Source organism: Ruegeria sp. O6 (assembly GCF_056535045.1).
Map to the genome: position 1 here is coordinate 57,389 of NZ_JBQERM010000003.1, position 55,927 is coordinate 113,315.

The 55,927-nt window shown below is 58.8% G+C and carries 57 protein-coding genes (1 of these 57 only partly in view); 33 read left to right on the forward strand and 24 right to left on the reverse strand.

Features of this window, described 5'->3' with window-relative positions:
• Window positions 1–31 precede the first annotated feature (31 nt).
• Together ACR0DY_RS05560 and ACR0DY_RS05565 are read left to right on the forward strand one after the other, a co-directional pair.
• Window positions 32–517: a hypothetical protein gene (locus ACR0DY_RS05560; RefSeq protein WP_480483275.1), complete on the forward strand. Its 486-nt coding sequence runs from the start codon at window positions 32–34 to the stop codon at window positions 515–517.
• 118 nt (window positions 518–635) lie between these two features.
• A complete protein-coding gene (locus ACR0DY_RS05565; protein ID WP_209598583.1) occupies window positions 636–1,058 on the forward strand; it encodes a tellurite resistance TerB family protein in 423 nt (140 codons plus the stop codon).
• A 26-nt stretch (window positions 1,059–1,084) separates the two neighbouring features.
• Here ACR0DY_RS05565 and dacB read toward each other — a convergent pair whose 3' ends face one another.
• The 3 genes from dacB to ACR0DY_RS05580 all read right to left on the reverse strand — a co-directional run bounded on the left by dacB (window position 1,085) and on the right by ACR0DY_RS05580 (window position 3,750).
• Window positions 1,085–2,563 (reverse strand): D-alanyl-D-alanine carboxypeptidase/D-alanyl-D-alanine endopeptidase, encoded by a 1,479-nt coding sequence (gene dacB, locus ACR0DY_RS05570; RefSeq protein ID WP_480483273.1) that lies wholly within the window; start codon window positions 2,561–2,563, stop codon window positions 1,085–1,087.
• 66 nt (window positions 2,564–2,629) lie between these two features.
• Window positions 2,630–3,250: a nicotinate-nucleotide adenylyltransferase gene (locus tag ACR0DY_RS05575; RefSeq protein WP_480483271.1), complete on the reverse strand. Its 621-nt coding sequence runs from the start codon at window positions 3,248–3,250 to the stop codon at window positions 2,630–2,632.
• A 32-nt stretch (window positions 3,251–3,282) separates the two neighbouring features.
• Window positions 3,283–3,750, reverse strand: coding sequence for an MOSC domain-containing protein (locus tag ACR0DY_RS05580; protein WP_480483269.1), 468 nt, complete (start codon window positions 3,748–3,750; stop codon window positions 3,283–3,285).
• Window positions 3,751–3,890: 140 nt separating this feature from the next.
• Here ACR0DY_RS05580 and ettA point away from each other — a divergent pair, with 140 nt between their 5' ends.
• The 3 genes from ettA (at window position 3,891) to ACR0DY_RS05595 (ending at window position 6,703) form a co-directional block, all read left to right on the forward strand.
• Window positions 3,891–5,558 (forward strand): energy-dependent translational throttle protein EttA, encoded by a 1,668-nt coding sequence (ettA, locus tag ACR0DY_RS05585; RefSeq protein ID WP_010442471.1) that lies wholly within the window; start codon window positions 3,891–3,893, stop codon window positions 5,556–5,558.
• 52 nt (window positions 5,559–5,610) lie between these two features.
• Window positions 5,611–6,150, forward strand: coding sequence for a hypothetical protein (locus tag ACR0DY_RS05590; RefSeq protein ID WP_480545936.1), 540 nt, complete (start codon window positions 5,611–5,613; stop codon window positions 6,148–6,150).
• 109 nt (window positions 6,151–6,259) lie between these two features.
• Window positions 6,260–6,703 (forward strand): hypothetical protein, encoded by a 444-nt coding sequence (locus ACR0DY_RS05595; RefSeq protein ID WP_480554173.1) that lies wholly within the window; start codon window positions 6,260–6,262, stop codon window positions 6,701–6,703.
• Window positions 6,704–6,791: 88 nt separating this feature from the next.
• Here the strand turns inward: ACR0DY_RS05595 and ACR0DY_RS05600 are convergent, their stop codons facing one another.
• Together ACR0DY_RS05600 and ACR0DY_RS05605 are read right to left on the reverse strand one after the other, a co-directional pair.
• Window positions 6,792–7,196: an REP-associated tyrosine transposase gene (locus ACR0DY_RS05600; protein WP_480897927.1), complete on the reverse strand. Its 405-nt coding sequence runs from the start codon at window positions 7,194–7,196 to the stop codon at window positions 6,792–6,794.
• A 136-nt stretch (window positions 7,197–7,332) separates the two neighbouring features.
• Window positions 7,333–7,770 carry a hypothetical protein gene (locus tag ACR0DY_RS05605; protein WP_480545930.1) on the reverse strand — a complete coding sequence of 146 codons (438 nt, stop codon included), beginning with the start codon at window positions 7,768–7,770 and terminating at the stop codon, window positions 7,333–7,335.
• 532 nt (window positions 7,771–8,302) lie between these two features.
• Here ACR0DY_RS05605 and ACR0DY_RS05610 point away from each other — a divergent pair.
• Window positions 8,303–8,509, forward strand: a complete 207-nt coding sequence (locus ACR0DY_RS05610; protein WP_209506380.1) for a cold-shock protein — start codon at window positions 8,303–8,305, stop codon at window positions 8,507–8,509.
• A 168-nt stretch (window positions 8,510–8,677) separates the two neighbouring features.
• The gene (locus ACR0DY_RS05615) at window positions 8,678–9,232 is read left to right on the forward strand and encodes a L,D-transpeptidase (protein WP_209506382.1); all 555 of its coding nucleotides are present in this window, start codon (window positions 8,678–8,680) and stop codon (window positions 9,230–9,232) included.
• 18 nt (window positions 9,233–9,250) lie between these two features.
• Here the strand turns inward: ACR0DY_RS05615 and ACR0DY_RS05620 are convergent, their stop codons facing one another.
• Window positions 9,251–9,877 (reverse strand): arylesterase, encoded by a 627-nt coding sequence (locus ACR0DY_RS05620; protein WP_480483262.1) that lies wholly within the window; start codon window positions 9,875–9,877, stop codon window positions 9,251–9,253.
• A gap of 65 nt (window positions 9,878–9,942) precedes the next feature.
• On the opposite strand from ACR0DY_RS05620, the gene ACR0DY_RS05625 reads away from it, so the two are divergent.
• Together ACR0DY_RS05625 and ACR0DY_RS05630 are read left to right on the forward strand one after the other, a co-directional pair.
• Complete coding sequence (locus tag ACR0DY_RS05625; protein ID WP_480483261.1) at window positions 9,943–10,638, forward strand: ABC transporter ATP-binding protein; 696 nt, start codon at window positions 9,943–9,945, stop codon at window positions 10,636–10,638.
• Window positions 10,635–13,163, forward strand: coding sequence for an ABC transporter permease (locus ACR0DY_RS05630; RefSeq protein WP_480897929.1), 2,529 nt, complete (start codon window positions 10,635–10,637; stop codon window positions 13,161–13,163). The genes ACR0DY_RS05625 and ACR0DY_RS05630 overlap by 4 nt, the downstream gene beginning before the upstream one ends.
• A gap of 2 nt (window positions 13,164–13,165) precedes the next feature.
• On the opposite strand, the gene ACR0DY_RS05635 is transcribed toward ACR0DY_RS05630, so the two are convergent.
• On the reverse strand, window positions 13,166–13,612 hold the full coding sequence (locus ACR0DY_RS05635; RefSeq protein WP_209598591.1) for an RrF2 family transcriptional regulator: 447 nt from the start codon (window positions 13,610–13,612) through the stop codon (window positions 13,166–13,168).
• A gap of 93 nt (window positions 13,613–13,705) precedes the next feature.
• Here ACR0DY_RS05635 and ACR0DY_RS05640 point away from each other — a divergent pair, with 93 nt between their 5' ends.
• Complete coding sequence (locus tag ACR0DY_RS05640) at window positions 13,706–14,275, forward strand: gamma-glutamylcyclotransferase family protein (RefSeq protein ID WP_480897931.1); 570 nt, start codon at window positions 13,706–13,708, stop codon at window positions 14,273–14,275.
• Window positions 14,276–14,322: 47 nt separating this feature from the next.
• On the opposite strand, the gene gltX is transcribed toward ACR0DY_RS05640, so the two are convergent.
• The gene (gene gltX, locus ACR0DY_RS05645) at window positions 14,323–15,648 is read right to left on the reverse strand and encodes a glutamate--tRNA ligase (RefSeq protein ID WP_480558878.1); all 1,326 of its coding nucleotides are present in this window, start codon (window positions 15,646–15,648) and stop codon (window positions 14,323–14,325) included.
• Window positions 15,649–15,723: 75 nt separating this feature from the next.
• Window positions 15,724–16,158 carry a DUF1801 domain-containing protein gene (locus tag ACR0DY_RS05650; RefSeq protein ID WP_480483253.1) on the reverse strand — a complete coding sequence of 145 codons (435 nt, stop codon included), beginning with the start codon at window positions 16,156–16,158 and terminating at the stop codon, window positions 15,724–15,726.
• 116 nt (window positions 16,159–16,274) lie between these two features.
• On the opposite strand from ACR0DY_RS05650, the gene ACR0DY_RS05655 reads away from it, so the two are divergent.
• Window positions 16,275–17,207: an MBL fold metallo-hydrolase gene (locus ACR0DY_RS05655; protein ID WP_480483251.1), complete on the forward strand. Its 933-nt coding sequence runs from the start codon at window positions 16,275–16,277 to the stop codon at window positions 17,205–17,207.
• 4 nt (window positions 17,208–17,211) lie between these two features.
• Here ACR0DY_RS05655 and ACR0DY_RS05660 read toward each other — a convergent pair whose 3' ends face one another.
• The 3 genes from ACR0DY_RS05660 to ACR0DY_RS05670 form a co-directional block, all read right to left on the reverse strand.
• Entirely contained in the window at window positions 17,212–18,543 is a 1,332-nt protein-coding gene (locus tag ACR0DY_RS05660) for an NAD(P)/FAD-dependent oxidoreductase (protein WP_480483250.1), read from the reverse strand.
• A 136-nt stretch (window positions 18,544–18,679) separates the two neighbouring features.
• Window positions 18,680–18,904: a hypothetical protein gene (locus tag ACR0DY_RS05665; RefSeq protein ID WP_245220582.1), complete on the reverse strand. Its 225-nt coding sequence runs from the start codon at window positions 18,902–18,904 to the stop codon at window positions 18,680–18,682.
• Window positions 18,905–19,212: 308 nt separating this feature from the next.
• Entirely contained in the window at window positions 19,213–20,871 is a 1,659-nt protein-coding gene (locus ACR0DY_RS05670) for an NAD+ synthase (protein ID WP_480483248.1), read from the reverse strand.
• 153 nt (window positions 20,872–21,024) lie between these two features.
• Here ACR0DY_RS05670 and ACR0DY_RS05675 point away from each other — a divergent pair, with 153 nt between their 5' ends.
• Window positions 21,025–22,506: an MORN repeat-containing protein gene (locus tag ACR0DY_RS05675; RefSeq protein WP_480545929.1), complete on the forward strand. Its 1,482-nt coding sequence runs from the start codon at window positions 21,025–21,027 to the stop codon at window positions 22,504–22,506.
• A gap of 4 nt (window positions 22,507–22,510) precedes the next feature.
• Here ACR0DY_RS05675 and ACR0DY_RS05680 read toward each other — a convergent pair whose 3' ends face one another.
• Window positions 22,511–23,176: an SDR family NAD(P)-dependent oxidoreductase gene (locus ACR0DY_RS05680; RefSeq protein WP_480545928.1), complete on the reverse strand. Its 666-nt coding sequence runs from the start codon at window positions 23,174–23,176 to the stop codon at window positions 22,511–22,513.
• Window positions 23,177–23,466: 290 nt separating this feature from the next.
• Here ACR0DY_RS05680 and ACR0DY_RS05685 point away from each other — a divergent pair, with 290 nt between their 5' ends.
• Window positions 23,467–25,035, forward strand: coding sequence for a 2-isopropylmalate synthase (locus tag ACR0DY_RS05685; RefSeq protein ID WP_480897933.1), 1,569 nt, complete (start codon window positions 23,467–23,469; stop codon window positions 25,033–25,035).
• Between the two features lie 105 nt (window positions 25,036–25,140).
• Here ACR0DY_RS05685 and ACR0DY_RS05690 read toward each other — a convergent pair whose 3' ends face one another.
• Entirely contained in the window at window positions 25,141–25,926 is a 786-nt protein-coding gene (locus ACR0DY_RS05690) for a 23S rRNA (adenine(2030)-N(6))-methyltransferase RlmJ (RefSeq protein WP_480486707.1), read from the reverse strand.
• 155 nt (window positions 25,927–26,081) lie between these two features.
• Between ACR0DY_RS05690 and ACR0DY_RS05695 the strand changes: the two genes are divergently transcribed.
• From ACR0DY_RS05695 to ACR0DY_RS05720, 6 genes are read left to right on the forward strand one after another with little or no spacing between them, the layout of a single operon-like run.
• Window positions 26,082–27,128: a rod shape-determining protein gene (locus ACR0DY_RS05695; RefSeq protein ID WP_039523195.1), complete on the forward strand. Its 1,047-nt coding sequence runs from the start codon at window positions 26,082–26,084 to the stop codon at window positions 27,126–27,128.
• A gap of 58 nt (window positions 27,129–27,186) precedes the next feature.
• Window positions 27,187–28,089, forward strand: coding sequence for a rod shape-determining protein MreC (gene mreC / locus ACR0DY_RS05700; RefSeq protein WP_209506411.1), 903 nt, complete (start codon window positions 27,187–27,189; stop codon window positions 28,087–28,089).
• Entirely contained in the window at window positions 28,082–28,618 is a 537-nt protein-coding gene (locus ACR0DY_RS05705) for a rod shape-determining protein MreD (RefSeq protein ID WP_480483238.1), read from the forward strand. Before mreC ends, ACR0DY_RS05705 begins: the two co-directional genes overlap by 8 nt.
• Window positions 28,615–30,564: a penicillin-binding protein 2 gene (gene mrdA / locus ACR0DY_RS05710; protein ID WP_480483236.1), complete on the forward strand. Its 1,950-nt coding sequence runs from the start codon at window positions 28,615–28,617 to the stop codon at window positions 30,562–30,564. The genes ACR0DY_RS05705 and mrdA overlap by 4 nt, the downstream gene beginning before the upstream one ends.
• Window positions 30,561–31,700 carry a rod shape-determining protein RodA gene (gene rodA, locus ACR0DY_RS05715; RefSeq protein WP_209506418.1) on the forward strand — a complete coding sequence of 380 codons (1,140 nt, stop codon included), beginning with the start codon at window positions 30,561–30,563 and terminating at the stop codon, window positions 31,698–31,700. Before mrdA ends, rodA begins: the two co-directional genes overlap by 4 nt.
• Before the next feature lie 15 nt (window positions 31,701–31,715).
• Window positions 31,716–32,648, forward strand: a complete 933-nt coding sequence (locus ACR0DY_RS05720) for a 2-hydroxyacid dehydrogenase (RefSeq protein ID WP_480483233.1) — start codon at window positions 31,716–31,718, stop codon at window positions 32,646–32,648.
• Between the two features lie 2 nt (window positions 32,649–32,650).
• On the opposite strand, the gene ACR0DY_RS05725 is transcribed toward ACR0DY_RS05720, so the two are convergent.
• The 6 genes from ACR0DY_RS05725 to ACR0DY_RS05750 form a co-directional block, all read right to left on the reverse strand.
• Window positions 32,651–34,666, reverse strand: a complete 2,016-nt coding sequence (locus ACR0DY_RS05725) for a M3 family metallopeptidase (protein ID WP_480897935.1) — start codon at window positions 34,664–34,666, stop codon at window positions 32,651–32,653.
• 75 nt (window positions 34,667–34,741) lie between these two features.
• Complete coding sequence (locus ACR0DY_RS05730; RefSeq protein ID WP_480545926.1) at window positions 34,742–35,791, reverse strand: HesA/MoeB/ThiF family protein; 1,050 nt, start codon at window positions 35,789–35,791, stop codon at window positions 34,742–34,744.
• Complete coding sequence (gene dut, locus ACR0DY_RS05735) at window positions 35,791–36,246, reverse strand: dUTP diphosphatase (RefSeq protein ID WP_480545924.1); 456 nt, start codon at window positions 36,244–36,246, stop codon at window positions 35,791–35,793. Before dut ends, ACR0DY_RS05730 begins: the two co-directional genes overlap by 1 nt.
• A 15-nt stretch (window positions 36,247–36,261) precedes the next feature.
• Window positions 36,262–37,458 (reverse strand): bifunctional phosphopantothenoylcysteine decarboxylase/phosphopantothenate--cysteine ligase CoaBC, encoded by a 1,197-nt coding sequence (coaBC, locus tag ACR0DY_RS05740; RefSeq protein ID WP_480897937.1) that lies wholly within the window; start codon window positions 37,456–37,458, stop codon window positions 36,262–36,264.
• 63 nt (window positions 37,459–37,521) lie between these two features.
• Window positions 37,522–38,346, reverse strand: a complete 825-nt coding sequence (locus ACR0DY_RS05745) for a ChaN family lipoprotein (RefSeq protein WP_480545920.1) — start codon at window positions 38,344–38,346, stop codon at window positions 37,522–37,524.
• Window positions 38,343–39,221, reverse strand: coding sequence for an RNA polymerase factor sigma-32 (locus tag ACR0DY_RS05750; RefSeq protein WP_267365420.1), 879 nt, complete (start codon window positions 39,219–39,221; stop codon window positions 38,343–38,345). The genes ACR0DY_RS05745 and ACR0DY_RS05750 overlap by 4 nt, the downstream gene beginning before the upstream one ends.
• A 101-nt stretch (window positions 39,222–39,322) precedes the next feature.
• Between ACR0DY_RS05750 and cobU the strand changes: the two genes are divergently transcribed.
• Genes cobU through ACR0DY_RS05770 form a run of 4 tightly spaced genes read left to right on the forward strand, consistent with a single transcriptional unit; the run spans window position 39,323 to window position 42,923 of the window.
• On the forward strand, window positions 39,323–39,844 hold the full coding sequence (gene cobU, locus ACR0DY_RS05755) for a bifunctional adenosylcobinamide kinase/adenosylcobinamide-phosphate guanylyltransferase (protein ID WP_480545919.1): 522 nt from the start codon (window positions 39,323–39,325) through the stop codon (window positions 39,842–39,844).
• Window positions 39,841–40,419: a histidine phosphatase family protein gene (locus ACR0DY_RS05760; protein ID WP_480545917.1), complete on the forward strand. Its 579-nt coding sequence runs from the start codon at window positions 39,841–39,843 to the stop codon at window positions 40,417–40,419. The genes cobU and ACR0DY_RS05760 overlap by 4 nt, the downstream gene beginning before the upstream one ends.
• Window positions 40,420–40,477: 58 nt before the next feature.
• Window positions 40,478–41,362, forward strand: coding sequence for a glutathione S-transferase (locus tag ACR0DY_RS05765; protein WP_480545915.1), 885 nt, complete (start codon window positions 40,478–40,480; stop codon window positions 41,360–41,362).
• 46 nt (window positions 41,363–41,408) lie between these two features.
• Window positions 41,409–42,923, forward strand: a complete 1,515-nt coding sequence (locus tag ACR0DY_RS05770; protein WP_480545914.1) for a YifB family Mg chelatase-like AAA ATPase — start codon at window positions 41,409–41,411, stop codon at window positions 42,921–42,923.
• On the opposite strand, the gene gshB is transcribed toward ACR0DY_RS05770, so the two are convergent.
• The 3 genes from gshB to rsmI all read right to left on the reverse strand — a co-directional run bounded on the left by gshB (window position 42,920) and on the right by rsmI (window position 45,144).
• Window positions 42,920–43,852: a glutathione synthase gene (gene gshB / locus ACR0DY_RS05775; protein WP_480545912.1), complete on the reverse strand. Its 933-nt coding sequence runs from the start codon at window positions 43,850–43,852 to the stop codon at window positions 42,920–42,922. The genes ACR0DY_RS05770 and gshB overlap by 4 nt on opposite strands.
• Before the next feature lie 61 nt (window positions 43,853–43,913).
• Complete coding sequence (locus tag ACR0DY_RS05780; RefSeq protein WP_480538967.1) at window positions 43,914–44,285, reverse strand: YraN family protein; 372 nt, start codon at window positions 44,283–44,285, stop codon at window positions 43,914–43,916.
• Window position 44,286: 1 nt separating this feature from the next.
• A complete protein-coding gene (gene rsmI / locus ACR0DY_RS05785) occupies window positions 44,287–45,144 on the reverse strand; it encodes a 16S rRNA (cytidine(1402)-2'-O)-methyltransferase (RefSeq protein ID WP_480538969.1) in 858 nt (285 codons plus the stop codon).
• Window positions 45,145–45,232: 88 nt separating this feature from the next.
• On the opposite strand from rsmI, the gene ACR0DY_RS05790 reads away from it, so the two are divergent.
• The 3 genes from ACR0DY_RS05790 to murJ are packed head-to-tail and all read left to right on the forward strand — an operon-like array spanning window position 45,233 to window position 50,722.
• Window positions 45,233–46,405, forward strand: coding sequence for a penicillin-binding protein activator (locus ACR0DY_RS05790; protein ID WP_480483206.1), 1,173 nt, complete (start codon window positions 45,233–45,235; stop codon window positions 46,403–46,405).
• A complete protein-coding gene (locus ACR0DY_RS05795) occupies window positions 46,365–49,184 on the forward strand; it encodes a [protein-PII] uridylyltransferase (protein ID WP_267365490.1) in 2,820 nt (939 codons plus the stop codon). Before ACR0DY_RS05790 ends, ACR0DY_RS05795 begins: the two co-directional genes overlap by 41 nt.
• Window positions 49,181–50,722 (forward strand): murein biosynthesis integral membrane protein MurJ, encoded by a 1,542-nt coding sequence (gene murJ, locus ACR0DY_RS05800; protein WP_480897939.1) that lies wholly within the window; start codon window positions 49,181–49,183, stop codon window positions 50,720–50,722. Before ACR0DY_RS05795 ends, murJ begins: the two co-directional genes overlap by 4 nt.
• Here murJ and ACR0DY_RS05805 read toward each other — a convergent pair whose 3' ends face one another.
• Entirely contained in the window at window positions 50,723–51,409 is a 687-nt protein-coding gene (locus ACR0DY_RS05805; RefSeq protein WP_480483200.1) for a rhomboid family intramembrane serine protease, read from the reverse strand.
• 86 nt (window positions 51,410–51,495) lie between these two features.
• Here ACR0DY_RS05805 and trpS point away from each other — a divergent pair, with 86 nt between their 5' ends.
• The 7 genes from trpS to ACR0DY_RS05840 all read left to right on the forward strand — a co-directional run.
• Window positions 51,496–52,524: a tryptophan--tRNA ligase gene (trpS, locus tag ACR0DY_RS05810; RefSeq protein ID WP_480486677.1), complete on the forward strand. Its 1,029-nt coding sequence runs from the start codon at window positions 51,496–51,498 to the stop codon at window positions 52,522–52,524.
• 59 nt (window positions 52,525–52,583) lie between these two features.
• Window positions 52,584–53,447: a branched-chain amino acid aminotransferase gene (locus tag ACR0DY_RS05815; protein WP_480545908.1), complete on the forward strand. Its 864-nt coding sequence runs from the start codon at window positions 52,584–52,586 to the stop codon at window positions 53,445–53,447.
• A gap of 77 nt (window positions 53,448–53,524) precedes the next feature.
• Window positions 53,525–53,980, forward strand: coding sequence for a universal stress protein (locus ACR0DY_RS05820; protein ID WP_267366250.1), 456 nt, complete (start codon window positions 53,525–53,527; stop codon window positions 53,978–53,980).
• A 9-nt stretch (window positions 53,981–53,989) separates the two neighbouring features.
• Window positions 53,990–54,583: a DsbA family protein gene (locus ACR0DY_RS05825; protein WP_480545906.1), complete on the forward strand. Its 594-nt coding sequence runs from the start codon at window positions 53,990–53,992 to the stop codon at window positions 54,581–54,583.
• Window positions 54,584–54,652: 69 nt separating this feature from the next.
• Window positions 54,653–55,216: a NifU family protein gene (locus ACR0DY_RS05830; protein ID WP_267366253.1), complete on the forward strand. Its 564-nt coding sequence runs from the start codon at window positions 54,653–54,655 to the stop codon at window positions 55,214–55,216.
• Window positions 55,206–55,796: a tRNA (adenosine(37)-N6)-threonylcarbamoyltransferase complex dimerization subunit type 1 TsaB gene (gene tsaB, locus ACR0DY_RS05835; RefSeq protein ID WP_480545905.1), complete on the forward strand. Its 591-nt coding sequence runs from the start codon at window positions 55,206–55,208 to the stop codon at window positions 55,794–55,796. Before ACR0DY_RS05830 ends, tsaB begins: the two co-directional genes overlap by 11 nt.
• 11 nt (window positions 55,797–55,807) lie before the next feature.
• Window positions 55,808–55,927 carry the beginning of a GNAT family N-acetyltransferase gene (locus ACR0DY_RS05840; protein WP_480545903.1) on the forward strand. Its footprint extends 279 nt past the window's final position, so 120 of the gene's 399 nt are visible here — the first part of the coding sequence; its start codon is at window positions 55,808–55,810; its stop codon lies beyond the right edge, outside the window.

Here is a 55,927-nt window from a genome sequence, read left to right on the forward strand (position 1 = left end):
CTTCCTCCACGTCCAGGCGCGAAAGCAACTCATGTACAGAATGAAACCCGGTGTTAAGAAAGACCCCGAGCGCAGGTGGGCGCTTCCGGACCGTATATTCTTCGGCAATGGCGCCTGCCACATACTCGCTGGCGTCTATCTGAAGATGTCGCCCCTGCCCGGTTTTTATGCAGAAAGAATTGTCCCTGCCGAAGGGTTTGCCGGAAGCCACATCTACGTCACCAATGGCTTGCTCGCGTTCGATTGCCACGGGTATACGATCCGGAACCGGCTTGTCAGGTATTACACGAACAATTGGGCCGGCGAATATGATGAAGGGTGGAATTGCTGGCTGGAACTGGTGAATTTCGACCTTCTGAGTACCGCAGATCTGAATGCACGCAAGTTTCTTGGCCCCGACCAGTACAGATATGACCCGGTTGAGCGGGCACAGAACTATCTCGCACGGATTGACCACAAAAATGCTTCAGAGAAAACCATGCTCCGGCACCTCCGGGTTATGCCCGACCGGGGTTAAACAGAATTCCTAACCCCCAGAACCTGCTTTTCCGCCTCAAATCACGAGCTAGGTGTTGAACCTCACCGCCCCCCCTCATATCGTGCGCGATCAGAAACACCCAAGCAGGATGCCCCGAATGACCGAGCAAGTTCCCCACCCGATGTCCCCACAGGATTGCCTTGTGGCGATCATGGTTGCGATCTCGGCCTCCGACGAAACCATCCGAACCGCCGAGCTGGTCAAGATCGAGGTCGCCGTGAACATGTTGCCGGTTTTCGCCGGGTACGACATCGACCGGATGCGCCACGTGTCGCAGGTCGTGTTTGACCTGTTCGAACAGGAAGACGGGCTGGATGCGCTGTTCGGCCTGATCCGGGACAACCTGCCCGAACGCCTGAACGAAACCGCCTATGCCCTGGCCTGTGACGTCGCTGCCGCTGACGGAACGCTGGCCGAATCCGAACTGCGCCTGCTGGAAGAAATCCGGTACGAGCTGGACATCGACCGCCTGCACGCGGCCGCGATCGAGCGCGGGGCCCGGGCGCGCCATACTGTCTGACGCCTGCTTCAGGCCGGTTTCAGGTTTCAGCTTCCGTAAAGTGCCCCCCAGCGCTCCAGCAAGGCGCGCTGCAATTTCCGTGATCTGCTGTTCCAGCTGCGTGCACCATCCGGGCGTTCACGCTGCGCGCGTGGGATCGTGGCGCGATGATCCACGTCGGCGGTGAATATCGCGAATGCCAGATCGACCCCGTCCGCAGTTGTCAGGAAACCGCCCAACCCGGATACAAAGTTCAATGTTCCGGTCTTGGCATCAACCTTGATCGGGTGGTTCTTGACGGGCCGCCCGTTCCGGTCGGTCAGTGCAAAAGGTTTCATCAGGGGCCGCAACATCCCCGACTTCTGCGTTGCAACAAGGGCCGCAACCAAATCCGCCGGTACCATGCGAGAGGCATCGCTCAGGCCCGAATGATCGACCATGGCGATCCCGGTCACGCCGAAACGACTGGCGGCCCACCGGTTCATCTCGGCTGCCGATTCCGCCAGGGTGTGCGGGTCAACACCGCGCGCCCTGGTCGCGGCCAGCCCGACCATCTCGGCCGTCAGGTTGGTCGAGTATTTCAGCATCCCGCGCAGGACATGGTCCAAACTGTCGCTGCGATGCACCACAAGATCAACACCCCGCACGCTCTGGTGTGTCACCTGAACACGCTTCAAAACGATCCCGTTCGACCGCGCCAAGGTGCGAAACACATCACCCGCGTACAAAGCGGGCTTGCGCACCGGCAACCAGCGGGCCCCGCCATTGCCCAACGCGCCCTTGGCCACGGTCCAGCGATCCTGCCGCGCGCTTGCCTGATAGGTATAGATCGGCAGGCTGCGATCCTCGACCCGCATGGCCGAGACATCCACCGCAGGCACATAACGCGCGCTGCGGGCATCCATGGTTATGTCATAGCCATTGCCTGCGCGTTTCCATTCAAAATGGACACGATTGAAGTTCAGGGAAATGCCGCTGACAGCCGGGCTATAGCCCACATGATCCGGCTGTTCGGGATCGATGCTGAACACATAAGGCAACGCCCCGTCATAAACCTTGAACGCGCCGCGCACTTCGATAATCCCGGCCTCGCGCAAATTGGCCGCCATCGCGGCCAGCGCATCCGTATCCAGCAGCGGGTCGCCGCCCCCAACCAGAATCAAATCGCCGTGCAGAACGCCGTTCTCGATCCGGCCATCCGCCACCAGGCGGGTCTCGAACCGGTGTTCCGGCCCCAGAACATCCAGCGCATAAAGCGCGGTCATTGCCTTTCCAACGCTGGCCGGGGGCAGACTTGCGCCCTCGCCAAACACTTCCAGTTGCGCCCCGGTCGCCACATCCGCAACCGCAAACACAACTTCGCCTTTCAGGCCTGCTGCGGCCACCAATCGCTCGGCACCGCTTAATATGACCCCACGCGCCTGCGGCCTCAGCGATACAAGCGGTGCCTGCGCAAGGCCCGCTGCCGGGATCAGGGACGCCCCTAATCCCCCCAGAAACAATCGACGTGAAAAACGACCAGCCATAGCCGAATTAAAATCCCACAGATCAAAAGCACACAACCACTGTGTTAGATTATGCGCCCGTTGGGGCTATTCCGGCAACACTTCCGCGCCCCATTCCCCGCGCGTCCGAAGATCGGTCGAACTGACATCGATCATCGGCACGTTCACGAAACACCACGCCGGGGCCTGTGCCTGCCCCAGAAGATGCCGCGCCTGCCCGTCGATCCGGTACTTCGCATAAACCCGCGCCGCAGGCGACATCCGGGCCGAGATCCGCTCGCCCGGCCGCGCCACCACGCCCACCGGCACAGTGTCCATGATCAGCCGCCAGTCTTTCCAGCGATGAAACTGCGCCAGATTATCCGCGCCCATCAGCCAGACAAACCGCACCTGCGGGTAAAGCCGTCTGAGCGCTGTCAGAGTGTCCGCCGTCGCCCGCGTGCCGACCAGCGCCTCGATATCCGTCACATCCACCTTCGGATGCTGCATCACCTGACGCGCCGCCGCCATCCGCCGCGCAATCGGCGCAGGCCCCCGCTCTTTCAACGGATTGCCGGGTGACACCAGCCACCACACCCGATCCAGCCCAAAGGCCTTCATCGCCTCACGCGTTACATGCACATGGCCCCGATGCGGCGGATCGAATGACCCGCCGAACAGCCCAACGACCTGCCCGGGCCGCGCGTATGGGATGTCGTATCGCTCCATACCCTGCTGATGTTCAGAACCGGGCCGCGTTGTCAATCAATCGGTTGCACGGCGTCGCCCAGCGCAACCCGCCCCGGCCTGACAACTTCGGCGCACCATCCCCCATGCCCCCGCACGGCAGAATAGCCGCCCTTGCCCAGCGCCTCTTCCATCCGGCTGCACGGCGCACAGATCACGGTAAAGCGCAAAACGGCCTCACCCACCTGCACCTCGCGCCCCTTGAGCGCGGCAAGATTGATCCCCGAAACCACCAGATTGCGCCGCAGGGTTTCCGGGGCCACGGGTCCCTGCCCCAGATAAGACCCAATCGCCGCCAGATGCTCCTGCTGGATCAAAGAAACCGCCCGCTTGCCCGCACGGCCCCGGTCGCCTTCCAGCCCATCGGCCGAGACCACCGCCTCCCTCACCACCTCCACCCCAACCCGCCGCTCGGGCCGGACGCCTATCCATTCGACACGTCCTGGCTGCGCCCAGCCTGATATCAGTTCCGCCAGTTCCACTACTTCATGCCCCTCATACAGCCCGGCAAACCTAGCCCATGCAGATACGGGACGAAATTCACAAAACCACCAGCTTGCCCCGCCCGCCCCGCTCGGATATCCAGCGTTTCAACCCAATTTCCCGACCCAGAGGACGCGACATGGCCGCCTATCAATATGTCTACCACATGCAGGGTGTCTCCAAGACCTATCCCGGTGGCAAGAAGTGCTTTGAAAACATCCACCTCAGCTTTCTGCCCGGCGTGAAAATCGGTGTTGTCGGCGTCAACGGCGCCGGTAAATCGACGCTGATGAAGATCATGGCCGGCCTCGACACCGACTTCACTGGCGAGGCTTGGGCGGCCGAGGGTGCCAAGGTCGGTTACCTGCCGCAGGAACCGCAATTGGATGAATCGCTCACCGTCCGCGAAAACGTGATGCTGGGCGTCGCGGCGAAAAAGGCCAAAGTTGACCGCTTCAACGAGATCGCCATGGAGATCGCCGAGAATTACTCGGACGAGCTGATGGAGGAAATGACCACCCTGCAGGACGCGATCGACGCGGAAAACCTCTGGGACCTCGACAGCCAGATCGACGTCAGCATGGAGGCGCTGCGCTGCCCGCCGGACGATGCCAACATCGCCAACCTCTCGGGGGGTGAGAAACGCCGCGTGGCGCTCTGCAAGCTGCTGCTCGAAGCGCCCGACATGCTGCTTTTGGACGAACCGACCAACCACCTGGACGCCGAAACCATCGCATGGCTGCAACAGCACCTGATCGACTACAAGGGCACCATCCTGATCGTCACCCACGACCGTTATTTCCTCGATGACATCACCGGCTGGATCCTCGAACTCGACCGGGGTCGCGGCATTCCGTACGAGGGCAACTACTCCGCATGGCTGGAACAAAAGGCCAAACGGCTGGAGCAGGAAGCCCGCGAGGACAAGTCCAAGCAGAAGACCCTGCAACGCGAATTGGAATGGATGCGTCAGGGCCAGAAGGCCCGTCAGGCCAAATCCAAGGCCCGGATCAACGCCTATAACGAGCTGGCCGAACAGTCCGAGCGCGAAAAGCTGACCCGCGCGCAGATCGTCATCCCCAACGGCCAGCGCCTTGGCGGCAAGGTGATCGAGGTCGAGGGCCTGTCGAAACATATGGGCGACAAGCAACTGATCGAAGGGCTGGACTTCGCCCTGCCCCCCGGCGGCATCGTCGGCGTCATCGGCCCCAACGGTGCCGGTAAATCGACGCTCTTCAAGATGCTCACCGGTCAGGAACAGCCCGACAGCGGCACCATCACGCTGGGCGACACGGTCGAGCTGTCTTATGTCGACCAGTCCCGCGACGACCTGAAAGACAACGACACCGTGTGGGAGGCGATCACCGGCGGCGCCGAGATCATCCAGCTGGGCGACGCGCAGGTCAATTCCCGCGCCTATTGCTCGTCCTTCAACTTCAAGGGCGGCGACCAGCAGAAAAAGGTCTCGCTGCTGTCAGGCGGTGAGCGCAACCGCGTCCACATGGCCCGCCTGTTGAAAGAGGGCGGCAACGTCCTGCTGCTTGACGAACCCACAAACGACCTCGACGTCGAAACCCTGCGTGCGCTGGAGGACGCGCTGGTCGATTTCGCTGGCTGCGCCGTCGTCATCTCACACGACCGCTTCTTCCTCGACCGGATTTGCACGCATATTCTGGCGTTCGAGGGCGATGCCCATGTGGAATGGTTCGAGGGCAACTTCGAGGACTACGAAGAGGATAAGAAGCGGCGGTTGGGGCCGGACGCGCTGGAGCCAAAGCGGTTGAAGCATAAGAAGTTTGCGCGGTGAGACTGGATGGGGACCGTATGGCTGAAAAAGCAGAGATGGAGATGTCTTGTTAATGATTAGACTTGCGGCGCGTTGTGTCCAGATTTCTGCTTTCCTGGTTTGCGGTGCAGGTAATGCATTGGCTGAGACTCCAAAGAAGGTTACTACCTTTGCCGCGCCAGCGGATTTCATTCATTTCTTGCATAAGCACGATAGCGAGCAGGGAAAATTCGATTTCACAGACAAATGGGTGGATCCAGAAAAGTCTGATGTGATTGTCGTTTTCATAGAAAATCGAGAAGATATCGATTTTGTTCCGGCAAAACTCTACACTTCATTCCAAACTGTTTTGTCGATGTTTGATGCACATTTTTATGAAATACCAAGCCGTGTCTATGGCGATACGTTAAATTCTGACGTTTACATTGTGTCCGTTTCAAGATTGCAAAACAAGTTGGTAGAAGACGGGTTTTCGATAGAGCAGGCTCAAAAGGGTGCATTTATTTCGTGCTTTGCAGCGGGCTTGGTTGAGGATTTTTATCGCCAAGGAAATCTAAATGCGAACCATCGCAGAATTGGAGACACATGTGGGGAATACCTAGAAAACAAGTAAGCGTAGGTTGAGTGCTCGCTCCCTTCACGCCAACTGGTAGGCCGGGCTTCAGCCCGGCACCACTCGAAACACCCACAGGCGAAAGAAACGCAAAATCAGGAGTTTTTCTTTGTTCTCAAAGATAATTGCGACAGTGTTCATCTCAGCCATTCTTGGATCGTCGGGACAAGCCGAAACAATTCTCGTTCCAGCACTTCCCGACGGGCAAGTCGACGCGACTGCGGTGTTCGAATCCCTGACTATTAATAACAGCGAGCTCGACGGGGACGATCCGAATTTGTATTGGGGTGACGTACTCGGGAAGCGCTTTGGTGCAATCTTCGGCTCGCCTCCGTCTAAACAAATTTTCTCATTAACCATTGGGGTAGAAGAGCTTCCAGAGCCAGTGGTTCACTTGCTCGCGAATATACTAACAGCAAACCATTGCGCCAAAGCTGAGTTCGGTGGAATCAACATAGACTGGGCGGGTACCGCAATTCGTTTCGAAGGTGAACCATTCGACGGTGGGTGGTCAATGAAAACAGCGTGCCGAGACAAACTGGAACTAGATTGAGGAGTGTCAGAAAACGGAAGTTGGTCAGGCAACTGGAAGGCAAGCCTTTGGAAGGGTTTCTCAGAGTCAAACCAGAACGCACTTTGGATCAAGCGTAGGATGGGTGCTTGCACCCATCACCCCTTGCCCGCAGGCCGGGCTTCAGCCCGGCATATCTGCCAGAGGTCACAACAGGTAGATGCGCGAGCTCGGGTGCCGGGCTGAAGCCCGGCCTACGGTTTGTCTTGTTCACATCCATGGTGAACCGCGCCTTGATCGCACCCCACCGCGTGGAATAATCCGCATCCCCCGGCGGCAAGGTCCACACCGCGTGCAGATGATCGGGCAACACCACAAACGCATCACACCAAAACGGACGCTCCCGCTGCGCTTCGGCAAAAGCCGCGCGCAGATGCGTCACCTCGCGGGTCAACAGGTCCGATGACCGGTCGGCCAGCGACACCGTAAAGAAATATCTGACTCCGGGAATGCGGACGCGGCGATAATCACTCATGCGCGCAAGGTGGCGCAGGTATGACTACCAAGTGGTTAACACACACGCCTTTGCAGGCCACTGCCGCAGGTCGGGTGGTCCGCCAACCTTCGGTGTCCCATATCACAGCATTCAAGGATGATTGCAGGTGCAGCGCTTATCCGAACCGGTTGCCACGCAGCCGCCCGACGCCGAACAGCCCTGTCAGCGCCCCAAGCAGCAGCAGCCAACTGGCCGGAAGCGGCACGGCCGAGACGTTCACGTCCACCGGCGTTTCTTCGGACCCGGGCTCATTGCACCACAGCTCACAGAACTCGGGCCCGGATTCCTCCACGACCTCTGTCCGTTCAGTCAGTATCTCGGGCAAATGCTTGGGTCCACCAAGCTCGACAAGACGACGACGTCTTTCATTACGGCGCGGCTTCTCCTTCGCAAAGACAGGTGTCTTCAACTCGTGTTCAACTTCGAACATGTTGTCGAATTTGAACCCGCCTTCACGCGCGCCCGGCTTCGAACCCTCTGTCCCATATGGAACAGTCAGGGCCTGCGCGGCTCCGGCCCAGCACAACAAGGTTATCGTACAGACAACTTTCATATCCGCCCCCACGGCTGCCTGAAAGTATAGCACCGGATCGCAGATTTTCCAAACATAGTGATTAATGAATAATAACCGTCAGTTGTGAGAAGACCCCCCGCTCAATGGGTCAGAACAACACTGGTTCTGAACACGTGCCTACAACGAAAAAGTGTCACTCTCCCGCGCAGGCGTGGCCCGTGGTGACCGCTCCGCATGGCTGACCGGGAAAGTGTGGGTCCGGGTTTTTCACCGCCGTCGCGCGTATCAACAGACAGGGTGGTCAGAGCGCTCGGGACGCTGTCAAACACCGCCAAATCAGCCTGAAACCCATCAGCGGATTCTTGTACATATTGGGCTTTCTGCCCTCTGGCCCCTGTACAATCCGTACAAACCACTCTTGCCACAGGCTTACCTCAATGCCATATGCAAGGTGCTAACGTTTTTCTATTTCGACCTACTGTCTCCTTCTACGGCGCTCAGTCTATCGATCCAGACCTACGACGCCAGGCTGCCGCAACTCCGTGGGCAGCACCAAACAGGAGACACGGATATGCCAGCAGGCACCGTAAAATGGTTCAACACCACCAAAGGCTACGGCTTTATCGCGCCCGAAGATGGCGGCAAGGACATCTTCGTCCACATCTCGTCCGTCGAACGCTCGGGCCTGACCGGTCTGGCCGACAACCAGAAAGTCACGTACGAACTGCGTTCGGGTCGTGACGGCCGCGAAAGCGCCGACAACATCCAGCTTGCATAAGCTATTGAAAGGATGAGGGAAACCCCTCATCCTTTTGTTCAACCGCTGCCGTTTCGGTGGCTGTTTGATCACATCACGGATGCGTGATGCTTGCCCCAGAATTGACCAAATAACATATCATGATGAAACTGGCTCTTAGGTTTCATTGGTCAATTGATGAGGGTTTCGATGTTTACACGCCGAGTTTTTCTGGCCGGAACAGCGGCCACGCTGCTGCCAGGCATCGCCAGTGCAAAGAAAGCGGTCGAGTATGATCCGACACCGCAATTCGTGCGCATCAAAAAGCAGTTTCTGCCCGGGCAGCTGCTGGTCGCCCCCCGTTCATTCTATCTTTACTATGTCACCGAACCACGCAAAGCGATCCGCTATGGCTGCGGCGTCGGCAAGGCAGGTCTGGAATTCACCGGCACCGCTACCATCGATGTGAAGAAGGAATGGCCGACCTGGCGCCCGACCCAAGAGATGATCCAACGCGATCCGGTGGCCTACGCAAAATTCAAGGACAATGACTATGTCCAGCCGGGAGGTGGGGATAACCCTCTCGGCGCGCGCGCGATGTATTTGTTCCAGAACGGTGTCGATACCTATTTCCGAATCCACGGCACGACACAGCCACAAACCATAGGCAGGGCGGTGTCAAACGGGTGTATTCGGATGCTGAATGAACATGTCATCGATCTGTATAACCGGGTCCCCATCGGAACGGTTGTTACGGTCGTCTGATCGCTATCACGGGGATGGCTAACCTTCCCCGCCCGCCTGCGTCACGAGTTGCAGCACGGACGGACCCATTGCGTCGACGATCTTCGCCACCCCTGCCGCATTTGGATGAATGCCGTCCGATTGCATGAAGTGCGATACGGCCGCGGGGTCGCCCTCCGCTGCAAGCCCCTCGAAGAAACTGCTGAAAAACAGGACTTCAAACTCCTGCGCCAGCGCAGGGTACATGCCATCGAATGCCCGCTTGTATTCAGCACCGTAGTTGCCCGGCGCCTGCATTCCGATCAACAAGACAGGAACCTTCGCATCGCGTGCAACCTCAAGGATCTTGCGCAGATTGGCTTGCGAAACAGCAGGATCGATCCCGCGCAACACGTCATTCCCGCCTAAGGCAACGATCATTCCGTCCACATCCGGTGTCAGGGTCCATTGCACCCGTGCGGCACCACCCGCCGTTGTATCGCCCGAGACACCGGCGTTGATAACCCGGACATCTGCGCCCTGCGCCTGCAACCAACGGTCAAGCTGGGGAACAAACCCGTTCTCCTCCACCAGCCCGTAGCCTTGCGTCAGCGAATCCCCAAGGGCTGCAATCGCCACCTGTTCGGCTGTGGCCGCAAAACCGCAGAAAACAAATGGACTTGCCATCAAAACCTTGCGCAATACGGTGATCACTCCATATCCCAAAAACCGCTCCTTTATCGGGAAGACCCATGACGCCTGCTGTTCTCGCTCTTCAGAATGCCGCTTTATCGCTGGATGGCAATGCCGGGCGGGTCGTTATTTTGCATGACATTACGTTGACCGTGAACAGGGGGGAAACGCTGGGGCTGATCGGGCCATCGGGGTCGGGAAAATCGTCGCTGTTGATGCTGATGGGTGGGTTGGAACAGGCAACAAGCGGTCAAATCTTGGCCTTGGATCAGAATTTGACAAGCATGGACGAGGACGCCCTGGCGCGGTTTCGGCGCGACAACATGGGCGTGGTGTTTCAGAATTTCCACCTGATCCCAACGATGACCGCGTTGGAAAACGTGGCGACACCGCTGGAACTGGCAGGGCACAAAGATGCGTTTCACCGGGCCGAAACTGAACTGAATGCCGTGGGGTTATCGCATCGCCGCGATCATTACCCAGCACAGTTGTCGGGTGGCGAGCAGCAACGAGTTGCCCTGGCGCGCGCATCGGCACCACGCCCCAAGATCTTGCTGGCGGATGAACCGACCGGGAATCTGGACGAAACAAACGGTGCCGCGATTGTCGATCTGCTGTTCGGGCTTCGGCGCAAATATGATGCGACGCTGGTTCTTGTAACGCACAGCCGTTCGCTGGCTGAACGATGTGACCGTGTGATCCGGCTGCGCGACGGCAGGATTGCCGACGAGACCCGGCAGGAGGCCGCAGAATGAGCCTTCGGCTCGCCGCGCGGCTGGCCCGTCGAGAGCTGCGCGGGGGCCTGCGCGGGTTTCGCATCTTTCTGGCTTGTCTGGCCTTGGGCGTCGCAGCCATCGCAGCCGTCGGATCGGTGCGTCATGCGATTCAGACCGGGCTGACCCGCGAAGGGGCATCCCTGCTGGGCGGCGATGCCGAGCTTGAGTTCACTTATCGTTTTGCCACTGAGGCCGAGCGCCTCTGGATGCAACAGGCATCCGAGCAGGTGTCCGAGATTGTCGATTTCCGCTCGATGGCGGTTGTACCCCGCGACACCGGGCCGGAACGTGCGCTGACCCAGGTCAAATCTGTGGATAAGGCTTACCCGCTGGTCGGATCGGTTAAGCTGGAGCCGGATATCACGCTGAGCGACGCCCTGAATGGCAGGGCCGGATTACCCGGTGCCGTTATGGAACCCGTTCTGATCGACCGGCTTGGTTTGTCGGTCGGTGATCACTTCGCGCTAGGCACGCAAGAGTTCATTCTGATGGCCGCACTTCGGAATGAACCCGACAGCGCCGCGGCTGGTTTTGCCTTGGGGCCACGTACAATGGTGCGTACCCAAGCGTTGCAGGCATCTGGCCTGCTGGAACCCGGAACGCTTTTTTCGACCAGGTACCGGCTGACCTTGCCCCAAAACGCGAACCTGTCGGAGGTGTCCGCACGTGCCAGCGCGGCGCTTGAAGGCTCGGGGATGCGCTGGAGCGACGCGCGTAACGGCGCGCCGGGCATATCGGAATTCGTCAACCGCCTGAGTGCCTTTCTGGTCCTTGTCGGGTTGTCGGGGCTTGCCGTCGGTGGCATCGGTGTGTCCGCCGCCGTACGGGCCTATCTGAGCCAGAAAACGGAAACCATTGCGACATTGCGGACATTGGGCGCGGATCGCTCCACCATTTTTCAAACTTACATGATTCAGATCGGGGTGCTGTCCCTGACTGGCATTGTAATTGGACTGCTACTGGGCGGGATGGCTCCGCTTTTGCTGGCGCCGCTGCTGGAAAACCGATTGCCGGTTCCAGCAGTGTTTTCTCTGTATCCGCAACCGCTGATCGAGGCCGCACTTTATGGCCTGCTGACAGCATTTCTGTTCACGCTCTGGCCGCTGGCCAGAACCGAAGATGTGCGCGCCGCAACTCTGTTTCGCGATGCGCTGAGTGCGGCTCGTCCCATCCCACGCGCAACTTACGTCGTGGCAACCGGGTTTGGATTGGCCTCCCTGATCGTGATTGCGTCCTGGTTCAGCGGCTCTACTCGCCTAACCCTGTGGACCAGTGGCGGACTTGCGGGCGCACTGATCCTGCTGGCGCTCGCAGCCTATGCCATTCGCAAACTGGCACGGGCCGGAACACCTTTGGCGCGGGGCCGCCCTGCCCTGCGATGGGCCTTGTCCGCCATCTCTGATCCGCGTGAAGGCGCGGGGTCGGTGGTTTTGTCGCTTGGCCTGGGTTTGTCAGTGCTGGCGGCGGTTGGGCAGATTGACGGAACGCTGCGCAATGCGATCTCCGGCAATCTGCCGGAAGTGGCGCCTTCATACTTCTTTGTCGATATTCAAAAAGACCAGATGCCCGGTTTTACCGAACGGCTGCAAACCGATCCTGCTGTCAGCCGCATTGAAAGCGCACCAATGCTGCGAGGGATCATCACTCAGATAAACGGCCGCCCCGCGCGCGAGGCAGCCGGAGATCATTGGGTACTGGAGGGAGATCGCGGCGTCACCTATTCAGCCCGACCCCCGGCAAATGCACGGGTGACAGCGGGGGAATGGTGGGCCGAGGATTATTCTGGCGCACCACAGATCAGCTTTGCAGCCGAAGAAGCCGAAGAGATGGGTCTGAAACTCGGCGATCAGATAACTGTCAACATCCTGGGGCGGGATATCACCGCAGAGCTGACCTCAACCCGAGAGGTGGATTTTTCCACAGCGGGTATGGGTTTTGTCATGTCGATGAACCCGTCGGCGCTGGCGGGCGCACCACATAGCTTTATTGCGACGGTATATGCAGAAGAACAGGCCGAGGCCGCTATTCTGCGAGATCTTGCGGGCCAGTTCCCCAACATCACGGCCATCCGTGTGCGCGACGCCATTGACCGTGTTTCGGGCCTATTGGCAGGGATCGCCGCTGCTACCTCGTATGGCGCGGGCGTGTCTTTGTTGACCGGATTTCTGGTTCTGATCGGTGCGGCAGCCGCCGGTGAACCCGCTCGCAGATACGAGGCGGCAATCCTCAAGACGCTGGGGGCTGACCGTGGCCGCATCCTGCGCAGTTTTGGACTGCGCTCGGTCCTGCTGGGTGCCGCGGCGGGTTGGGTCGCCTTGCTGGTTGGCATCCTGGGCGGCTGGGCTGTGGCCACCTATATCTTCGACACAGGTTTTACCGTGATCTGGTCTTCGGCCATTGGCATTGTTCTGGCCGGTGTCGGCGTCACGCTCTGCGCAGGATTTGCCTTCGCACTGCGCCCTCTCTCTGCCCGGCCAGCCCGCATTTTGCGGGCCAGCGACTAAGATCAGCGTATGCAGGCCACGGGCTGCAACAGCTTCAGCAACGGGTCGTTGTCACAAACCAGCGCATCCAACGACACTTCGTCCAGAGACGCATAAAAAACTTCCGCCGCATCCTGTAATGCCAGCCGCAGCCTACAGGCATCGGTCAAAGGACAGGTGTTATCCGCATCCGCAAAACACTCGGCGATGGGCAAGGCCCCTTCGACATGCCGAAACACCGCGCCGATCCGGATTTGGCTTGCCGGGCGCGCCAACGACATACCGCCGTTGCGGCCGCGCTGAGTGCTCAGGTAATTCAACTGGCTTAACTGGTTGATCACCTGAGCCAGATGGTTTTCCGAGATGTTGCAGACTTCGGCGATCTCGGCTTTGGTGACCAGCCGGTCCGGGTGTGCGGCGCAATACATCAACAGGCGCACAGCGATATTCGTCCGTTTGGTAATCCGCATGAGGGCCTCCCTGAATAAAAGATGAAGCCTTATTGCATGTCGCGGAAAAAAGCGGTTTGACATACATCAATCGACCCAAAGGACACCTCTCGCATGGCCGACCCCTATTTCTTTGGCTATGGAAGCCTTGTGAACCTCGCCACACATGATTTCCCCGACCCCCGCCCGGCAAAGCTGAAGGGTTGGAAACGCGCATGGCGTCATACCGATCTGCGTCCGGTCGCGTTCCTGACAGCTGTCCCGGACCCGGAGTCTGAAATTGAGGGAATGATCGCGCATGTCCCAAGGAACGACTGGGCCGCACTGGATGAACGGGAATGGGCGTACGACCGAATTCCTGCGACGCATTCGATTTCACATCCACTGACACATGAAGTTGAAATTGCGGTCTACGCCGTCCCACAGGATCGGCATAACGAGCCCAGCAACCACCACCCCCTGCTACTCAGCTACATCGATGTTGTTGTTCAGGGTTACTTGCGGGCGTTCGGAGAAGACGGAGCGGATCGTTTCTTTGAGACGACAACCGGCTGGAACGCCCCGATCTTGAATGATCGCGCCGAGCCGCGCTATCCGCGCCACCAGCAACTCAAACCTGCTGAGCGTGATTTTGTCGATGACCGCCTGACCAGTTTGTCGGCCCGGATTGAACAGCCGGAATAAAAAGGGCCACGCTTGGGCACGACCCTTTATGCTGGAATAGTAGCGGTTTACCCGCGCGCGCGGATCACCTGCAGCAATGGCAGCAACGCAGCCATTTCCGGGCCACGCTCTGCACCGGTCAACGCCTTGCGCAGCGGCATGAACAGACCTTTCCCCTTGCGGCCTGTCGCCTCTTTCACGGCATTGGTCCAGGCCCCCCAGGTGTCGCCATCAAACGGGCCTTCGGGCAGCAGCGACATGGCCTGAGCGATGAATTCGCGATCTTCATCCGCAACCAACGGCTCAGCACCATCGCGGCACAGATCCCACCACCTTTTGAGGTCGGCCAAAGTAGTGATGTTTTCCCGCGCCATGGCCCAGAACGGTTCAGCCAGTTCGGCTGGCACTCCGGCATCCGCGACAGCACCGGCCACATTCGCCAGCGGCAGAGATTGCAGGTATTTGGCGGTCAGCGGGAACAGGTCCTGCACGTCGAACTTGGTCGGCGCGGCACCAAACCGGCTCACGTCAAAGCCGTCGATCAACTCGGCCATATCCGAGCGCAGCTCGACCGGATCGGACGAACCCAGACGCGCCATCAGGCTCAGCAGTGCCATCGGCTGCACACCCTGTTCACGCAGATCGCGCAGGGCCAGCGTACCAAGGCGTTTCGACAGTGCTTCGCCCTGCGGGCCGGTCAGCAGCGAGTGATGCGCAAAGCGCGGGCAATCCCCACCCAGTGCCTTGATGATCTGAATCTGGGTCGCAGTGTTTGTCACGTGGTCCGAGCCGCGCACGACATCAGTCACGCCCATTTCGGTGTCATCCACCACCGACGCAATCGTATAAAGTACCTGTCCATCACCACGGATCAGCACCGGATCAGAGACCGAGGCCGCATCGATCGAAATGTCGCCCAGAATTCCGTCGGTCCACTCGATCCGTTCGTGATCCAGCTTGAAACGCCAGACACCGTTGCCACGTTCCGCGCGCAAGGCATCCTTCTCGGCATCCGACAGGTTCAGCGCGGCGCGGTCATAAACCGGCGGCTTGCCCATGTTCAGCTGTTTCTTGCGCTTCAGGTCCAGCTCGGTCGGCGTCTCAAACGCTTCATAGAACCGCCCCATCGCGCGCAACTTGTCAGCCGCTTCGGCGTAGCGGTCCAAACGCTCGGATTGACGCTCGACACGATCCCAGTGCAAACCCAGCCATTCAAGATCCTGTTTGATGGCATCGACATATTCCTCTTTCGAGCGTTCGGGGTCGGTGTCATCGATGCGCAGGATGAACGTACCGCCCGCCTTGCGGGCGATCAGATAGTTCATCAGGGCGGTGCGCAGGTTGCCCACATGGATGTAACCGGTGGGCGACGGGGCGAAACGGGTGGTTGTCATGGGTGTCTCCTGTTGGCGCGGCTCTTGTCACATGGGCGCGTTTTTGTCCAGCCGCCGCTTGATCCCTCAGGTGATTCAACGCGGTTCCACGGGCCATATCCTGCCAAGGTCGTCCAACCCGGCGCGGATGAGTTCCGACAGAACCTGCATGTCGATATCCGCCAGCGTGTTCACATACAGGCAGGACTTTCCCAGCTTGTGCTTGCCCAACCGGGCAAGAATGCCGCCAAAATCCGCGTAACCCGGCATGATATAAATCACCAGCGCCGACTTGCGCGGGGAAAATCCGGTTGCCAGAAATTCGCCCTCTCGGCCCGAGGCGTAGCGATAGTGATAACGGCCATACCCTATCATCGACGGACCCCACATGACCGGATCAAACCCGGTGGTGGCCCGAAACAGTTCATCCAGAGCGCGCGCCTCCTCGGCCCGACGTTCTGATTGGACCGAATTAAGGAAATCTTCTACACTTTGATCCGTTGGAACGGTTTTGTTCTGCGATCGCGACATGAACAAAAATAAACACGTATTGTTCATCCATGCACCCTACGTGGATGTCGTAACATCTGGTCAGAATCTCACACCGTTCTAGTTTTTCTAAAGGTGTTCTGACAGGGAGAACGATAATGACGATCAAACTTACGCGCCGTGCCGCCTTGGGAACTGCTGCCGCCTTGCCATTTGCCACAGCAGCAGCGCCGGTTTTGGCCGCAGGCTCTGACGCCAAGGCCAATTCGACCATCGCCAAATCTTTCAAGGTCGGCGACTTTACCGTCACGACCCTGCTGGATGGCAGCCTGCCGCGCGACGGCGCCAAGGATATCTTTGGCGGCGGCGCGTCTGATGAAGACTTTGCAAAGGTTTCGGCAGAGAACTTTATTCCCGCCGACACTGCCCAGTTCTTCTTTACCCCCTCACTGGTCAACACCGGATCGGAACTGGTGTTGTTCGACACCGGTCTTGGGCAGGGTGGCATTCAAGCCGCTTTGGCCGATGCAGGTGTCAGCCCGGATCAGATTGACGTCGTCGTGCTGACCCATATGCATCCAGACCATATTGGCGGCATGACAACGGATGGCGCACCGACCTTTTCCAACGCACGCTATGTGACCTCGGCAACGGAATACGATTTCTGGTCCGCGCAAGAGGCCGGAAACAATGTCGGTGATCTTGTGGCCGCAAAAGTCACGCCGCTGGCCGAGAAGATGAGCTTTATCGGTGATGGAGAGCAAGTGGCGTCGGGCATAACTGCGGTTGCGGCCCACGGCCATACTCCGGGCCATACGGTCTATCATCTGGAGAGCAACGGACAGCGCCTTCTGCTGACAGCGGATTTGGCCAACCATTACGTGTGGTCCTTTGCCCATCCGGAATGGGAGGTTCGGTTTGACATGGACAAGGCCGCCGCGACAGCCGCGCGCCGTAATGTTCTTGGCATGCTGGCAGCCGACAAGGTGCCGATGGTCGGCTATCACATGCCCTTCCCTGCCGCGGGCTTTGTCGAGACACGAGGCGAGGGCTTCCGCTTTGTTCCGGTCAGCTATCAGATGATGGGCTAAGCCCCTAGTAACCCGGATCCGGTCGCACCTTTGAGCCGTCGGTGAACCGAGACAGGCGGAACGCGGTCGGATCCACACAAGGGGTTGAATCAGTGACAAGGTCAGCCGTCAGGCGGCCGGCGCCGGGCCCGATGCCAAAGCCGTGGCCGGAAAAGCCCGTGGCGATATACATACCCGGCATGTCATCCACGCCCGAGATTACGGGAATGGCGTCGGGGGTAACATCAATCATACCCGCCCAACTTTGGACGATTTCACTGTCCTGCAAGGCAGGGAACCCTTTTCGTGCACTGGCCCAGGCTTGTCGCAAAAACTTCTGCGAAGGTTCAGGATCCAAAACCCGGCACAGCTCGAACGGGGTCACGTCGGTCGGCAACCATTTTCTGTTCTGACGGGCCTCGATAGCCCACTGTTTTGACCAGCGAAAACGCAGGGATTTCCATTCCTGCGCAAAGGCAAAACGAAACTGCAACCCCAGCCGGAAACTGTCTGGCACGATATCGACCGTGTTCTGATGTCCCGACGCGATGGTGTGCCCGCCATCTGCGCGCTTTCGGATCGCAAAATCATCCGACCATAGCGCAGTTTCGGGCCCATCTTTCACCGGAGAGGTCCGCAGAACTGTGTTCAGAACCTTAAGCTGCGGCAGGTTGATACCTGCATTACCCGCAAACAGACGCGACCACGCACCCCCCGCCAAAACCACGCGCCCGCAGGCGACCTTGCCGCGTTCGGTGAATACACCAGCAATACGCCCATCCTGAATGTCCACACTTCGCACAGCGCAGCCTGTCATGATCACAGCACCTAGACGACGTGCGGCTTCGGCAATGGCCGGGGCGGCCCATTGCGGTTCAGCCCGCCCGTCCTGCGGCATGTACAGAGCAGATGTCAGGCCGGTTTCGTGCCCGTGCAACAACTCTGCCAACTCGCGTCCCGACACCATTTTTGCCCCGGTCTGCAATCCTTCCACATGGCACATCCAACGCTTCAGGTTGACTTCTCCCCGCTTGCCGGACGCGCCGAAAAGAATGCCGGATTGCGCATAGCCGGTATTGCCATCCAGGCGGGCATCAAGGGTCTGCCAGATCCGCAACGCCTCTTGCATCAGGGGAATTTCGCGGGGGTCACGCATGCCCAAACGCACCCACCCCCAATTGCGCGAGCTTTGTTCAGCTGCAATCTGCCCCTTTTCGCACAAAAGGACGGAAGCGCCGCGTTCAGCCAGTTCCAGCGCGGTTGAAACGCCGATTATGCCGCCGCCAACAACGACAACATCAACAGATTTGGGAAGGGCAAGATCGGATTCTACGGGGTTCGGTTTTGGTGCCGTCATAAATACGCAATACTCTGTCGCCTGAACCCGTATGGGGACCAAGACCCAGAAGTTTGGCAACACGAATTGTCACAACGTCGGCACTATTTTTACGCCTGTGGCCCAGACGCCAATGGCAACGAAAATCCTCAGCACATCACGCTGCGCCGGACAGTTCCGCCCATTTCTGACGCAGCTTCGCGGTCAATCCGGTGTCTTTTTGCACGGTCTGCGCGGTTACGTCCTTCTGCGGCAACAAGCTTGGAAACTCAGCCCGAAGCGACGCCGCTGCCTGTTCGTCGGACAGCCGCTGTTCATTCAGGACACCGGCAATCGCCGCTTCCAGCTTTTCCTCATCCAGCTCCTGCGGCGGAGATTCCATCGTCCGCCGTTTCAAAAGAGCATGATGCGATCCTTGATATTCCTCATACATGTCAAAACCAAACCATTTACTCAGACATCCAACCCCGGATGCGTCACACTTCATCAAAATCAACTCGCGACTTTGAGAATTGCGTCGCACCCGCCCCACATAGGGCAATTTTCAAGCTAAAATGTGGCAGAAAGTTGTCACTGCGACAAGTCAGAGGCCGGTTTTCGCGCCCGTGGCAGGCCCATAACGAGAAATCGGAAAACAATCAAAGGGAGGGAAACTTTACTGTTTCCAAGTCAGCGCACGAATTGCGGCAATCAGGGGCGATCACGCCAGCGATTCACAATCGGATACCGCCGGTCCAGCCAGAACGCGCGGTTGCTCAGGCGCGTACCGGGGGCGGACTGAAACCGTTTATACTCGCTGATATAGACCAGATGTTCGACCCGCTGCGCATCTGCTTCGTTGTACCCGGCGGCGACGCAATCCGCGATCGATCCGTCCTGATCGACCAGGATCTCAAGTATTCCGTCCAGCACCGGGTAATCCGGCAGGCTGTCGCTGTCTTTCTGATCTTCGCGCAGTTCCGCACTGGGCGGTTTGTCGATGACAGAGGGACGGATCACTTCGCCTGCAGGGCCCATCATCCAGTCTCGGTGATTGGCATTGCGCCAGCGGCAGGTTTCGAACACACGGGTCTTGTACAGATCCTTGATTGGATTATAGCCGCCGTTCATGTCGCCATAGATCGTGGCATAGCCCACGGCGACCTCGGATTTGTTGCCGGTGGTCAACAGCATTTCGCCGAACTTGTTCGAGATCGCCATCAACAGCAACCCGCGCAGGCGGGATTGAATGTTTTCTTCGGTCAACCCTTCATCCAGCCCTGCAAACAGCGGTGCCAAAGTGCTGGTGACGGCTGCGCGGCTGTCCGAGATCGGCACGTAGTCATAATGCACGCCCAGCGCTTTGGCGACCGCCTCGGCATCGTCAAGCGAGGCCTGGCTGGTGTATTCCGACGGCAGCATCACGCAGCGGACATTTTCGGCCCCGATGGCATCGACCGCAATGGTCGCAACCAGCGCGGAATCGACCCCGCCGGACAAGCCCAGCAGCGCCTTCTTGAAACCGGTTTTTCCCATATAGTCGCGAAGGGACTGCACCATTGCGCGATAATCCTGCTCCCACTCATCCGGTTGAGGCACGATTTCACCTGATGCGATCCGCCAGCCGTCTTCGCCGCGCTCAAGATCGACTTGCGAGAGCAGTTCGTCAAAAACAGGCATCCGGAACGCCAGTTCCCCGCCCGGGTTCAGGCCAAAGCTGGCACCGTCAAAGACCTGATCATCCTGCCCGCCAACCATATTCAAGTAGATCAGCGGCAAGCCGGTTTCGACCACGCGCGCGACCATATGGTTCAGTCGCACATCGTATTTATCCCGGAAATAAGGCGACCCGTTGGGGATCAACAAAAACTCGGCCCCGGTTTCCTCCAGCGTTTCTGCCACGTCCGGGTGCCAGCTGTCTTCGCAGATCGGGCTGCCAATCCGGAAATTCCCTACCGAATACGGCCCACCCAATGGACCCGCATCATACAAGCGCACTTCGTCGAACACCGTCTCATTCGGCAAGTGGTGCTTCAGAACCTTGCTGGTGATCCGGCCACCCTTCAGGATCAGGTAGGCGTTGTACAGCTTTCCATCGTCGACCCAGGGACCACCAATGGCGATTGCAGGACCTTCAGCGCATTTTGCGGCCAGCGCTTCGACCGCAGCCATGGCTGCGCGGTGGAATACCGGTTTGAGAACCAGATCCTGCGTGTTGTAGCCGGTGATGAACATCTCGGGGAAGGCCACCAGATCCGCGCCCGCTGCCTTGCCTTGCTCCCATGCCGCAACGGCCTTGGCCGCGTTGCCTTCGATATCGCCAACGGTCGGGTTCAGTTGCGCCAGAGTGATGCGGAAACGGTCGGCCATGCTGCCCTCTTGCCTCGTAAGTCCTATTGCCATTTAGCAGATCACCGCGCGAGTAAAAGACCAATGCGGCAAAAGCCGTTGCTCTGCCCGCAACGGTACCTTAGTTTTGCGAAAGAGATATCACCAGCGACGACCGGGCAGACAGGACCAGAAATGAACGTGATCCGAAACTCAATTTTGGCGGCGGGGATGAGCCTGACAGCGGCCACTGCTTTCGCGCAGGACGGGACCGTCATCGTCAAGGATGATGAAGTTGGCGGTGTCTATGAAGGCACTTATGAGAACGGGTTGCGGCACGGGACAGGAACGTATCGGCTGCCGAACGGATTTGAATACACCGGGCAATGGGTAGAAGGCGAAATTCAGGGTCAGGGTACCACACACTACCCCGACGGGTCAGTCTACGAAGGCATGTTCGCCAAGGGTCAGCCCGAAGGGCGCGGCAAGATTATCTATGCCAATGGCAGCAGCTACGAGGGCGATTGGTCCAACGGGTCAATCAACGGCACCGGCATCGCTGAATTCACGAACGGCACGCGCTATGAGGGTGAATTCAGGAACGCCCAGCGACATGGCAAGGGCGTGCTGAGTTTTCCCGACGGATATATCTATGACGGCGACTGGGTCGACGGTGAGCGGCAGGGCAAAGCAAGGATCACCTATGCCGATGGCAGCGTTTACGAGGGCGACGTCAGCGCAGGCATGCGCGATGGCACTGGCACGCAGACGATGCCCGACGGAATGGTGTATTCAGGGGATTGGTCCGGGGACCAGATCACCGGGACGGGCAGCCTGACCTATTCCAATGGCGATGTATACGAAGGCGAACTTCAAGAAGGGCGCCGCCACGGCAAGGGCAAAGTGACCCACGCCCAAGGGGATGTGTACGAAGGCGATTTTGTCGACGACCGTCGCCACGGCAAAGGAACGTTCACCGGAACGGACGGCTTTGTGTATACCGGCGACTGGAACGCCGGGCAGATTGAAGGTCTTGGCGAAGTGACCTATCCGGATGGATCTGTCTATGTCGGTGATTTTGTTGCCGATCTGGCCGAAGGAAACGGCAGCATCACCTATCCGGACGGATCGACCTATGAAGGCGAATGGATCGCGGGTGTTATCGAGGGTCAGGGCACGGCCACCTATACCAATGGTATAATCTACAAAGGCCAATTCAAAAACGCGCAAAGCCACGGCAAGGGTGTGGTTACGCGCGCAGATGGCTCGGTATATGACGGCGACTGGGTTGAAGGCGTGCGTCAGGGCAAAGGCAAGGCGACCTATTCCGATGGCACGGTCTACACCGGTGATTTCCTGAACGGAAAACGGCACGGCAAAGGGGAAATCGTAACCCCTGCCGGGTTCAAGTATACGGGCGACTGGTCGGACGGAAAAATCAACGGCGTGGGTACCGCCACCTACTCGAACGGGGATGTGTATGAGGGCAGCTTTGTCGACAACAAACGGCAAGGCAGTGGGACGATGCGCTATGCCAACGGCCAGGAGGAAAGCGGTGTCTGGGAAAACGGCGTGTTGCCAGATCAGACCTCGGACCAGCAGAGCGACGCTGACACCCCTGCCCCGCAACCCAACCCTGATGCAAATACTGAGGCAACCGGAACCTCGGACGGGTGAAGGCTCACCACGGGACCCGCTTACCGGCCCAATCATAGAACCCTCCGGTATCAGCGAGCGTTAACCCGCGTATCACGTTCAACAGGTTATCGGCGGCGGCTTCAGGTTCGACGGCAGGATGACGACCCAGGTATTTGTTCGTGAACTCTGTTTTTACCGTGCCGGGGTGAAGGGCGACGCAAATCGCCTGTTTATGTGTTCGGGCCAATTCAATTGCGGCGGTATGGACGACCTGATTGACCGCTGCCTTGGCCGCTCGGTAGCTGATCCAACCACCTATCCGATTATCCCCGATTGATCCCACCCGCGCCGAAAGCACCGCGAATACAGATCGTCTTTGTCGCGGCAACAGATGATACGCGTGGCTTAGCACCAATGCCGGACCAACGGCATTCAACGCAAACTGATCCATCATGGCGTTGGCTGAAATCGCCCGAATGGTCTTTTCCGGCACAGAGCCGTCTATCTCCAAGGCGCCCGAAGCCACCAGAATCAGATCAAACTGACCTGGTAGGTTTTCAAGCTTCAGCATCACCCCGTCCGGATCGGTCAGGTCAAAGCCGTCCTCCGACCGGGACAACCGCGTGACCGAAACGCCCTGCTCAACCAGCCGTCCGGTAACAGCTGCGCCTATCCCGCCAGAAGCACCAATTATCAATGCAGTTTCCATCCATAATCAGCTAGCGGCGCTGTGCAAACAATCAAGGCGGTCGAAACAAGGGCAGTTGCCAGAAGTTCGCGTATTGCAAATTGGTTCTTTTCATTCCCGGCGGGCTCTGTATAACCTCAATCCCATGATCAACCGCGCAGATATCCCTTGTGTCGACACCGCCCTTCGCGGTGCGTCGCTGCGTGGCCTACTGATCCTAATCCGCCTCTGAGCGTGCCATCCGGCGCGCCCGCTCAGAGGAGGACGCCAGCGCGCCATAGGCTTTAGGACAGAAGAAGAAAGAGAACCCCATGACCAACGTGACCGACCAAGACCGCGTCTTGATCTTCGATACCACTTTGCGCGACGGCGAGCAGAGCCCCGGCGCCACCATGACCCATGACGAAAAGCTCGAAATCGCCGAGCTGCTGGACGACATGGGCGTCGATATCATCGAGGCCGGTTTCCCCATCGCGTCCGAAGGCGATTTCAAGGCTGTGACCGAAATTGCACAGCGGTCGAAAAACAGCCGCATCTGCGGTCTGGCCCGTGCAAATTTTGCCGATATCGACCGCTGCTGGGAGGCGGTAAAACACGCCGAGAAGAACCGCATTCACACATTCATCGGCACTTCGCCGCTGCACCGCGCCATCCCGAACCTGACCATGGACGAGATGGCCGACAAGATCCACGAAACGGTCAGCCATGCGCGCAACCTGTGCGAAAACGTGCAGTGGTCCCCGATGGACGCGACGCGAACCGAATGGGATTACCTTTGCCGTGTGATCGAGATCGCAATCAACGCCGGGGCAACCACGATCAACATCCCGGATACGGTGGGCTATACCGCTCCGGTGGAAAGCGCGGACCTGATCAAGCGTCTGATCGAAACGGTGCCGGGGGCGGATGACGTGATCTTTGCCACCCATTGCCACAATGACCTTGGCATGGCGACCGCGAACTCGCTGGCCGCTGTGGCAGGTGGTGCCCGCCAGATTGAATGCACCATCAACGGTCTGGGCGAACGCGCTGGCAACACGGCGCTGGAAGAAGTTGTCATGGCACTGCGCACGCGCAACGATATCATGCCGTGGCACACTGGCATCGACACCACCAAGATCATGCACATCTCGCGTCGGGTTGCGACGGTCTCGGGCTTTCCGGTGCAGTTCAACAAGGCAATTGTCGGCAAGAACGCTTTTGCCCATGAAAGTGGCATCCATCAGGACGGGATGCTGAAAAACCGCGAAAACTTTGAAATCATGCGTCCTGAGGACATTGGTCTTTCGGGAACATCCTTGCCGCTTGGCAAACATTCGGGCCGCGCAGCCTTGCGCGACAAGCTCGAAACGCTGGGGTTTGAGGTGGGCGACAACCAGCTCAAGGATATCTTTGTCCGGTTCAAGGATCTGGCAGATCGCAAGAAAGAGGTGTTCGACGACGATCTCATTGCACTGATGACGCTGGACGAGGCTGACGACCACCTGCAACTGGTTTCGATGAAGGTGACTTGCGGCACGGGTGGTCAGGCGGAATCGACGGTCGAGCTGGAGGTTGAAGGCGTGGACAAAACCGCCACTGAACATGGCGACGGCCCGGTGGATGCGACCTTTAAGGCGATCCGTGCGATTTATCCCAACACAGCACGGCTTCAGCTTTATCAGGTTCATGCTGTGACCGAAGGCACGGACGCGCAGGCAACGGTTTCCGTTCGCCTGGAAGAGGATGGAATGATCGCAACCGGCCAGTCGGCAAACACCGACACAGTCGTGGCGTCAGCAAAAGCTTACATCCACGCACTCAACCGCCTGATTGTGCGCCGTGAAAAAGCTGGACCAGGCGCGGATGCGCGCGAGATCAGCTATAAAGACCTGACGTGATTGCATAAATCATCCGGGCAACCGCAAGTTTGGTTGCCCGGAAAATCCAACACGACCCACGGTGATGGATTGGGTGCTTTATCCCGACCAGCGTCTCGTCTGCTGCTAAAGCTGCGCGAAAAGCTTGGAAAGGCGGTTCATTTCGTCGCCGATACAGAACGGCGCGTTCACAACAAACATACCTGACCCAATCATCCGGTGCCCCTCACGCGCAGGCGGGAATGTCACTTCGTGGCAAATTGCTTTGGGGTAGTTTCGCGATTTGAGAGCCGCAGTCATCCCAGCATGTCGATTGTCCGTCAGGATCGGGTACCAAAGGGCAATCACGCCCACATTCCACTTGCGGTGCAGCTTGGCGATAATGCCGGGCAAGCGGTCATAATCGGCTTTCACCTCGTAACTGGGGTCAATCAGCATCATGCCCCGGCGCGGAGCTGGAGGCAGCAAGGACTGCGCCAGATCGAACCCATCCTGCTGATAGACTTTCGCCCCAAACGGCGACATCGCCAACGACAGGGCCGCAAATTCCTGTGGGTGCAGTTCCGCGAGGTGCAAACTGTCCTGTTCCCGCAACATAGTCGCAGCAATCATCGGCGATCCTGGATAGGCCATGTCGCCGTACCGGGCCTCTACCTGCTTCAGGACCTGCGCCATCGGGTGGTCGGGCCCGAACCACCCTTCCCGCTGTGCGCGACCGATCCCTGCCTCTGCCTCTCCTGTCCGAATGGATTCGTCTGCATCCAACCGATACAACCCACGCCCGGAATGCGTTTCGATATAGCTGAGCGGCTTGTCCTTGCGTGTCAGATAATCCAGCACCCACGCCAGTAAAGCGTGCTTTTGGACATCCGCCAGATTCCCGGCGTGGTAAATGTGTTGATAAGAGAGCATTTTGCCTTCTAAAGTCCCATTCAATAAGGCGGAAAGGTGCTGATTGTCGCGGAATCAGCCCTTTTACCGGGCGTGATGGCACCCTATAAGTCATCCGTCCCGGAACCGTCGAGTCGCGGGCAGTAGAAAACCGACATTACAGGATCAGGGAAAACATGGGGATCTTTGGCAATCTGGGCGGCCTGTTCACAGCGGACATGGCTATCGACCTTGGAACAGCAAACACGCTGGTTTACGTCAAGGGGCGCGGTGTCATCCTGTCTGAACCTTCGGTTGTGGCCTACCACGTCAAGGACGGTGTGAAGAAAGTTCTGGCAGTTGGCGAAGATGCCAAGCTGATGCTGGGTCGGACGCCCGGTTCGATCGAAGCCATCCGCCCCATGCGCGAAGGTGTGATCGCGGATTTTGATACTGCCGAAGAAATGATCAAGCACTTCATCCGCAAGGTGCACAAACGCTCGACCTTCTCGAAACCCAAGATCATTGTCTGCGTTCCTCATGGCGCAACCCCGGTCGAAAAACGTGCAATTCGGCAGTCGGTCCTGTCAGCAGGTGCCCGTCGCGCGGGCCTGATTGCCGAACCGATTGCGGCCGCAATCGGGGCCGGCATGCCGATCACCGACCCGACCGGCAACATGGTTGTTGATATTGGCGGGGGCACTACCGAGGTTGCTGTTCTGTCGTTGGGAGACATTGTCTATGCCCGTTCGGTCCGCGTTGGTGGTGACCGGATGGACGAGGCCATCATTTCCTACCTGCGTCGCCAGCAGAACCTGCTGGTAGGTGAATCCACGGCTGAACGCATCAAGACAACCATTGGTACCGCCCGCATGCCCGACGACGGGCGCGGTCAGTCGATGCATATCCGGGGGCGTGATCTGTTGAACGGCGTGCCCAAGGAAATCGAGATCAGCCAGGCCCAGGTGGCCGAAGCGCTGTCAGAGCCCGTGCAACAGATCTGCGAGGCGGTTATGACCGCGCTTGAGACAACGCCCCCCGATTTGGCTGCGGACATTGTCGACCGTGGTGTGATGCTGACCGGCGGCGGCGCGCTGCTGGGCGATTTGGACCTGGCCCTACGCGAACAGACCGGCCTGGCGGTATCCATTGCGGACGAAAGCCTGAATTGTGTGGCTTTGGGCACCGGCAAAGCACTGGAATATGAAAAACAGCTGCGCCACGCGATTGACTACGAAAGCTAAGGCGCGCACCCTCGGAAGATAGGGTTATATCGGCGCGAGCAGCACGGGAAGGTAACCTGTGGCAAAAGACCGATCACAGCGCGATGAGTACACGACCCCCCTGCGACGTTTGTTGCTGGGGATTGTTGTGCTGTGCCTGCTTGGTATCTTCCTTCTGTGGCGCATCGACAGCCCGCGCGTAGAACGGTTCCGCGCGCGAATCGTGGATACGGTTGTACCATCTATGGAATGGGCCATGGTCCCGGTGACTGCCGCCGTCAATCTGGTGCGTGACTTCCAAAGCTATCAGCGCCTGAGCGAGCAGAACAGGGAACTGCGTAGCGAACTGCGCCTGATGCGCGCCTGGAAAGAGGCTGCTTTGCAGCTTGAACAGGAAAACGCACGACTGCTGGATCTGAACAATGTCCGCCTTGACCCTCGTCTGACCTACATCACCGGCGTTGTCATGGCCGACAGCGGGTCGCCATTCCGGCAATCCGTTCTGCTGAATGTCGGAGAGCGTGACGGGATCGTGGATGGATGGGCCACGATGGACGGCATTGGCCTGGTCGGCAGGATATCAGGTGTTGGCCCTGACACGGCACGCGTGATCCTTGTGACGGACGCCACCAGCGCCATTCCCGCAACCATTCAGCCTTCTGGCCAAACCGCTTTGATCAAAGGCGACAACAACCCCGCACCCGCGGTGGAGTTTCTTGAAAACCGCGAGTTGGTTCGCCCCGGCGACCGGGTGATCACTTCGGGTGATGGCGGCGTTTTTCCTGCGGGCCTGCTGATCGGTCAAATCGCGGCAGATCCCGGGGGGCGCCTGAGGGTCCGCTTGTCGGCAGATTTCGAAAGGCTCGAATTTCTTAGGGTTCTGCGGTTTCACTCGGCTCCGCCCATTCAGGATCCGGGCAGTATCGTCGGGCCTACCCGCCCAGAGGCAGCGCTGACCCCGGATGAGGTCAGCGATGGATAGACCGGCCTCGCAAATCTGGGCCATGCGCAGCCTTTATGCCTTGCTGGCATTTGCTGTACTGTTTCTGCATCTGTTGCCGTTGGACGCTCAACCCGATCGCTGGCCTTTTCCCGACGTCCTGATTGCCCTGACTTTTGCCTGGGTGCTGCGGCGGCCCGATTACGTCCCGACTGTATTGGTTGCGCTTGTCATGCTGATGGCCGACTTTCTACTGCAACGTCCACCGGGCCTTTTGGCCGCGCTGACCGTAGTCGGGTCGGCCTATTTGCGGTCAGCGGCGTTGGGTATGAGGGATGCGGGATTTGCCGGAGAATGGATGTCTGTCGGCATTGTGATCACGGCGGTCATTTTGATGAACAGGGTCGTACTATCGGTGATGTCCGTGCAACAGGCCGCATTGGGGCCGGTCGTGATTCAGCTTGTGCTGACGGTCGCTGTCTACCCGTTGGTCGTGCTGCTTAGCCAAAGCGCGTTGGGGGTTCGCCGCATATCCGCTGCTGATGTCAGCGCTGTGGGAAGCCGGGCATGAAACAGCGTAAACCCAAATCCCAGGGCCTTGCCTATAAGCGCCTGCCACGCAGAGCGCTGTTGCTGGGTGGTCTACAGGCGGTGTTCATAGGCGGTCTGGCGGCACGAATGCGGTTCATGCAGGTCGAACAGGCCGACGAATACCGCCTGTTGGCCGAAGAAAACCGTATCAACATCCGGCTTATCCCGCCGACCCGTGGGCGTATCTATGACCGGAACGGCCAGATCATCGGCCAGAACTCACCTTCCTATCGCATCGTCATCGTGCGTGAAGACGCCGATGACGTGGAAAAAGTCATCGCCAAACTGTCGGAACTGATCCCTCTGAACGAAGATGAGATCGAGCGCGCGAGGACTGAAATGCGCCGCTCGGCTCCGTTTCTGCCGGTGACGCTGGCGGATCAGGTTACGTGGGAGGATATCTCGAAGGTTGCGGTCAATGCTCCGGCGCTGCCGGGCGTAACGCCCGAGGTCGGCCTGACACGGCAATACCCACGATACGAGGATTTCGCACATATCGTCGGCTATGTTGGCCCGGTCAGCGACTATGACCTCAGCAAGATAGAAGACCCTGAGCCGGTATTGCGCATTCCAAGGTTCCAGATTGGAAAGGTTGGCCTTGAGGCCAAGCAGGAAATCGAACTGCGCGGCAAGGCCGGTGCAAAGCGGGTCGAGGTCAACGCGACGGGCCGCGTCATGCGCGAGCTTGACCGGCAGGAAGGACAACCCGGCGCAGACCTGCAACTGTCCATCGACGCTGATCTGCAACAATATGCACAGGCGCGACTGGCAGGCGAAAGTGCAGCCGCAGTTGTCATAGACTGCGAGACCGGTGACTTGCGTGCGGTCGCCTCGGCACCCAGTTTTGATCCGAACCTGTTTGTACGTGGCATTTCGGTCGCCGATTACCGGGCATTGACAGAAGACAAGTACCGCCCTCTGGCGAATAAATCCGTGCAAGGAACTTATCCTCCGGGATCGACCTTCAAGATGGTCACCGCGCTGGCCGCGTTGGAAGCTGGCGTAGTCTCTCCCGGCAACACCGTGTACTGCCCCGGACACCTGAAGGTCGGCAGCCGTCGCTTCCATTGCTGGAAGCGTGGTGGGCACGGGACGGTTGACCTCAACCTCTCGCTGAAACGCAGCTGCGATGTCTATTACTATGACGTGGCTCTGCGGGTTGGCATCGACAAGATCTCCGACATGGCCCGCACTTTGGGACTGGGCGTCAAGCATGACATCCCGATGTCGGCGGTGGCGGATGGGCTGGCCCCCAATCAGGAATGGAAGCAGCGCGCGCACGGTCAGGAGTGGCTTGTGGGCGATACGGCAAACGCGTCCATCGGCCAGGGATTCATGCTGGCTTCACCGCTGCAGCTTTCTGTGATGGCCGCCCGCATCGCCACCGGTCGCGCGGTCACGCCGCGCCTGGTGCGCTCGATCGACGGTGTTGAACAACCCTCGGGCGCCGGAGAACCACTGGGCCTTAATTCTTACAATCTGGAACAGGTCCGCAAGGCCATGTTCTCGGTCTCGAATGACAGGCGGGGAACGGCATATCGAAGCCGCATCATCGCGGATGAGTTCCGGATGGCGGGGAAAACCGGAACCAGCCAGGTTCGAAACATCACCAAAGCAGAACGGGCCGCAGGCGTGATCCGAAACGAGGACTTGCCGTGGGAGCGTCGCGACCACGCGCTGTTCGTTTGCTTTGCACCGTATGACAACCCAAAATACGCCGTGGCCGTGGTTGTTGAGCATGGCGGCGGCGGGTCCACAGCCGCAGCCCCGGTTGCACGCGACATCATGCTGCAAGCTCTTTATGACGGCACACCGCCGCTTGAAGCCTACCCCGTCGCCGACCGCGAACGCATCAAGGAACAGCAAAAACGGCTGGAGGGTGACAAGCGCCCCAAGGCGCGACCGGATGAAAAGGACCGTGCATGAGCTATCTTGAATATGCCGTCAAGTCCACGCCGTCGGGGTTTCGCAAGTTTCTGTATATGAACTGGCCGCTGACATTGCTGTTGATCAGCACCGCCAGCGCGGGCTTTTTGATGCTGTATTCTGTTGCGGGCGGTTCGTGGACGCCCTGGGCCGAGCCGCAAATGGAACGTTTCGGGCTTGGCCTGACAGTGATGTTCATCATCGCACTGGTTCCGATCTGGTTTTGGCGCAACATGTCGGTGCTGGCCTATCTCGGCTCGGTGGCATTGCTGGTATTTGTTGAACTGTTCGGCACCATCGGCATGGGTGCGCAGCGCTGGATCGACCTTGGGTTCATGCGCCTGCAACCCTCGGAGGTCATGAAAGTCACGCTGGTCATGTTGCTTGCCGCTTATTACGACTGGCTTCCTTCGCACAAAACGTCTCGTCCGCTTTGGGTTCTTATCCCGGTTGTCCTGATCATCCTGCCTACTTTGCTGGTTCTGAAACAGCCCGATCTTGGCACATCCATCCTGCTTCTCGCCGCAGGAGGTGGGTTGATGTTTCTGGCAGGGGTTCACTGGGCCTATTTTGCCGCCGTTATTGCTGCTGTCGTGGGCCTGATCGCCGCTGTGTTCAACAGCCGGGGGACCGACTGGCAATTGTTGAAGGACTATCAGTTTCGGCGCATCGACACCTTTCTGGACCCGTCCACCGACCCATTGGGGGCCGGATACCACATTACCCAGTCCAAGATTGCCTTGGGGTCCGGGGGATGGAACGGGCGTGGTTTCATGCAAGGCACGCAGTCCCGCCTGAACTTCCTGCCCGAGAAGCATACTGATTTCATTTTCACGACGTTGGCCGAAGAGTTCGGATTTGTCGGGGGAACGACCCTGTTGACCCTTTATGCCTTGATTCTGGTTTTCTGCATGGTCACGGCCCTGGCAACCAAGGACCGGTTTTCATCTCTGGTCACGCTGGGTATCGCGCTGAACTTCTTCCTGTTTTTTGCCGTCAACATGTCGATGGTGATGGGCATGGCCCCGGTCGTGGGTGTACCACTGCCAATGGTCAGCTATGGTGGCTCGGCCATGCTGGTTCTGATGGCGGCCTTTGGCATCGTCCAAAGCGCCCATATTCACCGCCCCCGTTGATCTGAAAGGGCTCTGATGTCTGTGAACGTCCTGTTTTCCGCGCGCCCTGCCCTTTGGCCGGTGTATCAGCCGCTGCTGACACAATATCTTGATGAGGCGGGACTGGACGTCCAGCTAGGAACCGAGTTCGAACCGGATCAGGTCGATTACGTTGTTTACGCCCCAAACGGAGGGGTACAGGATTTCAGACCTTTCACGCGCCTGAAAGCGGTGCTGAGCCTTTGGGCCGGTGTCGAAAAAATCGTGGGTAACGAAACACTGACCGTTCCATTGGCGCGGATGGTGGATCACGGCCTGACGCAAGGCATGATCGAGTGGGTGGTTGGCCACGTTCTGCGCTACCATCTGGGTATGGACCGGCACATCACGGTACAGGACGGTGTCTGGACCCCAGATATCCCACCGCTGGCCCAAGAGCGCAACGTTTGTATTCTGGGGCTTGGAGCATTGGGCGAAGCCGTGGCCCGCGCGCTGACCGCGCTTGAGTTTCGGGTCTTAGGCTGGAGCCGTACAGCCAAGAACATCCCCGGCGTAACCTGCCTGCATGGTGCCGAAGGGCTGCGCCAGGCGCTTTCTCATGCCGAAATCGTAGTCTTGTTGCTGCCTGACACACCTGCCACTGAAAACGCGCTGAATGCGGAAACGCTGGCCCTGCTTCCCAAAGGTGCGCGTATCATCAACCCGGGACGCGGGCCGCTGATTGATGATGATGCGCTATTGGATGCCCTGAACTCGGGCCAGGTGGGCCACGCAACGCTGGATGTGTTCCGTGTCGAGCCCTTGCCCACCGATCACCCCTATTGGGCGCATCCGAATGTCACCGTGACCCCGCATATCGCGTCCGAGACCCGCCCGATCACTGCCGCACAGGTCATTTGCGAAAACATCCGGCGCGGGGAATCCGGCGAGCCCTTTGTGCACCTTGTCGACCGCACGCTGGGCTACTGAAGTCACGCCGCAATCAGACCGCGGCCTTTCAACAGGGCATCCACGCCCGGCAATCGCCCCCGGAACGCCAGATACAAATCCTCTGCCTCGCGCGAACCGCCGGTGGACAAGATATTGTCTTCCAGCGCTTTGGCCCGTTCAGGATCAAAGGCACCACCTGCTTCTTCGAAGGCCGCAAAGGCGTCAGCATCCATCACCTCGGACCACATATAGCTGTAGTAGCCCGAGCTATAGCCATCGCCTGCGAAAACATGCGCAAAGTGGGGCGTGGCATGGCGCATTCCAATGGCTTTCGGCATCCCCAACCCGGCAAGAAGTTCGTCCTGTTTTGCCATCGGGTCTGCCGGGGCGTCGCCATCGTGGAAGGCCAGATCAACAAGGGCCGAGGCGACATATTCCACCGTCTGGAACCCCTGGTCGAAATTGGCGGCATTCAGCACTTTTTCAAGCATCTCCTTCGGCATCGGTTCGCCCGTTTCGGCATGGGTGGCGAACTCGGCCAGAACTTCGGGCACTTCCAGCCAGTGTTCATAAAGCTGGCTGGGCAGTTCGACAAAATCGCGCGCAACAGAGGTGCCCGAGATGCTTTCATAGGTCACATTGGACAGCATCTGGTGCAATGCATGGCCAAATTCGTGGAACAGGGTGCGTGCATCGTCATAAGACAGCAGCGCCGGATCACCCTTGGCGAAGTTGCAGACATTGATGACAATCGGTGCCTGTTCTTTCGGGAATCTGGCCTGTGCCCGCATCGCGCTGCACCAGGCACCTGACCGCTTGGACCCTCGTGCAAAGTAGTCACCGATGAACACGGCGACATGCCGACCGTTGCGCGTAACTTCCCACGCGCGGCAATCCGGGTGATAAAGCGGCACGTTCAAAGGCTTGAATTCCAGCCCGAACAGGCGGTTTGCACAAGCAAACGATGCCTCGATCATCCGGTCCAGTTGCAGGTAGGGTTTCAGTTCCGCCTCATCCAGATCATGTTCCGCCTTGCGCCGCTTTTCAGCGTAATAGCGCCAGTCCCATGCTTCCAGCGGGCCGTTGACACCGTCTTCCTGCATCATCTGGGTCAGGATTTCCGCGTCCGCATCGGCGCGGGCCTTGGCAGGTTCCCACACCTGCATCAATAACTCACGTACCCGGTCCGGCGTGCGCGCCATTTCAGTTTCCAGCTTGTAACCGGCGAAGTTGTCATAGCCCAACAGCTTGGCGCGTTCCTCACGCAAGCCCAGAATCTCAGCCGCGATGTCGCGATTGTCTGTCTCGCCACCATTCGCCCCGCGGGCAGCCCAGGTGCGATATGCTTTTTCGCGCAGGTCCCGACGAGGTGAAAACTGAAGAAACGGCACGATCAGCGACCGGGACAGGGTAACAACCGGCCCCAAGGCGCCCTTTTCCGCACCAGCAGCCCGTGCCGCATTCACAACGAAATCCGGCAGGCCCTGCAGATCTTGTTCGGTCAGATCCATGAACCAATCCCGCTCATCCGCCAGCAGGTTCTGGGTAAAGGATGTCCCCAATGAGGCTAGGCGCGACTTGATTTCTTGCATACGAGCGTCTTCGTCCCCGTCCAACGCCGCGCCTGCACGAACAAATCCTCGATGGGTCAGCATCAGAACGCGTACCTGTTCCTCGGTCAGGTTCAGGTTTTCGCGCCGCGCCCAAAGGTCGGCAACGCGTTCAAACAGCGCCTTGTTCGAGGAAATTCCCGAGAAATGGGCCGACAACTTGGGGGAAAACGCGCGCTGCAACTCTTCCCGCTTGGGGTTGCTGTCTGCGCCTGCAACGGTGAAGAAGACCGACAGAACCTTGTCCAGCTGCTCGCCCGCAGCCTCAAGGGCTTCGACCGTGTTGGCGAATGTGGGGGTATCCGGATTTGCCGCTATCGCGTCAATCTCGGCGTTATGCGCGGTCATCGCCTGATCCAGAGCCGGGGCAAAATCTTCATCCGAAATATCGGCGAAAGGGGCTATTTCGAATGGGGTGGTCCAGTTGGACAGGATCGGGTTGGTCATGCGGATCTCCTTTGATCCTATAGCTAGTTCGCCATGGCCGGGTGTTCCAGAACCCCCAGCCCACATTAAGAAAGGTTAATTGCTTGCGGCACCACAAATGGGGCAATCGGCACGGCGGGTCAGAGTGATCTTGCGACTTTCACCGTACAGGGCGTCGTAGATCAGCATCTCGCCCCGCAGCGCCATGCCAGCGCCCGTTATCACCTTGATCGCCTCGACCGCCATCATCGATCCGACGACGCCCGGCAATGGGCCAATCACACCAGCCTCGGAACAGGACGGGGCCAGACCGGGGGCCGGGGCTTCGGGAAAGATACACTGATAGCACGGGCTGCCATTGGCTGGGTCAAACACGCTGAGCTGCCCTTCCCACTGCGACAAGGCCCCCGAGATCAGTGGCTTGCCCAACGCGACAGCAGTCCGGTTGGCCAGATAGCGGGTCTCAAAATTATCCGTACCGTCAAGGATCAGATCGAAGTCCGCAAAAAGATCTGCTGCGATTTCATCGCTCAATCTGCGATGAAAGGGCAGAACCTCCACATTCGGGTTCTGCGCCTCCATCGCTTGCTGGGCGGAAAAGACCTTGGGCATATCGATATCTGCATCGCGGTGGATCACCTGCCGCTGCAGGTTCGCATTCTCGACTATGTCGTCGTCAATGACCCCGATTGTACCCACACCTGCGGCCGCCAGATATTGCAGCGCCGGGGCGCCTAAACCTCCCGCGCCGATCACCAGAACACGGGCCTGTTTCAACTTTTTCTGACCCGGCCCGCCCAATTCGCGCAGCACAATGTGACGGGCATACCGGTTCAGTTCGGTTTCGGTGAAACGGTCAGAGGGCAGGGTAGATTCCGGCTTGGAGGCTTGTACTGCACGGTTGCGCAGGGCCTTCAGCACACGGCCATATAGCAAAACGATGGCAGCGAATCCCGCAAGGATCAGCCACAGTGCCGCGGACCCACCGGTTGCTTCGCGCAGGGGATGCCCATCCGGAAAGATCAGATGAGACAGGATCACCCCGACCAACAACACACTCACCGACACCACACGCGCGGTTTTTGACGCGCCCGCGATATAGCCGACGCCCCATAGCCCAGCTGCCAGAACAAGAACCAGCAGCATCAGCCGCGCCCGGTCGAGCCGAAACCACCAGCCCCGCGATCTGTTTCACCCAATGCCTCAGCCAGTTCGAATGCCGCCTGCACGACAGGGGCAACTACCAGCTGCGCGATACGATCGCCATGGACAATCTCGAACGGTTCCTGACCGGCATTCATCACGATTACCCCCAGAGGTCCGCGATAGTCACTGTCGATAGTGCCCGGCGTATTGGGCAGCGTGATCCCGTGTTTCAGTGCAAGGCCCGAGCGGGGACGGACCTGAACCTCGTATCCTTGCGGGATTTCAATGCGCAGACCGGTCGGCACAAGCGCCCGCTGTCCGGGCTCCAGCATGATCGAAACCCCCTCGGGCAAGTTGGCACGCACGTCCGCGCCAGCAGCACCCGCAGTTTCGTAGGACGGAAGCGCCACGGCGGGGTCTGCCCCGTCTTCGCGGATCACTCGAATTGCAACCATGGTTTTGCCTTTCCTTCAGCCCGCCAACGCGTCCGCGATCCTGCTTGCCAACCGCCGCGCAACCTCGGCCTTGCCCATACGCGGCCATTCCTCGGCTCCGCTGTCCGAAATCAGGATAACCGCATTCTCGGACCCGCCCATGATCCCGGTGGCAGAGCTGACATCGTTGGCAACAATCCAGTCACAGCCTTTGCGCAGCCGCTTGGCGGTAGCATGTTCGATCACGTCATCGGTCTCGGCCGCAAAGCCGACAACCAAAGGTGGGCGCCCATTTTCCATCCGCGAGACACGTGTGAGAATGTCGGGGTTCTCGGCAAACTCCAGAACCGGCAAACCGTCCCGGCTTTTCTTCAGCTTCTTGTCCGACGCACTGGCCACGCGCCAATCTGCCACCGCCGCCGCAAACACGCCCGCATCGACGGGCAGCGCCGCATCAACCGCGTCCGACATCTGTTGCGCGGTCTCGACCGGCACGACCTGCACACCCGACGGTGGCGGTACGTCCGCGGGGCCCGTGACAAAGATCACCTCGGCCCCTAATTCCGCAAGTGCCTGTGCCACGGCCGAGCCCTGCGCCCCGGAAGAGCGGTTCGCGATATACCGGACCGGATCAATCGGCTCATGCGTCGGACCCGAAGTTACCAGCACGCGCTTACCCACCAAAGGTCCTGCCGCAAATTGCGCCTCAACCGCCGCGACGATTTCCAGCGGTTCCGACATGCGCCCAGGGCCATATTCACCGCAGGCCATATCACCTTCGTTTGGGCCAACAAAGCACACGCCATCCGCTTGAAGCTGCTTCAGGTTGCGTCGCGTCGCCGGGTGTTCCCACATGCGTACATTCATCGCGGGTGCACACAGGACGGGCGTGTCCGTTGCCATCAGAAGGGTCGATGCCAGATCATTTGCCAACCCCCCCGCCATCTTGCCCATCAGGTCCGCTGTTGCGGGGGCCACGACGATCAGATCGGCAGAGCGTGACAGCTGGATATGACCCATCTCGGCCTCGGCGGTCAGATCGAACAGGTCACCATAGACCTTTTCTGAGGCAAGGGCAGACACGGACAGAGGTGTTACAAATTCCTCTGCCGCACGCGTCAGCACAGGCGTTACGGCCGCGCCACGTTCACGCAGCCTGCGGATCAGGTCCAGCGATTTGTAGGCCGCGATGCCGCCGCCGATGATCAGCAGAATGCGTTTGGATGACAGCATGTTCAGCCCTTCCTGTTCCGGTCGGCCCCGACATTAGGCAAGCCCAGCAGGTTGTTCCAGCGATTAATTCTGAACCTGAAACGCCGCACAGGGGTCTTCACGCTCGACTGTGGGGCTGTCGATTACGATATCAAAGTCACCGTCGATAATGTCGTCTTCGGACTGTCCGACCGAGACCACCTTCCATCCGGGTTGAAGGCGTTCAAGAAATGTCGGGATACCTCGGTCTTTGCGCGCATGTCCGTTCCCAGTGATCACGGCAACCGGGCCGCCGGTTTCTTCCATCGCGCGTATCACCGCGCGCGCAAGAACCGCATCGCGCAAACGCTGGATCGCGACCATCTGGGGTAACATTTCGGGTGGGAGAGCATCGCAATGCGCGGCCATTTGATCCGTCTCACGCGCCTCCTGCTCCTCGGGCGTCAGCGGTACAGTCAAACCGTAGCGCGCCGCGTCTGCACCCAGCGCCGTGGCGGCCCCGCGTTCCATCGCAGCCCGCGCGGCAGCACGCGGCACCATGGCCCCGTAAACCGGCGCACCGGAGGCCTTGAACACCGGATAATACAGCCTAAGTGGTGGCCAGCCGCTTTCTGCCCATTGCAGAATACGGCTCAACTCTTCCGGGTTGGAGACGGCTTTTTGCGCCAGCCGTTGCGCGCCTTCTTCGGTGACCATCTCCCAGACAACGGCCGAGGGTGAGATTTCCACTATCGCTTCGGCTTGAATGAGGTGGTGGCGGGGATTGTCGTGAACCTCTCCCAGAATTACCACATCTGCATCCCGCATCGCGAGAGCCGCATCATCGGAAATAAGATCTTCCGCCAGTCCGGGTCGCGCCGCTGTAACCGTAAGGCCCAGAACACACGCAAGAATCGCAAGCTGTTTCATGCGATGAAGTGTTGCACCTCGTTCGACTGGGCTTCAAGGTTCTTGCGCATTTTTGCGAACGCTGCGGCCTCAAGCTGTCGCACCCGCTCCTTGGACAGTCCCAACTCGACGCCGAGACTCTCCAGTGTCCGCGCAGGCTCGCGCAGTTTGCGTTCGCGCACAATGAACCGCTCGCGGTCATTCAGTGCGTTCATCGCGATCAGCAACCACTGGCGCAACTGTTCGGTGTCGTGGGTGTGTTCAACTGCTTCGGCGGCCTGTTCGCGTTCATCTTCCAGCGCATCGATCCATTCACGCCCGTCTTCGTCGGCGGATTGCACCGCGTTCAGGGAAAAATCCGACCCTGACAGCCGACCTTCCATCAGTTCAACGTCGCGCAGAGGAACCCCGATTTCCGTGGCGATCATCTGATGCAGCTGGTGGCGATCCAGTTCAAGACCTTCGGTTGCGGCCTCGCGTTCCAGCCGGGCCTGAACCCGACGCATGTTAAAAAACAGCGATTTCTGCGCCGAGGTGGACCCCGTTCGCACCATGGACCAGTTCCGCATCACATAATCCTGAATGCTCGCCTTGATCCACCACACCGCATAAGTCGAAAACCGCACCCCACGATCAGGGTCGAACTTGTCTGCGGCCTTCATCAAACCCAGACCGGCCTCCTGGATAAGGTCATTCATCGGCGCGCCATAGCGTTTGAACTTGGCCGCCATCGAAATTGCCAGCCGCATATACGCTGTGATCAGGCGGTGCAGCGCCTGTTCATCACGCTGGTCACGCCAGGCATAGGCCAGCCTCAGTTCCGTTTCCGCATCCAGCAACTCGGCCTTCATCGCTTGCCGGGACATCGAAAAATCTGTCGCGTTGTCCAGTGCCATAAACCTCTCCCCCTGATTTGCAGGCGTTGGCCGGGCTTGCCATGCCGACCTATGACCGATACGCAAAACAGCACCAATTGGATCATCTTTAGGTAAGTACTGTGGCGTCAGATTTAACCTTAATTCTGGGCGGAGCTGCTTCGGGCAAGTCGGCATTTGCCGAGAACCTCGTTGTTTCCACAGGGAAAAATCGAGTTTACCTAGCGACATCACAAGTGTTTGATGACGAGATGCGGCAGAAGGTTGATCGCCATTTGGTACAGCGGGGCGGCGGTTGGACCACGATTGAAGAGCCCCTTGACCTGAGGCCGGTGCTGTCCAGCCTGTCCTCGGATCAGGTGTGTCTGGTCGATTGCGCCACCATGTGGCTCAGCAATCACTTGCTGGCCGAAACCGATCTGGGCGCAGTCCAAACTGACCTGCTAAAGGCCCTGCGTGCATGCCCCGCGCAGATTGTGATCGTGTCGAACGAAGTCGGGCACGGTATTGTTCCGGATAACGCGCTTGCCCGCCGCTTTCGCGAAGCGCAGGGCCGGCTGAACATTGCACTTGCGGCGCAGGCTAAACTGGTGATCCAGGTGACCGCGGGGTTGCCGTTGGTCCTGAAAGGGCAGCTGCCGTGACGCGACTGCATCTTGTTCGCCACGGGCCCACGCATGCAAAGACGATGGTTGGCTGGTCCGATCTGCCTGCTGATCTAAGCGATACAGCAGCACTGAAGCGCCTGCACGACCATTTGCCATCCGATGCACTTGTGATTTCGTCCGACCTGTCGCGTGCAATTGACACTGCTTCTGCCATTCAAGGCCAGCGTCGCCGTCTGCCACATCACCCGGACCTGCGGGAAATCCATTTCGGTCGGTGGGAGCTTCGCGGGTTTGCCGAGATTGAAGCCGAAGACCCCGAGCTGGCTTTTGCCTATTGGGACAACCCCGGTGATGTCCGCCCACCGCAAGGTGAAAGCTGGAATGAGGTCCGCGACCGGGTCGATTCCGCGATCGACGCGCTTATGTCCGCGCATACGGGCCGCAATCTGGTGATCGTCGCGCATTTCGGCGTGATCCTGACACAAGTGCAGCGCGCCCTTGGTCTGGACGGGCAGCAGACCTTTGCGCATCGGATCGACAACCTTTCGGTGACGGATATCGCTGTCAACGGCGGGGCGTGGACTGTCGGGTCGATCAATCACCTTCCGTGAACAGGTCCAACACAAATCACTGATTTACCGGTCCGCAAAGCTGAGGCATCGTCCGCGCATGACTTATGACCTTTATATCGGCGATCGCCTCTTCTCCAGCTGGTCAATGCGCGGCTGGTTGATGCTTGAGAAATTCAACCTGCCCTATCGCAGCCACATGATCGGCCTCTATTCCGGCACTATGGCGCAAGACATGGAACCGCTGGCCCCTGCTCGCCTTGTTCCCGCCTTGCGCCTGCCGGATGGAACGGTTGTGGGGGAAAGCCTGGCAATGGCCGAAACCCTGGCCGAACGCCACCCCGATGCCGGGTTATGGCCTTCGGATGCCGCTGCCCGGGCAACCGCCCGCTGGCTATGCGCCGAAATGGTAGCCGGATTCAGCGCCCTGCGTGGAGAATGCGCCATGCAGCTGCGCAACGTGTGGCAAGGCTTTACGCCGTCTGGGGCGACTTTGTCAGACCTTGAGCGGGTTGAAACACTCTGGGCACATGCGCGGAGCGTGTCAGGGGCAGACCAAGGACCGTTATTTGGTGCCTATTCACTGGCAGACGTCTTCTACACACCCGTTGCTGCGCGGATTATAGGATATGGGCTGCCGGTGTCAGAGGCGAACCGGGCTTATTGCATGGAACTGCTCTCTGATCCCATCGTCAGACAGTGGCGCGCCATGGGATTGACCGTAGAGTATGACACCTTCCCATACGCGCAGGACTTGCCGTCCGGCCCTTGGCCAGTCGGGGGTGTTTCTGCTGCGAAGCCGGTTTCAGGTGGTCCGTCAATCAACGCCGCCTGCCCGTATTCCGGCAAGCCTGTCACCGATTTCCTGGAGCTTGACGGGCAATGCTGGGGGTTCTGCAACCCATTCTGCCGGAACAAAACTGTGGCCGACCCCGGAGCATGGCCCAAATTCGCGGCCATGCGCGCAGCCGTTAACGACTCTTAAACCAGAACCGTGGCAGCAACGTCCTGTTAACCAAAACAGGACTGCCATGGTCGCCCGCGCCCACACCGTTGCTTTTCAAGGCGTTGATGCCCGCCCGGTCGAGGTGCAATGCGCAGTCTCACCCGGACTGCCAGCCTTTTCCATCGTGGGCCTGCCCGACAAAGCCGTGTCCGAGGCGCGTGACCGCGTCCGCAGCGCGCTGAACGCGATGGCCATTGCGCTGCCGTCCAAGCGGATCACCATCAACCTGTCCCCCGCCGACCTTCCTAAAGAAGGCAGCCATTTCGACCTGCCCATTGCGGTGGCGCTTTTGTCCGCGCTCGACATCATCCCTGCCGATGCCGCAGAAAGCACCGTTGCATTGGGGGAGTTGTCGCTCGACGGTTCTCTGGTTCCGGTTGTCGGTGCCTTGCCTGCCGCCATGACGGCAGCTTCAGAAGACCGCGCCTTGCTTTGTCCGCGCGCCTCCAGCGCCGAGGCGGCCTGGGTAGATGCCACTCAAGTGATCGGCGCCGGATCACTTGGAGAGGTCGTGCGCCATTTCTCGGGCCAATCCCCGTTGCCAGCAGCACAACCCGGCGAAGTGAACCTGACACCGTCCAACCGCGACCTGCGCGATGTGAAAGGGCAGGAGCGTGCCAAACGTGCCTTGGAAATCGCCGCGGCCGGACGTCACCACTTGATCATGATCGGCACGCCGGGATCGGGCAAATCCATGCTGGCGGCGCGGCTTCCCGGAATTTTGCCGCCGCTTACTGCCGTGGAAGCCCTGGAGACGTCGATGATCCAATCGCTATGTGGGTTACTGGATGAAGGCGGAATAAACCGCACTCGCCCGTTCCGCGAACCGCACCACACGGCCTCGATGGCGGCCATAGTTGGTGGTGGGAAAGGGGCCAAACCGGGCGAAATCTCATTGGCTCATAATGGTGTGCTGTTCATGGATGAATTCCCCGAATTTCCACGCACCGTTCTGGAAACCCTGCGGCAACCCATTGAAACCGGCGAAGTCATGGTGGCGCGCGCGAACGCCCATGTGAAATACCCCTGTCGTTTCATGCTGGTCGCCGCCGCCAACCCTTGCAAATGCGGTTATCTGACAGATCCATCGCGCGCCTGTTCGCGAGCACCGGGATGTGGTGAAGATTACCTGCATCGAATCTCGGGCCCGTTAATGGACAGGTTCGATCTGCGGATCGAAGTTCCGCCTGTGGGCTTCACCGACCTTGATCTGCCCCCATCCGGCGACAGCTCGGCGACAGTTGCAGCACGTGTCGAAAGGGCGCGTGCCATTCAGGCAGACCGGTTTTGTGACACGCCGGAGTTACGACAAAACGCTGATGCAGAAGGCAAAATACTGGAAGAGATCGCCACGCCCGATGCCGAAGGAAAAGAGCTGCTGTTGAAAGCCGCAGATCGTTTCGGCCTGTCAGCCCGGGCCTTTCATAGAATCCTGAGGGTGGCGCGCACCATCGCCGATCTGGACGGCGCGACCGATATCCGCCGACCACACGTGGCTGAAGCGCTGAGTTTTCGCATCTCTGCCCGGGTGATGGCTTAAAGCCTGGCCTCGATGGCCTGCCATATCTTTTCGGCAATATTTACGCCGTCAAACCGTTCCAGTTCCTGAATGCCGGTCGGTGAAGTCACGTTAATCTCGGTCAGATAGTCGCCAATAACGTCAATTCCTACAAAGACCTGACCCTTTTCCTTCAGCAGAGGCCCAATCGCCGCGCAGATCTCAAGATCGCGTTCGGACAAGCCGATCTTTTCCGGACGTCCGCCAACATGCATGTTCGACCGCGTTTCGCCTTCGGCGGGTACCCGGTTGATTGCGCCGACCGCTTCGCCATCCACCAGAATCACCCGTTTGTCGCCATTGCTGACATCCGGCAGGAATTTCTGCACGATCAAAGGTTCGCGCGAGAATCCGGTGAACAGCTCATGCAAGGAAGTCAGGTTGCGGTCATTGGCGTCAAGCCGGAACACACCCGCGCCGCCATTCCCGTAAAGCGGCTTGAGGATGATATCGCCGTGCTTTTCCTTGAACGCCTTGATCGTCTGCAAATCACGCGCAATCGTTGTTGGCGGGGTCAGGTCGGGGAAATCCAGCACCAGCAGCTTTTCCGGGTAGTTGCGCACCCAGAACGGATCGTTGACGACCAGCGTCTGACCCTTGAGACGATCCAGCAAATGCGTGGACGTGATGTAATGCATGTCAAATGGCGGGTCCTGACGCAGCCAGACGACATCGAAATCGGCAAGATCCACCTCACGTTCGGGACCCAGAACCGCAGGATCTCCGGCAACCCTTTGCACGGTCATGTCGTGACCTCGCGCGGTGATGCGACCCTGTTGATAGGCCAAGTGATCCGGACCGTAGAAAAACAAAGAATGCCCGCGCGCCTGTGCCTCTTCCGCCAGACGGAATGAACTGTCGGCGTTGATATCCACGGCCCCGATCGGGTCCATTTGAAAGGCGATTTTCATGGCATGTCCCTCAGTTTCCCGCCAGATACATGGACCAGCACGCCTGTGGGTTCAATGGGGCTTAGCCAAAACCAAAGGCGTTTTCGATGATTTGAACCGCGCCAGAGCCATCCACAAGTGCCGCGTCAAAGCGCACGTTTGTCAGCTGCCCGTCCGGCTCGTTTTCCAAGAACTGCGCGGCAGAGGCGTAAATCCGTTCGATCTGCTTGCGGCTGATCCGGGCAGCGGCCTTTTCAAAGCTGGTGCTTTTTTTAACTTCGATGAACACAAGCCCGTCGCCGTCGCGTGCAATCAGGTCGATCTCTCCGCCAGCGCCCCGCCAGCGACGATGCGCTATGGCAAAGCCCCGACGCTCGTAATCTGCGGCGACCTGTGACTCTGCGGCCTTTCCGGCGTGGTAAGAGATCGAACCCTGTCGTTCACGCCGCCCCATGTCATCCCTTGCCCAATTTCAATGCTTTCTGATAAATCGGTCGGCGCGGCAGGTCGTACATTTCCGATACAAGATCCGCTGCATCCCGAACTGAGTGATTTTCCAAAGCCCGTTTCAAAGCTTCTTCTAGATCGGATTCGTTAACACTTTGCGAATGACCGCGGTCCACCAGCAGGACGATCTCGCCTTTGACCGTCTTGCCCCGATACTCCTCTGCCAGTTCGGACAGGCTGCTGCGACGGACCTCCTCAAACTTTTTTGTCAGCTCTCGACAAAGCGCAGCCTGCCGTTCAGGCCCCAAGCATTCAGCCAGGTCCGACAGACAGGCGGCAACGCGTTTCGGAGATTCGTAGAACACCAATGTGCCGGGGATGTCCTTCAACGCCTCGATACGGGTGCGGCGTGCTTTGGATGCGTTGGGAAGGAAGCCTGCAAAAAAGAAGGCGTCCGTGGGAAGCCCCGCCAACGTCAGGGCCGTTACAACGGCAGACGCGCCCGGGGCGCAGGTCACGGTATACCCGGCTTCGGCGGCCTGCTTGCCCAAATCATAGCCCGGATCGGCAATTAGCGGCATTCCTGCTTCGGACGCGTAGGCCACCGATTGCCCTTGCGCCAGCGCCTCCATGATCTTGCCGCGTGCGCCTGCGCCGCTGTGGTCGTGATAGGCTTGGATTCGTCGGCCTTCCAGCGGGATGCCATGTATTTCCATCAAGCGACGTAAACTGCGGGTGTCTTCTGCCGCAATCACATCGGCTGAGGCCAAAACATCCAAGGCCCTGAGCGTAATGTCGCGTGCTGTTCCAATCGGAGTGGCAACAAAATACAGGCCCGCAGCCAACTTGATCTTTTGGAAATTCAAAGCTGGACCCTCACAGCGTGACGTTTATTATCGCGGCTCAACAGAACAGAAGCATTCGCAGCCGCCGGATCAGGGAGTTTTCATTTAGATGTTTACCGTTTGCAAGCCCGTAAGCAAGCTGGCGAAAGTCGCCGCTGCCCTGACGACCGCAGCGTTTCTTGCTGCCTGTGAACCAGGTGGTCTTGGCGGAGGTCCCTCGATCAATACCGCAAAGCCGGTTCCTGTCGCCTTGCTGGTTCCCAGAGGATCTGCGCAATCTGGTGATGCAGCGCTGGCGCAAAGCCTTGAGAATGCTGCGCGGCTTGCAATGTCGGATTTGCCAAATGTCCAGATCGACTTACGCGTTTATGACACGGCCGGAAACCCGAACACGGCGACAGCCGTTGCACAACAGGCTGTTGCGGACGGGGCAAAAATCATCATTGGTCCAGTATATGCCCAAGCAGCGAATGCTGCGGGATTGGCGGTGCTGAGCAAGAACGTCAACGTTCTTTCGTTTTCAAACAACGCCAGCATTGCAGGCGGCAACGTCTTTGTATTGGGCCCGACCTTTGACAACACGGCCAACCGGCTGGTGAATTATGCGGGCAGTCAGGGCAAGGTCAACACCGTGGTCGTGCACAGCAACGACGCCGCAGGACAGTTGGGCCGGTCCGCAATCGCCAATGCCATAGCGAACAGTCGGGTCAACAATGCAGGGACCGTCGCATACGACCGGTCACAACAGGGTGTCATTAATGCGGTTCCCACGATCAAGGCCACTGTCGATTCGACGGGCGCGGATTCGATCTTTCTGACGGCGACCACGGCGGGGGCATTGCCGCTGTTCTCGCAATTGCTGCCAGAGGCCGGTGTTTCTCCGGCAACCACGCAATTCATTGGCCTGACACGTTGGGATATCCCTCCGCAAACTCTGGAGCTTCCGGGGGTTCAGGGGGGGTGGTTTGCGTTGCCTGACCCGTCCAAGGCACAAGCCTACCGTCAGCGTTACAACGCAACCTACGGCGAAGCACCGCACCCGATCAGCGGCTTGGCCTATGACGGCATCGCCGCAATTGGTGCCTTGGTCAGCCAGGGCAAATCAGACGCCCTGACCGCTTCGGCCCTGACGCAGAACGCCGGTTTCCAGGGTGTTGGCGGCATCTTCCGCCTACGCCCGGACGGCACCAACGAACGCGGTCTGGCCGTTGCCACGATCCAGAACAAACAGGTGGTTGTGATTGACCCTGCCCCACAAAGCTTCTCTGGTGCCGGTTTCTGATCTGACGGGCGCGATCAACGTGCCCGAAAGCGCGTTGATCTGCCCCGCCGGAGACATCTTCGACAGCACTGCCGTCAATGATGCACTGGCTCAGGCCTTTGAGGTCTGCCCGGACAACACCAAAATGCGGTCCGAGACGGTGCGCATTCTGCGCGAGGCTCAAAAGTCTGGCCGCGCGGCCATTGCAGAGGCATTTGGCGAACGTCCTTTCGACGCGCGCGCACTCACGCGCTCATATACATACCTGACGGATCAACTGGTTGGGACGGCGATGCTGGTCTCAAGCACACGCCTGCATCCGCTTGCAACACCCACCCAAGGTGAAAAGATCGCCGTTCTGGCTGTTGGCGGTTACGGGCGTGGGGAAATGGCGCCGTTTTCAGATGTCGACCTGCTGTTCCTCACCCCCTACAAGATCACCGCATGGGCCGAGAGCGTCATCGAGTCGATGCTTTATATCCTGTGGGATTTGCGGCTTAAGGTCGGGCATTCGTCACGCACGATCAAAGATTGTCTGCGGTTGGGTGCCGAGGATTTCACGATCCGCACAGCGATGTTGGAGCAACGCTATCTGGCCGGTGACAAGGCACTGGCGGACGGGTTGGACCGAAGGCTGAAAGACGAACTGTTCAAGGGAACCGAACGCGAGTTCATCGAAGCCAAGTTGCACGAACGTGACGAACGCCACCACAAACAAGGCGAGCGTTACATGGTCGAACCCAACGTGAAGGAAGGCAAAGGCGGCCTGCGTGACCTGCAATCCCTCTACTGGATCGCGAAATATATCTATGGCGTTCAGGACGTGGCCGAACTGGTGCCTTTAGGCTTGTTCACCCCCGAAGAGTTCAAGACCTTCGTTCAGGCCGAAGAGTTCCTTTGGGCTGTACGCTCGCACCTGCATCTAGTCACCGGTCGCGCGACCGAGCAGCTTACCTTTGACATGCAGGTCGAGGTCGCCGCACGCATGGGGTACGAGGACCGCGCCGGGCGTCGCGCGGTCGAAGTGTTCATGCAGCGGTATTTCCGCGAAGCCACACGCGTAGGTGAGTTGACGCGCATCTTCCTGACCAAACTCGAAGCGCTGCACATGAAAGGTGCGCCCCTGCTGGAACGCATTTTCCGCAGGCGTCGACGGGTCAAGGCAGGGTACAAGGTGGTTCACGGTCGTCTGGATCTGGTGGAACCTGAGAAATTTCTCTCCGACAAAATGAACCTGCTGCGCCTGTTCGAAGAAGGTTTGCGGACAGGTATGCTGATCCATCCTGATGCCATGCGGCTGGTGAGCGCGAACCTGCATCTGATCGATGACGAAATGCGCGGCGACAAGGAAGCTCAGCGCATTTTCCTGGATCTGATGTTGAAACACGGCAACCCGGAACGCGCATTGCGACGGATGAACGAGTTGGGCGTGCTGTCCGCTTTCCTGCCCGAGTTCGAGCACATCGTGGCAATGATGCAGTTCAATATGTATCACAGCTATACGGTGGACGAGCATACAATCCAGTGCATCGTCAATCTTGCCCAGATCGAACGCGGAGAGCTGGTCGAATCTCTGCCTCTGGCCTCTTCGATTCTGAAAGGCGGGGTCAATCGCAAGGTGCTGTATGTCGCGCTTCTTTTGCACGACATTGCGAAAGGTCGCCCCGAAGACCACTCGATTCTCGGGGCGCAGATCGCGCGCAAGGTGGCGCCTCGGCTCGGCCTGAACAAATCGGATTCCGAAACCGTTGAATGGCTGGTGCGCTATCACTTGCTTATGTCCGATATGGCCCAAAAACGCGATATCTCCGACCCTCGGACAGTGCGCGATTTTGCCAAGGCCGTTCAGACAACCAAACGGCTGGATCTGCTGACGGTTCTGACGGTTTGCGACATTCGCGGCGTTGGCCCGACCACCTGGAACAACTGGAAGGCCACTCTGCTGCGCGCCCTGCATGCTGAAACAAAGCGTGCACTGGAAACCGGTATGGAAGATCTGAACCGGGCAAATCGGGGGGCCGAGGCCAAAACAGCGCTGCGCCGCGCTTTGGACAACTGGTCCAAGGCTGACCTCAAGGTCGAGACCGGGCGCCACTACGCCCCGTATTGGCAGGGCCTGAATCTTGCGACGCATATCGAGTTTGCCGAGATGCTGCACGCGCTGGAACAAAGCGGCGACCCCGGCGCGATGGAAATTCGCCTGCAACCTGATGAAGACCGTGATGCGACGCGGGCCTGTTTCGCTATGGGCGATCACCCCGGTATTTTTGCCCGCATCGCCGGGGCACTGGCCTTGGTCGGCGCGAATGTCGTCGATGCCCGCAGCTACACCACCAAAGACGGCTACGTAACGGACGCGTTCTGGATACAGGACGCCGAGGGGCACCCGTTCGAGGCATCGCGCCTTCCACGCCTGACGCAGATGATTCACAAGACCCTGCGCGGTGAAGTCGTCGCCAAGGAAGCACTGAAGTCACGTGACAAGATCAAGAAACGCGAACGCGCTTTCAACGTGCCAACACATATCACGTTCGACAATGAGGGCTCTGAAATCTACACGATCATCGAAGTAGACACACGCGACCGCCCCGGCCTGCTGTTTGACCTGACCCGGACCCTGGCCGCGGCGAACGTGTATATCGCCAATGCCGTGATTGCGACCTATGGCGAGCAGGTGGTCGATACGTTCTACGTCAAGGACATGTTCGGCTTGAAGTATTACTCGGAAAGCAAGCAGCGCGGACTTGAGGCGAAGCTGCGCACGGCAATCACCGAAGGCGCCGAGCGTGCGGCCTCATGAAGCAAATACGCTTGTTCTCGGGCTTGTTCACGGTCGGCTTCTGGACGCTCGCCAGCCGAATTCTGGGGTTTCTGCGGGAAATACTGCTGACGGCCTATATCGGACCGGGCCCAGTGATGGATGCCTTTGTTGCTGCCTTTCGCCTGCCCAACATGTTCCGCCGCTTTTTCGCCGAGGGGGCATTTAACGCGGCCTTTGTGCCGATGTTTACCAAACGACTGGAAGCAGACGAAAACCCTCAGGGTTTTGCGCAGGACGCATTCAATCTTCTGGCCGTGGCTGTTCTTGCGCTGGTCGGGCTGGCCATGGTTTTCATGCCCGGTCTGGTGTGGCTGACCGCCGAAGGGTTTTACGGCGATGAACGGTTCGATCTGGCGGTGGACTATGGATATGTTGTGTTTCCATACATCCTGTTCATGTCTCTGGCTGCCTTGTTTTCAGGCGTTCTGAATGCAACCGGGCGGTTCGCGGCGGCGGCAGCCGCACCTGTTCTGCTGAACATCTTCGCTTGCACCGCCCTGATTGCCGGTGCCATGTCCGGCGGCGAGGTGATCCGGTGGTTGATCCCTGTCATTCCAGTGGCCGGTGTCGCGCAGCTGGCGCTGGTCTGGATCGCAACCGAACGCGCCGACATCCGCATCCGCCCCAGCATGCCGCGCCTGACGCCTGAAATGCGACGGATGGTACGTATCGCGGTCCCGGCCGCGCTGGCGATGGGGGTCACACAGGTTAATCTCGTTGTCGGGCAATTGGTTGCATCGAAAACCGAAAATGCCGTCAGCTGGCTTTTTGCCGCAGACAGGCTCTACCAGTTGCCTTTGGGTGTTGTAGGCATTGCTGTCGGCATAGTCTTGTTGCCGGACCTGTCCCGCCGTTTGCGTGCGGAGGACAAAGAGGGCGCACGCAATGCCTTTTCCCGGGCCGGTGAGTTCACATTGCTGCTGACGCTGCCTTCGACTGTGGCCTTCGTGGTTATGCCAACCTCCCTCGTGTCGGTGCTGTTCGAACGCGGCCAGTTCGGCCCCGAGGACACGGCCGCCACGGCCCTTGCGGTTGCCATCTACGGGGTCGGGCTTCCGGCTTTCATGTTGCAAAAATTGCTGCAACCGCTGTTTTTTGCGCGCGAGGATACACGTTCCCCGTTTCACTACGCGGTTGTTGCGATGATCGTGAACGCAGCTCTGGCGTTTGGTCTGTTTCCACTGGTGGGCTGGATCGCACCGGCAATTGCTGCATCGACTGCCGGGTGGGCGATGGTTGTGCTACTGGCCTTGGGCTCACGACGTATGGGTGAAGAGGCGCGCTTCGATGACCGGTTCAAAAAGCGCGCGAGCAGGATTGTGGCCGCTTCGCTTGGGATGGGTGCGGTATTGTACGCCGCGCTCCACCTGTTCGGGTGGGCGTTGGATGTTCCCGGCTGGCGCTATCTGGCACTGCTGGTCCTGATCATGGTCGCGGCCGTCTCATATTTCCTTCTGGGCCATATCTTCGGCGCTTTCAAACTGTCGGAGTTCAAGCACGCCCTGCGCCGGTCCTGATCAATCCCGGCGAATGCGGCCGACGATCCGGGACCACGCGCCCGGTGCAACAAGAAAAGACATGCCAAAACCGGTGGCAAACCCACCCAGATCAGCAACCCATTCCCAGTTGCCACCAAAGATCAGGCCGAAAAGAAATTGTATGCCCATAAGGACGGCAATCAATTGAAATGCCCGTGCTTGGTTTGCACCTACAAGTGACAGTTTGCGCCACAACAACCACGTAAATGCGCCTATCAGACCGTACACCGGCGGGAACCCTCCGATCAGCGGATAGCGCGGGTCCAGTAACACGGCGTAGGCCAATGCGCCGCCAATGCCGGACACGACAAAAATCAGCAGCATTGGGAAACTGCCGAACACTTCGCCAACCATTTTGCCCATCGCCAGCACGAAAACACAGACGAAAATCGCCTGGGTGAAATTGGCGGATACAAAGGGGTAGGTCACGAAGCGGATGACATGTTCGAATGGCCAGCGCCCGTTCAGAACCATCCAGTCGAAAATATCCGCCGAGAACGCGTAATGCTGTATCGCATCCAGCCGCCAGCCCACCGCTGTTGGCCCTCCGACCAGCCCGCGTGATCCCAGCGTGAAGGCAATTTCTATCCCGATTATGAACAGAACCAACGCCACCACAGCAGGTGGCAGAGGGTTCACAGGCGGTGTGTAATGTCCACTGCTCATTGGGCTGGCCTTTCGCGGCTGTTGACGTCCCTTTGCCTCATGGGTAAGCGACGGGGGCTGATTTTTCCAGACAGGAGTTCCCTTTGATGACTGAGTCCCAATTCACGCCACGCGTGTTTTCCGGCATCCAGCCTTCGGGAAACCTGCACCTTGGGAACTACCTTGGTGCACTCAAGCGTTTTGTCGATATGCAGGGTCCCGAATTCGAAACCGTCTATTGCATGGTCGATTTGCACGCCATCACCGTATGGCAGGACCCAGATCGTCTGCGCGAAAAAACACGCGAGGTTTGCGCGGGCTTTATCGCGGCGGGTCTTGATCCAGAAAAATCAATCCTGTTCAACCAAAGCCAGGTGCCCGAACACACTCAGCTGGCCTGGATTTTCAACTGCGTCGCCCGAATGGGCTGGATGCAACGGATGACGCAGTTCAAGGACAAGGCGGGCAAAAATGCGCAAAATGCCTCGCTTGGCCTGTTTGCGTACCCTGCCCTGATGGCAGCCGATATTCTTGTCTACCACGCGACACATGTTCCTGTGGGTGAAGACCAGAAGCAGCACCTGGAATTGACCCGCGATATCGCGATCAAGTTCAACCACGACTACGGCGTCGACTTCTTTCCCGTGACTGAGCCCGTGATTGGAGGCCCTGCCCCGCGCGTGATGAACCTGCGGGACGGTTCGCGCAAAATGTCGTCCTCCGACCCCTCGGACATGAGCCGGATCAACCTGACCGATGATGCCGATGCGATCGCCAAGAAAATCCGCAAGGCCAAGACCGACCCTAACGCTTTGCCGTCGGATGTCGAAGGTCTGGAGGGCCGCCCCGAAGCGCGCAATCTGGTCAATATCTACGCAGCACTCAGCGAACAGAGCATAGCGCAGGTTCTGGCCGAAGTTGGGGGCAAGCAGTTCGGTGATTTCAAACCGATGTTGGCTGATCTGGCAGTCGCCAAGCTGGCCCCAATCTCGACTGAGATGTCGCGTCTTATGGGAGAACAGGCCGAGATTGACCGGATTCTGGCTCATGGGGCCGAGCGCGCCCGCCAGATCGCCGCTCCGATCCTGCAAAAGACCTATGAAATCGTCGGTATGGTCGGATCGGCATCACGCTGAATGCACTGGACCTTCGCCTGACGCCCTCCTAGGGTCTGCCTGAACCACAGGAGGGCGTCATGGCAACCGGCAAAAACATCCGGACCTATTTCCAAGGCCAATGGCATGACGGGGATACTCCCATCATGCGCGCAGCGGATCACGGGTCGTGGCTAGGGTCTTCGGTCTTTGACGGCGCCCGTTATTTCGACGGGTTGGCCCCTGATCTGCACGCGCATTGCGCCCGGGTGAACCGGTCCGCCGAAGCCCTGATGCTGACACCGACCATGACAACCGAGCAGATGGTCGAATTGGTACATGAAGGGTTGCAAGCCTACAGCCCTGACACGGCTGTCTATATCCGCCCGATGTATTGGGGCATTGACGGCGATAGCACGGCAATCGTTCCGCAGGAAAACAGCACAGGGTTTGCCATCTGTCTGGAAGAAATCCCAATGGCACCAGAAACGGCTTCGGCCACGCTGTCGACCACGCGATTCCGTCGCCCGGTACTGGAATCGGCTGTGGTCAATGCCAAGGCCGGGTGCCTTTACCCCAACAATGCGCGCATGTTGCAAGAGGCACGCTCCAAAGGATTCTCGAACGCTCTGGTCGCTGACGCGATGGGCAATGTGGCCGAAACGGCAACGGCCAACATCTTCATGGTCAAGGATGGCGAGGTCTTTACCCCGATCCCCAACGGCACATTTTTGGCAGGGATCACGCGGGCGCGACATATCAAGAATCTGCGCGAGGATGGTGTCACAGTTCATGAAACGGTCTTGGGTTTCGAGGATTTTCACCAGGCGGATGAGGTTTTCATGTCCGGCAATATGAGCAAGATCACACCGGTGACTGCGCTGGAGGACACACAGTTTCAGGTTGGTCCCATTGCCCGCCGTGCCCGCACACTTTACTGGGACTGGGCTGCAAGCGAACGCTAGTACATCGACATGAACGTGTCCGAGTTGCCAGCACGCAAACGCTCGGGCATGATCCCTTAAAATTGAAGAGGACACCCATGCGTAAGTTCTTAGTTGTTCTGGATGACAGCCGTGAATGCCTGAACGCAATGCGGTTCGCCGCGATGCGTGCCGCGCATACAGGTGGTGGCGTGACGATCTTGTCGGTTATTCCGCCGGACGAGTTCAATCACTGGATCGGTGTTGCCGAAACCATGCGCGAAGAAGCCCGGGAACGTATCCATGCCCATTTCGAAGTCTTCGCCAAATGGATGCGCGACAAACAGAATGTAGAACCTGAACTGGCCATTCGCGAAGGTGATCCGGTGCCGCAGATCATCGAACACGTTCAGTCTGACCCTGAGATCGGCGTTCTTGTTCTTGGGGCGGGGACTGACAAGAAAGGCCCCGGCCCGCTGGTGACTCAGCTCACAAAAAACTCTGGCAGCCTACCGATCCCGATCACGATTGTTCCCGGTGACCTGAGCAAGGAAAAGTTGGAAGAAATCACCTGAGGATCGAACATGGCGAAGACGTTGCAGTTCTGGTTCGACTTCGCCTCGACCTATTCCTATCTCAGCGCGATGCGGATCGAACAGGCCGCGCAGGACAAAGGTGTCTCGGTTGACTGGCAGCCTTTTCTGTTGGGTCCGATTTTCGCGGATCAGGGATGGCGCACGTCGCCGTTCAACCTGTATCCGGCCAAAGGGCGCTATATGTGGCGCGACATGGAACGTCTTTGCGGCACAAGACGGCTGCCGTTGGTTCGGCCTGACCCATTCCCGCAAAACTCGCTCACGGCAGCGCGCCTGGCTCTGGCCCTTGCGCATCGCGAAGAACGGGCTTCCTTCGCAAAGGCTGTCTTCAGCGCTGAATTCGGGGACGGGAGGAACATCTCTGACGAAGGCGTGCTTGAGGATTGCCTGAAGATGGCAGGTCTGCCTGCGGCAGTGATGAATCGTGCAAAAGATCCGAGCATCAAGGCTGCGCTGTTCGAGCAATCCGCGCGCGCAAAAGCACTTGGCCTGTTCGGCGCACCCAGTTTTGTTGCAGGGACAGAGTTGTTTTGGGGAGATGACCGGCTGGATGACGCGATTCGTTACGCGGTCACGATTTAGAATCGTTCCAAATATTGACTTCTCCGACCCCTGAGCGCATATCAGAAACACCTCAGACGGAGCTGCCTCATGTTCATCCAGACCGAATCCACCCCAAACCCGGCCACGTTGAAATTTCTGCCCGGCCAAACGGTGCTTGAGGCTGGAACCGCGGATTTCCCGACAGCCGAGGCTGGTGACAAGTCCCCATTGGCCAAACGAATCTTTGCCGTAAACGGCGTGACCGGTGTGTTCTTTGGAAACGACTTTGTCACGGTGACCAAATCCGACGATGTTCAATGGGATCACATCAAACCTGCAATTCTTGGCGCAGTGATGGAGCATTATCAATCCGGCCAGCCCGTCATGGGTGCCGACGCGGCAGCGGCCTCGGGTCATGCCGAACATACCGGAGAAGATGCAGAAATCGTCAACCAGATCAAAGACCTGCTGGACAGCCGCGTGCGCCCGGCCGTGGCACAGGATGGTGGCGACATCACCTTTCATGGTTTTGATCGCGGCATCGTCTACCTGCACATGCAAGGTGCCTGCGCGGGGTGCCCGTCATCAACCCTGACACTGAAGATGGGTATCGAAAACCTGCTGCGCCATTACATCCCCGAAGTGACTGAGGTTCGCCCAGTTGCCGTCTGACCCGACGATCCTGGCATTTGATACATCGGCCGCGCATTGCGCGGCCGCTTTGTTGCGTGGCAGTGTGATCGCAGTATCCCGTGTCGAACGCATGTCACGGGGTCAAGCCGAACGATTGATGCCCTTGCTGCAAGAAGTGCTGACCGAGGCCGGTTGCGTATGGGCCGATCTGGACGCTATCGGTGTTGGGATTGGGCCCGGTAATTTCACGGGTATACGCATCTCGGTCTCTGCTGCCCGGGGCCTTGCCTTGGGCCTTGGCGTCCCGGCGGTGGGCGTTTCTGGATTCGATGCTCTGATTGAACTGGCAGAAGAAGGACAGCTACCAGCCATCCCTGCGCCGCGCGAACAGGTGTATGTACAACTTCCCGGAACCGGCCCTTGCCTTTTGCCCAGGGACGAGGCCGAACAGCATGGGCTTTTGTATGTCTGCTCCGATCCCGCATTGCAGGTACAAGCCGTTGCCAGACTTGCCGCAAGACGATGGCGCAAGGTCAGTGCACCTCCGGCCCCGCTATATGTCAGACCTGCGGACGCAGCCCCGTCCCGAGATGTGCCGCCTGTGTTACTGGACCAATGACGCCTTACGAGATGGCAGCGACACATGCAGCGGCATTCACCCAGTCACGCCCCTGGACTGCCGATGAAATCGCCAGCCTTTTGGAGAACCGGTTCACTGACTGCGTTGGGGATGCCCGTTGCTTTGCCCTG

Bases quoted from the DNA above. Each gene is read 5' to 3' on its own strand.
- ACR0DY_RS05575 (WP_480483271.1), bottom strand. From the start codon at position 3,250: ATGGAGCGATACGACATCCCATACGCGCGGCCCGGGCAGGTCGTTGGG.
- ACR0DY_RS05665 (WP_245220582.1), bottom strand. From the start codon at position 18,904: ATGGAATCTCCGCCGCAGGAGCTGGATGAGGAAAAGCTGGAAGCGGCG.
- ACR0DY_RS05790 (WP_480483206.1), top strand. From the start codon at position 45,233: ATGTTTACCGTTTGCAAGCCCGTAAGCAAGCTGGCGAAAGTCGCCGCT.
- ACR0DY_RS05660 (WP_480483250.1), bottom strand. From the start codon at position 18,543: ATGACGGCACCAAAACCGAACCCCGTAGAATCCGATCTTGCCCTTCCC.
- ACR0DY_RS05610 (WP_209506380.1), top strand. From the start codon at position 8,303: ATGCCAGCAGGCACCGTAAAATGGTTCAACACCACCAAAGGCTACGGC.
- ACR0DY_RS05765 (WP_480545915.1), top strand. From the start codon at position 40,478: ATGACTTATGACCTTTATATCGGCGATCGCCTCTTCTCCAGCTGGTCA.
- ACR0DY_RS05675 (WP_480545929.1), top strand. From the start codon at position 21,025: ATGAACGTGATCCGAAACTCAATTTTGGCGGCGGGGATGAGCCTGACA.
- gltX (WP_480558878.1), bottom strand. From the start codon at position 15,648: ATGACAACCACCCGTTTCGCCCCGTCGCCCACCGGTTACATCCATGTG.
- ACR0DY_RS05565 (WP_209598583.1), top strand. From the start codon at position 636: ATGACCGAGCAAGTTCCCCACCCGATGTCCCCACAGGATTGCCTTGTG.
- ACR0DY_RS05560 (WP_480483275.1), top strand. From the start codon at position 32: ATGTACAGAATGAAACCCGGTGTTAAGAAAGACCCCGAGCGCAGGTGG.
- ACR0DY_RS05635 (WP_209598591.1), bottom strand. From the start codon at position 13,612: ATGCGGATTACCAAACGGACGAATATCGCTGTGCGCCTGTTGATGTAT.
- ACR0DY_RS05685 (WP_480897933.1), top strand. From the start codon at position 23,467: ATGACCAACGTGACCGACCAAGACCGCGTCTTGATCTTCGATACCACT.
- ACR0DY_RS05730 (WP_480545926.1), bottom strand. From the start codon at position 35,791: ATGCTGCTGGTTCTTGTTCTGGCAGCTGGGCTATGGGGCGTCGGCTAT.
- ACR0DY_RS05820 (WP_267366250.1), top strand. From the start codon at position 53,525: ATGCGTAAGTTCTTAGTTGTTCTGGATGACAGCCGTGAATGCCTGAAC.
- dacB (WP_480483273.1), bottom strand. From the start codon at position 2,563: ATGGCTGGTCGTTTTTCACGTCGATTGTTTCTGGGGGGATTAGGGGCG.
- ACR0DY_RS05680 (WP_480545928.1), bottom strand. From the start codon at position 23,176: ATGGAAACTGCATTGATAATTGGTGCTTCTGGCGGGATAGGCGCAGCT.
- ACR0DY_RS05630 (WP_480897929.1), top strand. From the start codon at position 10,635: ATGAGCCTTCGGCTCGCCGCGCGGCTGGCCCGTCGAGAGCTGCGCGGG.
- ACR0DY_RS05600 (WP_480897927.1), bottom strand. From the start codon at position 7,196: ATGAGTGATTATCGCCGCGTCCGCATTCCCGGAGTCAGATATTTCTTT.
- ACR0DY_RS05725 (WP_480897935.1), bottom strand. From the start codon at position 34,666: ATGACCAACCCGATCCTGTCCAACTGGACCACCCCATTCGAAATAGCC.
- ACR0DY_RS05690 (WP_480486707.1), bottom strand. From the start codon at position 25,926: ATGCTCTCTTATCAACACATTTACCACGCCGGGAATCTGGCGGATGTC.
- ACR0DY_RS05590 (WP_480545936.1), top strand. From the start codon at position 5,611: ATGATTAGACTTGCGGCGCGTTGTGTCCAGATTTCTGCTTTCCTGGTT.
- ACR0DY_RS05825 (WP_480545906.1), top strand. From the start codon at position 53,990: ATGGCGAAGACGTTGCAGTTCTGGTTCGACTTCGCCTCGACCTATTCC.
- ACR0DY_RS05620 (WP_480483262.1), bottom strand. From the start codon at position 9,877: ATGGCAAGTCCATTTGTTTTCTGCGGTTTTGCGGCCACAGCCGAACAG.
- mrdA (WP_480483236.1), top strand. From the start codon at position 28,615: ATGAAACAGCGTAAACCCAAATCCCAGGGCCTTGCCTATAAGCGCCTG.
- ACR0DY_RS05640 (WP_480897931.1), top strand. From the start codon at position 13,706: ATGGCCGACCCCTATTTCTTTGGCTATGGAAGCCTTGTGAACCTCGCC.
- ACR0DY_RS05720 (WP_480483233.1), top strand. From the start codon at position 31,716: ATGTCTGTGAACGTCCTGTTTTCCGCGCGCCCTGCCCTTTGGCCGGTG.
- ACR0DY_RS05615 (WP_209506382.1), top strand. From the start codon at position 8,678: ATGTTTACACGCCGAGTTTTTCTGGCCGGAACAGCGGCCACGCTGCTG.
- coaBC (WP_480897937.1), bottom strand. From the start codon at position 37,458: ATGCTGTCATCCAAACGCATTCTGCTGATCATCGGCGGCGGCATCGCG.
- ACR0DY_RS05805 (WP_480483200.1), bottom strand. From the start codon at position 51,409: ATGAGCAGTGGACATTACACACCGCCTGTGAACCCTCTGCCACCTGCT.
- ettA (WP_010442471.1), top strand. From the start codon at position 3,891: ATGGCCGCCTATCAATATGTCTACCACATGCAGGGTGTCTCCAAGACC.
- trpS (WP_480486677.1), top strand. From the start codon at position 51,496: ATGACTGAGTCCCAATTCACGCCACGCGTGTTTTCCGGCATCCAGCCT.
- gshB (WP_480545912.1), bottom strand. From the start codon at position 43,852: ATGAAAATCGCCTTTCAAATGGACCCGATCGGGGCCGTGGATATCAAC.
- ACR0DY_RS05780 (WP_480538967.1), bottom strand. From the start codon at position 44,285: ATGGGGCGGCGTGAACGACAGGGTTCGATCTCTTACCACGCCGGAAAG.
- ACR0DY_RS05605 (WP_480545930.1), bottom strand. From the start codon at position 7,770: ATGAAAGTTGTCTGTACGATAACCTTGTTGTGCTGGGCCGGAGCCGCG.
- rodA (WP_209506418.1), top strand. From the start codon at position 30,561: ATGAGCTATCTTGAATATGCCGTCAAGTCCACGCCGTCGGGGTTTCGC.
- ACR0DY_RS05830 (WP_267366253.1), top strand. From the start codon at position 54,653: ATGTTCATCCAGACCGAATCCACCCCAAACCCGGCCACGTTGAAATTT.
- ACR0DY_RS05815 (WP_480545908.1), top strand. From the start codon at position 52,584: ATGGCAACCGGCAAAAACATCCGGACCTATTTCCAAGGCCAATGGCAT.
- ACR0DY_RS05705 (WP_480483238.1), top strand. From the start codon at position 28,082: ATGGATAGACCGGCCTCGCAAATCTGGGCCATGCGCAGCCTTTATGCC.
- ACR0DY_RS05770 (WP_480545914.1), top strand. From the start codon at position 41,409: ATGGTCGCCCGCGCCCACACCGTTGCTTTTCAAGGCGTTGATGCCCGC.
- ACR0DY_RS05670 (WP_480483248.1), bottom strand. From the start codon at position 20,871: ATGGCCGACCGTTTCCGCATCACTCTGGCGCAACTGAACCCGACCGTT.
- ACR0DY_RS05650 (WP_480483253.1), bottom strand. From the start codon at position 16,158: ATGTCGCGATCGCAGAACAAAACCGTTCCAACGGATCAAAGTGTAGAA.
- ACR0DY_RS05625 (WP_480483261.1), top strand. From the start codon at position 9,943: ATGACGCCTGCTGTTCTCGCTCTTCAGAATGCCGCTTTATCGCTGGAT.
- ACR0DY_RS05655 (WP_480483251.1), top strand. From the start codon at position 16,275: ATGACGATCAAACTTACGCGCCGTGCCGCCTTGGGAACTGCTGCCGCC.
- ACR0DY_RS05745 (WP_480545920.1), bottom strand. From the start codon at position 38,346: ATGAAACAGCTTGCGATTCTTGCGTGTGTTCTGGGCCTTACGGTTACA.
- ACR0DY_RS05695 (WP_039523195.1), top strand. From the start codon at position 26,082: ATGGGGATCTTTGGCAATCTGGGCGGCCTGTTCACAGCGGACATGGCT.
- ACR0DY_RS05750 (WP_267365420.1), bottom strand. From the start codon at position 39,221: ATGGCACTGGACAACGCGACAGATTTTTCGATGTCCCGGCAAGCGATG.
- murJ (WP_480897939.1), top strand. From the start codon at position 49,181: ATGAAGCAAATACGCTTGTTCTCGGGCTTGTTCACGGTCGGCTTCTGG.
- dut (WP_480545924.1), bottom strand. From the start codon at position 36,246: ATGGTTGCAATTCGAGTGATCCGCGAAGACGGGGCAGACCCCGCCGTG.